General features: G+C 68.1%; 45 protein-coding genes and 6 tRNA genes. 26 read left to right on the top strand and 25 right to left on the bottom strand.

Going from position 1 to position 51,277, the window contains the following annotated elements:
- On the top strand, nt 1–257 hold a 257-nt coding region (locus AC50YC_RS18475), incomplete at its 5' end, for an integrase core domain-containing protein (RefSeq protein WP_494954745.1).
- A gap of 181 nt (nt 258–438) precedes the next feature.
- On the opposite strand, the gene AC50YC_RS18470 is transcribed toward AC50YC_RS18475, so the two are convergent.
- Both AC50YC_RS18470 and AC50YC_RS18465 read right to left on the bottom strand, forming a co-directional pair.
- A complete protein-coding gene (locus AC50YC_RS18470; protein ID WP_494954744.1) occupies nt 439–1,173 on the bottom strand; it encodes a hypothetical protein in 735 nt (244 codons plus the stop codon).
- Between the two features lie 455 nt (nt 1,174–1,628).
- Nucleotides 1,629–4,148, bottom strand: a complete 2,520-nt coding sequence (locus tag AC50YC_RS18465) for a DNA gyrase/topoisomerase IV subunit A (protein WP_494954743.1) — start codon at nt 4,146–4,148, stop codon at nt 1,629–1,631.
- Nucleotides 4,149–4,214: 66 nt separating this feature from the next.
- Here AC50YC_RS18465 and AC50YC_RS18460 point away from each other — a divergent pair, with 66 nt between their 5' ends.
- The 3 genes from AC50YC_RS18460 (at nt 4,215) to AC50YC_RS18450 (ending at nt 8,981) form a co-directional block, all read left to right on the top strand.
- Entirely contained in the window at nt 4,215–6,905 is a 2,691-nt protein-coding gene (locus AC50YC_RS18460) for a bifunctional acetate--CoA ligase family protein/GNAT family N-acetyltransferase (RefSeq protein WP_494954742.1), read from the top strand.
- 101 nt (nt 6,906–7,006) lie between these two features.
- Nucleotides 7,007–7,753, top strand: a complete 747-nt coding sequence (locus AC50YC_RS18455; protein ID WP_494954741.1) for a DUF5998 family protein — start codon at nt 7,007–7,009, stop codon at nt 7,751–7,753.
- A 16-nt stretch (nt 7,754–7,769) separates the two neighbouring features.
- Nucleotides 7,770–8,981: an alkaline phosphatase family protein gene (locus AC50YC_RS18450; RefSeq protein WP_494954740.1), complete on the top strand. Its 1,212-nt coding sequence runs from the start codon at nt 7,770–7,772 to the stop codon at nt 8,979–8,981.
- A 54-nt stretch (nt 8,982–9,035) separates the two neighbouring features.
- Here AC50YC_RS18450 and sepH read toward each other — a convergent pair whose 3' ends face one another.
- Nucleotides 9,036–10,397 (bottom strand): septation protein SepH, encoded by a 1,362-nt coding sequence (gene sepH / locus AC50YC_RS18445; RefSeq protein ID WP_494954739.1) that lies wholly within the window; start codon nt 10,395–10,397, stop codon nt 9,036–9,038.
- Nucleotides 10,398–10,753: 356 nt separating this feature from the next.
- Here sepH and AC50YC_RS18440 point away from each other — a divergent pair, with 356 nt between their 5' ends.
- Complete coding sequence (locus tag AC50YC_RS18440; RefSeq protein ID WP_494954738.1) at nt 10,754–11,053, top strand: DUF4193 domain-containing protein; 300 nt, start codon at nt 10,754–10,756, stop codon at nt 11,051–11,053.
- Here AC50YC_RS18440 and AC50YC_RS18435 read toward each other — a convergent pair.
- Nucleotides 11,050–11,535: a DUF3093 domain-containing protein gene (locus AC50YC_RS18435; protein ID WP_494954737.1), complete on the bottom strand. Its 486-nt coding sequence runs from the start codon at nt 11,533–11,535 to the stop codon at nt 11,050–11,052. The genes AC50YC_RS18440 and AC50YC_RS18435 overlap by 4 nt on opposite strands.
- A 119-nt stretch (nt 11,536–11,654) precedes the next feature.
- On the opposite strand from AC50YC_RS18435, the gene dut reads away from it, so the two are divergent.
- The 4 genes from dut to AC50YC_RS18415 all read left to right on the top strand — a co-directional run bounded on the left by dut (nt 11,655) and on the right by AC50YC_RS18415 (nt 14,289).
- Nucleotides 11,655–12,185 carry a dUTP diphosphatase gene (dut, locus tag AC50YC_RS18430; protein ID WP_494954736.1) on the top strand — a complete coding sequence of 177 codons (531 nt, stop codon included), beginning with the start codon at nt 11,655–11,657 and terminating at the stop codon, nt 12,183–12,185.
- A 166-nt stretch (nt 12,186–12,351) separates the two neighbouring features.
- Nucleotides 12,352–13,083, top strand: coding sequence for a DUF3710 domain-containing protein (locus tag AC50YC_RS18425; RefSeq protein ID WP_494954735.1), 732 nt, complete (start codon nt 12,352–12,354; stop codon nt 13,081–13,083).
- Nucleotides 13,076–13,510 (top strand): hypothetical protein, encoded by a 435-nt coding sequence (locus tag AC50YC_RS18420; protein WP_494954734.1) that lies wholly within the window; start codon nt 13,076–13,078, stop codon nt 13,508–13,510. The genes AC50YC_RS18425 and AC50YC_RS18420 overlap by 8 nt, the downstream gene beginning before the upstream one ends.
- A complete protein-coding gene (locus tag AC50YC_RS18415; protein ID WP_494954733.1) occupies nt 13,507–14,289 on the top strand; it encodes a DUF3159 domain-containing protein in 783 nt (260 codons plus the stop codon). The genes AC50YC_RS18420 and AC50YC_RS18415 overlap by 4 nt, the downstream gene beginning before the upstream one ends.
- A 71-nt stretch (nt 14,290–14,360) precedes the next feature.
- On the opposite strand, the gene AC50YC_RS18410 is transcribed toward AC50YC_RS18415, so the two are convergent.
- Together AC50YC_RS18410 and AC50YC_RS18405 are read right to left on the bottom strand one after the other, a co-directional pair.
- Nucleotides 14,361–15,101 carry a potassium channel family protein gene (locus AC50YC_RS18410; RefSeq protein WP_494954732.1) on the bottom strand — a complete coding sequence of 247 codons (741 nt, stop codon included), beginning with the start codon at nt 15,099–15,101 and terminating at the stop codon, nt 14,361–14,363.
- A complete protein-coding gene (locus tag AC50YC_RS18405) occupies nt 15,102–15,773 on the bottom strand; it encodes a potassium channel family protein (RefSeq protein WP_494954731.1) in 672 nt (223 codons plus the stop codon).
- 142 nt (nt 15,774–15,915) lie between these two features.
- Between AC50YC_RS18405 and AC50YC_RS18400 the strand changes: the two genes are divergently transcribed.
- From AC50YC_RS18400 to AC50YC_RS18340, 13 genes are all read left to right on the top strand, one after another.
- A complete protein-coding gene (locus AC50YC_RS18400; RefSeq protein WP_494954730.1) occupies nt 15,916–17,892 on the top strand; it encodes an APC family permease in 1,977 nt (658 codons plus the stop codon).
- On the top strand, nt 17,889–19,235 hold the full coding sequence (locus AC50YC_RS18395) for a class I SAM-dependent RNA methyltransferase (protein ID WP_494954729.1): 1,347 nt from the start codon (nt 17,889–17,891) through the stop codon (nt 19,233–19,235). Before AC50YC_RS18400 ends, AC50YC_RS18395 begins: the two co-directional genes overlap by 4 nt.
- A 170-nt stretch (nt 19,236–19,405) precedes the next feature.
- Nucleotides 19,406–22,219, top strand: a complete 2,814-nt coding sequence (locus AC50YC_RS18390) for an aconitate hydratase (RefSeq protein ID WP_494954728.1) — start codon at nt 19,406–19,408, stop codon at nt 22,217–22,219.
- Nucleotides 22,220–22,380: 161 nt separating this feature from the next.
- Entirely contained in the window at nt 22,381–24,354 is a 1,974-nt protein-coding gene (gene dxs / locus AC50YC_RS18385; RefSeq protein WP_494954727.1) for a 1-deoxy-D-xylulose-5-phosphate synthase, read from the top strand.
- Nucleotides 24,351–24,896, top strand: a complete 546-nt coding sequence (locus tag AC50YC_RS18380) for a DUF402 domain-containing protein (RefSeq protein ID WP_494954726.1) — start codon at nt 24,351–24,353, stop codon at nt 24,894–24,896. Before dxs ends, AC50YC_RS18380 begins: the two co-directional genes overlap by 4 nt.
- Complete coding sequence (locus AC50YC_RS18375; protein ID WP_494954725.1) at nt 24,893–25,450, top strand: hypothetical protein; 558 nt, start codon at nt 24,893–24,895, stop codon at nt 25,448–25,450. Before AC50YC_RS18380 ends, AC50YC_RS18375 begins: the two co-directional genes overlap by 4 nt.
- Nucleotides 25,451–25,518: 68 nt before the next feature.
- Nucleotides 25,519–25,737: a helix-hairpin-helix domain-containing protein gene (locus tag AC50YC_RS18370; RefSeq protein ID WP_494954724.1), complete on the top strand. Its 219-nt coding sequence runs from the start codon at nt 25,519–25,521 to the stop codon at nt 25,735–25,737.
- Nucleotides 25,738–25,785: 48 nt separating this feature from the next.
- Nucleotides 25,786–26,763 carry an aldo/keto reductase gene (locus AC50YC_RS18365; protein WP_494954723.1) on the top strand — a complete coding sequence of 326 codons (978 nt, stop codon included), beginning with the start codon at nt 25,786–25,788 and terminating at the stop codon, nt 26,761–26,763.
- 72 nt (nt 26,764–26,835) lie between these two features.
- Nucleotides 26,836–27,867 (top strand): nucleoside hydrolase, encoded by a 1,032-nt coding sequence (locus AC50YC_RS18360; RefSeq protein ID WP_494954749.1) that lies wholly within the window; start codon nt 26,836–26,838, stop codon nt 27,865–27,867.
- A 62-nt stretch (nt 27,868–27,929) separates the two neighbouring features.
- Complete coding sequence (locus tag AC50YC_RS18355) at nt 27,930–28,784, top strand: ECF transporter S component (protein ID WP_494954722.1); 855 nt, start codon at nt 27,930–27,932, stop codon at nt 28,782–28,784.
- 18 nt (nt 28,785–28,802) lie between these two features.
- Nucleotides 28,803–29,561: an energy-coupling factor transporter transmembrane component T gene (locus AC50YC_RS18350; RefSeq protein ID WP_494954721.1), complete on the top strand. Its 759-nt coding sequence runs from the start codon at nt 28,803–28,805 to the stop codon at nt 29,559–29,561.
- Complete coding sequence (locus AC50YC_RS18345; protein ID WP_494954720.1) at nt 29,558–31,090, top strand: ABC transporter ATP-binding protein; 1,533 nt, start codon at nt 29,558–29,560, stop codon at nt 31,088–31,090. The genes AC50YC_RS18350 and AC50YC_RS18345 overlap by 4 nt, the downstream gene beginning before the upstream one ends.
- Nucleotides 31,091–31,127: 37 nt before the next feature.
- The gene (locus AC50YC_RS18340; protein WP_494954719.1) at nt 31,128–31,832 is read left to right on the top strand and encodes a hypothetical protein; all 705 of its coding nucleotides are present in this window, start codon (nt 31,128–31,130) and stop codon (nt 31,830–31,832) included.
- 239 nt (nt 31,833–32,071) lie between these two features.
- Here the strand turns inward: AC50YC_RS18340 and AC50YC_RS18335 are convergent, their stop codons facing one another.
- From AC50YC_RS18335 to AC50YC_RS18295, 9 genes are all read right to left on the bottom strand, one after another.
- Nucleotides 32,072–34,267: a 3-hydroxyacyl-CoA dehydrogenase NAD-binding domain-containing protein gene (locus tag AC50YC_RS18335; protein WP_494954718.1), complete on the bottom strand. Its 2,196-nt coding sequence runs from the start codon at nt 34,265–34,267 to the stop codon at nt 32,072–32,074.
- Nucleotides 34,264–35,577 carry a thiolase family protein gene (locus AC50YC_RS18330; RefSeq protein WP_494954717.1) on the bottom strand — a complete coding sequence of 438 codons (1,314 nt, stop codon included), beginning with the start codon at nt 35,575–35,577 and terminating at the stop codon, nt 34,264–34,266. The genes AC50YC_RS18335 and AC50YC_RS18330 overlap by 4 nt, the downstream gene beginning before the upstream one ends.
- Before the next feature lie 173 nt (nt 35,578–35,750).
- On the bottom strand, nt 35,751–37,160 hold the full coding sequence (locus tag AC50YC_RS18325) for an HRDC domain-containing protein (RefSeq protein WP_494954716.1): 1,410 nt from the start codon (nt 37,158–37,160) through the stop codon (nt 35,751–35,753).
- An 86-nt stretch (nt 37,161–37,246) separates the two neighbouring features.
- Nucleotides 37,247–37,897 carry a DUF3000 domain-containing protein gene (locus AC50YC_RS18320; protein WP_494954748.1) on the bottom strand — a complete coding sequence of 217 codons (651 nt, stop codon included), beginning with the start codon at nt 37,895–37,897 and terminating at the stop codon, nt 37,247–37,249.
- 102 nt (nt 37,898–37,999) lie between these two features.
- On the bottom strand, nt 38,000–39,088 hold the full coding sequence (locus AC50YC_RS18315; RefSeq protein WP_494954747.1) for a threonine aldolase family protein: 1,089 nt from the start codon (nt 39,086–39,088) through the stop codon (nt 38,000–38,002).
- 63 nt (nt 39,089–39,151) lie between these two features.
- Nucleotides 39,152–39,910: an SDR family oxidoreductase gene (locus AC50YC_RS18310; RefSeq protein WP_494954715.1), complete on the bottom strand. Its 759-nt coding sequence runs from the start codon at nt 39,908–39,910 to the stop codon at nt 39,152–39,154.
- Entirely contained in the window at nt 39,907–41,328 is a 1,422-nt protein-coding gene (locus AC50YC_RS18305) for a DUF6421 family protein (RefSeq protein ID WP_494954714.1), read from the bottom strand. Before AC50YC_RS18305 ends, AC50YC_RS18310 begins: the two co-directional genes overlap by 4 nt.
- Before the next feature lie 244 nt (nt 41,329–41,572).
- On the bottom strand, nt 41,573–42,085 hold the full coding sequence (gene msrB / locus AC50YC_RS18300) for a peptide-methionine (R)-S-oxide reductase MsrB (RefSeq protein WP_494954713.1): 513 nt from the start codon (nt 42,083–42,085) through the stop codon (nt 41,573–41,575).
- 14 nt (nt 42,086–42,099) lie between these two features.
- Entirely contained in the window at nt 42,100–42,588 is a 489-nt protein-coding gene (locus AC50YC_RS18295) for a hypothetical protein (protein WP_494954712.1), read from the bottom strand.
- Nucleotides 42,589–42,709: 121 nt separating this feature from the next.
- Here AC50YC_RS18295 and AC50YC_RS18290 point away from each other — a divergent pair, with 121 nt between their 5' ends.
- Complete coding sequence (locus AC50YC_RS18290; RefSeq protein WP_494954711.1) at nt 42,710–44,095, top strand: alpha/beta hydrolase family protein; 1,386 nt, start codon at nt 42,710–42,712, stop codon at nt 44,093–44,095.
- A 64-nt stretch (nt 44,096–44,159) separates the two neighbouring features.
- Here the strand turns inward: AC50YC_RS18290 and ybaK are convergent, their stop codons facing one another.
- The 3 genes from ybaK to AC50YC_RS18275 are packed head-to-tail and all read right to left on the bottom strand — an operon-like array spanning nt 44,160 to nt 46,134.
- Nucleotides 44,160–44,657 (bottom strand): Cys-tRNA(Pro) deacylase, encoded by a 498-nt coding sequence (ybaK, locus tag AC50YC_RS18285; protein ID WP_494954710.1) that lies wholly within the window; start codon nt 44,655–44,657, stop codon nt 44,160–44,162.
- A 40-nt stretch (nt 44,658–44,697) separates the two neighbouring features.
- Nucleotides 44,698–45,156 carry a SufE family protein gene (locus AC50YC_RS18280; protein WP_494954709.1) on the bottom strand — a complete coding sequence of 153 codons (459 nt, stop codon included), beginning with the start codon at nt 45,154–45,156 and terminating at the stop codon, nt 44,698–44,700.
- A gap of 60 nt (nt 45,157–45,216) precedes the next feature.
- On the bottom strand, nt 45,217–46,134 hold the full coding sequence (locus tag AC50YC_RS18275) for a sulfurtransferase (protein ID WP_494954708.1): 918 nt from the start codon (nt 46,132–46,134) through the stop codon (nt 45,217–45,219).
- A gap of 231 nt (nt 46,135–46,365) precedes the next feature.
- On the opposite strand from AC50YC_RS18275, the gene zapE reads away from it, so the two are divergent.
- Nucleotides 46,366–47,403 (top strand): cell division protein ZapE, encoded by a 1,038-nt coding sequence (gene zapE / locus AC50YC_RS18270; RefSeq protein WP_494954707.1) that lies wholly within the window; start codon nt 46,366–46,368, stop codon nt 47,401–47,403.
- A gap of 82 nt (nt 47,404–47,485) precedes the next feature.
- On the opposite strand, the gene AC50YC_RS18265 is transcribed toward zapE, so the two are convergent.
- From AC50YC_RS18265 to AC50YC_RS18240, 6 genes are all read right to left on the bottom strand, one after another.
- A complete protein-coding gene (locus AC50YC_RS18265; RefSeq protein WP_494954706.1) occupies nt 47,486–47,755 on the bottom strand; it encodes an antitoxin in 270 nt (89 codons plus the stop codon).
- A 189-nt stretch (nt 47,756–47,944) separates the two neighbouring features.
- A tRNA-Val gene (locus AC50YC_RS18260) sits at nt 47,945–48,019 on the bottom strand.
- Nucleotides 48,020–48,057: 38 nt separating this feature from the next.
- Nucleotides 48,058–48,130 (bottom strand) — tRNA-Gly (locus AC50YC_RS18255).
- Nucleotides 48,131–48,186: 56 nt separating this feature from the next.
- Nucleotides 48,187–48,261, bottom strand: a tRNA-Val gene (locus AC50YC_RS18250).
- A 39-nt stretch (nt 48,262–48,300) separates the two neighbouring features.
- Nucleotides 48,301–48,371 (bottom strand) — tRNA-Cys (locus AC50YC_RS18245).
- Between the two features lie 45 nt (nt 48,372–48,416).
- A tRNA-Gly gene (locus tag AC50YC_RS18240) sits at nt 48,417–48,489 on the bottom strand.
- Between the two features lie 317 nt (nt 48,490–48,806).
- Here AC50YC_RS18240 and AC50YC_RS18235 point away from each other — a divergent pair.
- Nucleotides 48,807–48,878, top strand: a tRNA-Val gene (locus AC50YC_RS18235).
- Nucleotides 48,879–48,984: 106 nt separating this feature from the next.
- Nucleotides 48,985–49,833, top strand: coding sequence for a cytochrome (locus tag AC50YC_RS18230; protein WP_494954705.1), 849 nt, complete (start codon nt 48,985–48,987; stop codon nt 49,831–49,833).
- Nucleotides 49,834–50,019: 186 nt separating this feature from the next.
- Here AC50YC_RS18230 and AC50YC_RS18225 read toward each other — a convergent pair whose 3' ends face one another.
- Nucleotides 50,020–51,234 (bottom strand): HNH endonuclease, encoded by a 1,215-nt coding sequence (locus tag AC50YC_RS18225; protein ID WP_494954746.1) that lies wholly within the window; start codon nt 51,232–51,234, stop codon nt 50,020–50,022.
- Nucleotides 51,235–51,277 lie beyond the last annotated feature (43 nt).

The raw sequence follows: 51,277 nt of genomic DNA, 5'->3' as shown, positions 1-51,277 counted from the left end.
CTGTGCGCCAGTCCATGGGGGCCACCGGGGTGTGCTGGGACAATGCCGTCGCCGAGTCGGCGTTCTCATCCCTGAAGAACGAGTTCTACCACCACCACAGCTTTGCCACCCGGCAGGACGCCCGCCGGGCGACCATGCGCTACATCGAAGTGTTCTACAACCGCTGGCGGCCCCACACCAACAACGATGGGCTGCCGCCGGCAACAGCAATGGCCAACTTCAAGACCAAAAACCAGCCGCTACCTGCGGCCGCCTAACCCAAAAAGAAACTAACCGGCTGTCTCACATCCTTGACACACCTCAGCCAGCCATTACAGGAGTCGCAGGGGTAGACGCGACTCGGAATCCTGGCAGTCTTTGTGGCGGTCTTGTGGAGAATCGACTCCAGTGCCAGACGGGCGGATCGCTGGTCATTATAGTGCTTCTTCCGGCAGTTGCTCATGCCATTCCTGTCTCGGTATTCGGCCAGTCTGCCCAAGTGCTTGAGTCATCAGCGGCATGCTGGATAGCCAGAACTTGTGCTATCCGGGTCAGGTATTGGCGGATGTGTACGCGCCACACTTGTTCGTATTCCGTGAACCACTCTTCACTTGTAGGGGCTTCAAGCGCGACCCCAATTTTGAGTGAGCATCCGGTAGCCGTCGGCTTGAGTTGATAGGTTTGCCTGATATCCGCCACCGATGGGGTGACAACTCTCGTTGTTGACCAATGTGGACTTTCTTCTCCAACAATCTCCAGGATGGACACAGAGCCGTCACCGTGGATAAAGCATTGCTGTTCACCGATCCCGCTTGGTGTTCCCGGAACGGTGAATGCTCGCTGAGCATTGCCCATCAAGACGGCGCCTTCCGCCGGTGGAATGAGTGCCCATACATTATCGATATCATGCAAGTACGTTTCCGACTCGTGGGCGCCGAGAGTTCGAGGCGGCGCTTCTCGTGCGCGCACGGCGGCCCTTCCGTGCTGCTGCACCTCGCGCCGGTGTTTGTGCCCGATGAACAAGAACCCGAAACTCAGTGCCGCCGCCATTGCGAAGGCTGTGAACGCTAGGGCCTGACCGAGTTGGGGGTTACCGCCATGGTCGATCACTGCGGCGACCACGATGATCGATAAGTTACCTGCCACGAAAAGAATGATGAGGAGGGCGTTTAGGAACTTCAGGAATAAGGTCACCCGAGAATTATGTATCGACGAGACTCGTTAAGTGATGAAGAATGCCGCGCTATCGCCGTGGCGCAGCGCGATTCGGCCTGAAAAGACGCATCAAAATGTAGCGTTCCCGCAGGCGCTATCTTACGGATATTAACCCTTCTGCTTCACCCGCGGGAAAAGCAAAGATAGAGGTGTTCTGCAGTTCGTATCGCAATTGGCACCTCACCTCTAAGTCAAAATCCCAGGTACCCCCGTGGGACCGACACAGTTGTTCCGCTTAGTTTCTGAGCCCGCAGGTGAGTCCGTCCCGGCCATTCACCACGAATGGCCGCAATGGCGGGCCTTATAGCGGCCATTTGTGGTGAATGGGCGAGCTATAGCGGCCATTTGTGGTGAATGGGTGAGCGGCGGGCCTGGCGGGTGCCGGGCGTCGCCGTTAGACCCGGTGCCGGACCGCCGTAGCCGCCGCAGCGGGCCTAGGCTTCCGTCTCAGGTGACGGCTGCCAGGACATGCTCGGGCCAATCGCGTCGATGGCCTGGGAGAGCGGGATGCCGGACCCGTCGCGGCGGCCGTGTTCGCCGGGAAGCGACCGGGCCACCCCGGCCTGGGAGGACGCCTTCGCGGGGCCGTGGCCGGCCCACGCGAGCAGCAGTGTGTCTTCGCCCTTGAGGAAACGGTGCGCCCGGACCCCGGCGGTGGCGCGGCCCTTGGCCGGGTATTCGGCGAGGGCGGTGACTTTGGCGGCACCCGGAGCGGTGCCCGGAAGCGCCCCTTCCGTGCCGGCGATGGTCACCACGACGGCGGCGCTGTCGGCTCGGTTGGCCGCGCCGAAGAACATCACACGGTCCCGGGCAGCGAGCTTGATGCCAGCCATACCGCCGGCGGTCCGGCCCTGCGGACGGACCCCGGAGGCAGGGAAGCGCAGCAGCTGCGACTGCCGCGTCACGAAGACGAGGTCGACGTCGTCGGACCCCGCGGGGGCGACACCCACCACGGTGTCCTTGTCCTTGAGCGCAATGACTTCCCAGTCCTCACGGTTCAGCGGGTAGTCGGGCTGGACGCGCTTGACCACACCCTGGGCCGTGCCGATCGCCAGCACCTCGTCCAGCGGCGCGAAAGCCACCAGCGATTCGCCCTTGAGCAGCGTGATGAAGTCCTTGGCCGGCACGCCACCTGCCATGTTCGGGGTGCCCGAGGTCGGCGGCAGCACGGGCATGTCCATCACCTGGAGCCGGAGCATTCGGCCCTGCGAGGTGACGGCGGCAATCTCGCCCCGGGCTGACGTTTTCACCACGGAGGTGAACACATCGTGCCGGGTCCGCGGGCCGGACTCGGCGAGGCTGTCCTGGTTGGCGGTGCGCGCGATCTGGCCGGAGGCAGTCAGGATTGCCCAGCAGGGATCGTCCGCGATTTCCAGGGCCAGTGGGGCGGACTTGCCCTTGGCTCCGGGCGCAGCGGCGAGGGCGGCGACGGTGGGGGAGACGGCCTCGGATTCGAGCAGCACCGTCCGGCGCGGGGTGCCGTATTTCTCGGAGATCTCGGCCAGTTCGGCCGAGACGAGGGCGCGGAGCCGCTCGCTCGAGCCGAGGATGGCTTCGAGTTCGGCGATCTCCCGGCGCAGTTCGTCCTGCTCCTTCTCGAGTTCGATCCGAGAGTATTTGGTCAGCTGCCGGAGCCGCAGCTCCAGGATGTAGTTGGCCTGGATCTCGGAGAGGTCGTAGATGGACATCAGCCGGGTCCGGGCCGCGGCCACCTCGTCCGAGGACCGGATGATCTGGATGACCTCGTCAATGTCCACGATCGCGATCAACAGGCCCTCGACCAGGTGCAGGCGGTCCTTCTTCTTGGCGAGCCGGAAGGCGGTGCGCCGGCGCACCACGTTGATACGGTGCTCCACATAGACGGACAGGAGCTGCAGCAGCCCGAGGGTCTGCGGCTGCCCGTCAACCAGTGTGACGTTGTTGATACCGAAGGAATCCTCCATCGGCGAGTAGCGGTACAGCTGCTGCAGCACGGCGTTCGGGTTGAAGCCGTTCTTCAGCTCGATCACGAGGCGCAGGCCGTGCTTGCGGTCCGTGAGGTCCACAATGTCGCTGATGCCGGCGAGCTTCTTGCCGTTGACGGCGTCCTTGATCTTCTCGATCACCTTTTCCGGACCCACCATGTACGGCAGTTCCGTGACCACCAGTCCGGTGCGGCGGGCCGAGAGCTGTTCGACCTCCACCTTGGCACGGGTCTTGAACGAGCCGCGGCCGGTGGCGTAGGCGTCGCGGATGCCGTCCAGGCCCACGATCCGGCCGCCGGTGGGCAGGTCGGGGCCGGGGACGAACCTCATGATGTCCTCGAGCGTGGCATCCGGGTGCTCGATCAGGTGCCGGGCGGCGGCGATCACTTCCACCAGGTTGTGCGGGGCCATGTTCGTGGCCATGCCGACGGCGATGCCGGTCGCGCCGTTGACCAGCAGGTTCGGGAAGGCCGCCGGCAGCACGTCCGGCTGGGTCAGCTGGTTGTCGTAGTTGGGGACGAAGTCGACGACGTCCTCGTCGAGGTGGTCCGTCAGGGTCAGGGCGGCGGCCGCGAGGCGGGCCTCGGTGTACCGCGGGGCCGCAGGGCCGTCGTCCAGCGAGCCGAAGTTGCCGTGGCCGTCGATGAGCGGCAGCCGCAGCGAGAAGTCCTGCGCCATCCGCACCATGGCGTCGTAGATCGCGGTGTCACCGTGCGGGTGCAGCTTGCCCATGACCTCGCCCACCACGCGGGCGCTCTTGACGTGGCCACGGTCCGGGCGCAGGCCCATCTCGCTCATCATGTAAAGGATGCGACGCTGCACGGGCTTTAGTCCGTCGCGGGCGTCCGGGAGGGCCCGCGAGTAGATCACCGAATAGGCGTACTCGAGGAACGAACCTTCCATTTCGGAGGTGACGTCGATATCGACGATGTTTTCTACGAAATCCTGGCTGGCTTCCCCTGCCGGGGACGGGGTTTGGCGGCGGGCCATGAGGCTGGTGGGTCCTTCTGAGGTGGCAGAACGCAAGCTGCGAAAGTTTATGACTAGGCTAAGCCTATGGTGGATCAGCCCGTGGACGGCGTATATCCGGAATATTGGGAAGCTGATGTTGTGCTGCGCGACGGCGGGACGGCTCATCTGCGCCCGATCCATCCGTCTGACTCTGACGCAGTGCAGGCCTTCCATGTGGGGCAGTCGCAGAAGTCCATCTACATGCGTTTCTTCGCGTTCAAATCCAAACTCTCCCCCAAGGAACTTAAACGGTTCACCGAGGTGGACTACAAGGACCGGGTGGCCCTCGTGATCACCATCGGCGGGGAGATCATGGGCATCGGCCGCTACGACCGGCTCGATGATCCCGAGGAAGCGGAAGTCGCGTTCAATATCTCGGACGCGCACCAGGGCCGCGGCATCGGATCCATCCTGCTCGAACACCTGGCCGCCGCCGCCCGCGAAAACGGGATCCGGAAATTCAGCGCCGAGGTGCTCCCGGAAAACCGCAAAATGCTCATGGTGTTCTCCGACGCCGGCTACGACGTCAAGCGCCACTTCGACGACGGTGTGGTCAGCCTCGAATTCAATATCGACCCCACCGACAAGTCCCGCGCCGTGATGGAATCCCGGGAACACCGCGCCGAGGCCCGCAGCATCCAGGAACTGCTCGCCCCGTCCTCCGTGGCCGTCATCGGGGCCAGCCGCAAATGGGGCACCGTGGGCTACCAGCTGCTGGAGCACATCATTGAAGGCGGCTTCACCGGACCGGTCTACGCGATCAACCCGGAGGCCTTCGAGCTTGCCGGCATGCTCTCCTTCGCCCGTCTCTCCGAGGTGCCGGGCCCGGTCAAACTCGCCATCATCGCCGTCCCGTATGCCGAGGTCCCCAAGGTCGTGGAGGAATGCGGCGCCGCCGGTGTCAAGGGGATCGTGGTGGCCACCGCCGGGTACGCGGACGACGGCGAACGCGGCCTTGCCCGGCAGCGCGAACTCGTCCGGCAGGCCCGCGCCAACGGCATGCGCGTGATCGGCCCGGCCTCGCTGGGCATTATGAACACCAACCCTGCCGTGTCCCTCAACGCCTCGATGGCGCCCTCGCTGGGCCGGCGCGGCGGCCTGGGCCTGTTCAGCCAGTCGGCGGCGATCGGCGTCTCCCTCTACGCGGCCTCCAGCCGGCGCCGCGTCGGGATCTCCACCTTCCTCTCGGCCGGGAACCGCGCCGACGTCTCCGGCAACGACATGATGCAGTTCTGGGAGGACGACGCCGACACGACCGCCGTCGGGCTCTACCTCGAATCGATCGGCAACCCGCGTAAGTTTTCCCGCCTGGCCCGGCGCCTGGCCCGGACCAAACCGGTGATCGTGGCGAAGTCCGACGCGATGGGCCTCGGGCTGCCTCCCGGCCACGCCGTCCGCACCACCCAGGCCCCGCCGGAGGCGCTGGACGCGATGATGCGCCAGGCCGGGGTAATCCGCGTCGAGACCATCGAGCAGCTCATGGACGTCGCCCAGATCGTCTCCAGCCAGCCCCTGCCGAAGGGGCCGGGGATTGCCGTCTTCAGCAACTCCCGGGCGCTCGGCAAGGTCGTCGCGGACAGCGCGGCGGCTCATGGACTCGGAGTGGAGCGGATTGTCACCGATGTCGACCTGGACGCCGGGATGTCCCTGGCGTTGCCCGCGCTGCGCCACAGCCTGCAGGAAGTCCTCACCGCGGACACGGTCCACGCCGTGGTGGTTGCGCTGCTGCCGGCCCACGGCCTCACCGTGGAAAAGATCGCCGGAGTCCTCGCCGAATGTTCGGTCGCGGCCGGCAAACCCGTGGTGGCGGCGTTCAGCGGGTTGCTGGACCCGTCCATCTACGTGGAAGGAATGGTGGGCGACGAGGCCGGATCGACGGTTGTCCCCTGCTACTCCAACCCCGGCGCGGCAGTGGCCGCGCTGGGATCCGTGGTCCGCTACGCCCAGTGGCTGAACCGGGACCAGGGCCTGTTCGTGGAACCCGAGGGCTGCGACCCGGATGGCACCCACGACGAGCTGGAACGGCTGCTGGATACGGTGGGCGGCGAGCAACTGGTCCGGCTGGACGCAGAAACCGCCGCAAGCCTGCTGGCACGCTACGGCATCAGGGTGGTTCCGTCCGTCGGCTTTGAAACCGCCGAACAGGCCATCGCCGCCGCGGACCGTCTCGGCTGGCCGGTGGCGTTGAAGACCACCGACCCGGCCCTGCGGCACCGGCTGGACCTCGGCGGTGTGCGACTGGACATCCAGGACGCGGATTCGCTGCGGCGGAATCTGCAGGAGATGCGCAAGTCGCTGGAACGCTACGGCTCCCCGTCGCTGGAAGTGCAGACCATGGCGCCGGTGGGGCAGGCCTGCACCTTCCGCGCCATCGAGGACCCGCTGCTGGGCCCGGTGGTCTCCTTCGGCCTGGCCGGTGACGCCGTCAACCTGCTGGACGACTGGGCCCACCGGGTCCCGCCGCTGTCCGGGTCGGACCTGCACGACGTAATCCGGGCCCCCCGGGCCTCGCGGAAGCTCTTCGGCTATCAGGGACTGCCGCCCGTGGACGCCCGGGCCCTGGAGGACCTTGCCGCCCGGCTGACCAGGCTCAAGGACAACCATCCGGAAATCGCCCTCGTCGACTTCAACCCCGTGCTCGCCGGGCCGGAGGGGGCGTCGATCCTCGCGGCCGACGTCCGGATCGCCAACGCCGCCCAGCGTACCGACAGCGCCCGCCGGGCCATGCGCAGCTGACATCTCACGCCAGCGGCGGGGGAGCGGCGGGGAGACGGCGGGGTAGCCGCCCGGCCGGCAGCGGTTAGCATGTCCCCAGCCGATCTGTGAAAATGGAGACCATGAGCTTTCAGTCTCCGACACCCAAGCCCCAGGCGACCGTCTCCGGACGCCCGGGCGGCGCGAACCACCACGGCCTGCATGACCACAGCGCGCAGGGTCAAAGCCTGGAAGGGGCCCTCCAGCAGGCCGGTTTCTACCCCCGGCTCGTGGCGGACGTCGTCGCCGACGCCCTCGACGGGCGCGACTGCGTGGCCCACCTGGTGCACCTGGAGACACACTTCGACCGCGCCGAGGTCCGCCGCCACATCACCGTGCTGGTCCTGACCCAGGACATGCTGGTCATCACCCACGTGGACGACCAGCAGCTGGACGAGGCGGGGGAGCAGACCGTCGCGCAGGTCTCCACGGAGTCCGTGCCCGTGACGCAGATCCGCTCCGTTGTGCTCAGCTATGTGTACGCGCAGCCCCAGGACTACAAGTCCTCGGATCCGGTCCGCGAGCTGACCCTCTCCATCGCCTGGTCCGGCGGCCAGCGCCTCGACATGGGCCCGGCCAGTTGCGGCGACCCGCAGTGCGAGGCCGATCATGGCTACAGCGGCACCATCGCGCAGGAGGACATCGTGATCCGGATCAGCGCCGAAGCCGACGGCCTGCAGGCTGTCCAGGACGCCAAACTGTTCGCCCGTGCCCTCCGTGCCGTCAACACCGGATCCACCGCCCCGGTGCCGCATACCGGCCCCGGCCTGCCGCCGCGCCCGCGGATGGGCGTCTTCGGAAGCCGCGCCAGCCGCGGCCACCAGCGCTGAGATGACGTCGGTCCGCATGCCCGAACCGTTGTCCTCCGCCCCGGCGCTCCCGCAGAGCCTGCCCGCAGCCCCGGCCTTCGGAGACCGTTCCATCGCCGAGGTCCTCACGAGCGCCGCGGCCAGCGTGGGTGTTCCCGGCTTCGAGAACCGCCTCAAGCTGCCCGCGGCCAAGCGCATCTGCGTCGTGCTCGCCGACGGTCTGGGCCGCAACCTGCTCAAGCAGAAGTCGGCGCATACGCCGTTCCTGCGCGCCGTGATGCAGTCCGGCCAGGGGCAGGTGCCGGTCTCGCTGGACTCGGCCTTTCCGTCCACCACCGCAGCGTCCCTGGCCAGCTTCGGCACCGGACTCGCGGCCGGGCAGCACGGCATGGTGGGCTACGACGTGCTGGACCCGGACCAGGACCGGGTCGTCAACATGCTGGGCGGCTGGGACGCCGGCGTCGATCCGGAGCAGTGGCAGCCGTTCCCCACCGTTTTCCAGCGGGCCGCCGAGCACGTGGAGGTCACCACTGTCAGCCTCCCGCAGTTCAGCGACTCCGCCATGACCCGGGCCGCGCTCCGGGGCGGCCGCTACGCCACGGCCACCACCTCGCACGCCAGGACCGCGGCCGCCGCCGAGGCGATGGCCGGAGCCGGACGGTCGCTGATGTACTTCTACGTCAACGAACTGGACAAAGCCGGGCACCGCCACGGCTGCCAGTCACCGCAGTGGGAGCACCAGCTCGAGGAACTCGATGCCACGGTAAAACGGCTCAGCGCGACTCTGCCGGCAGGCACCACGATCCTGCTCACGGCCGACCACGGCATGCTGGACGTGCCGGTATCCCAGCGGATCGACTACGCGGCCGACCCTGCCCTCGTCGCCGGCGTCCGCCACACCGCGGGCGAGCCGCGGATGGTCCACCTCTATCTGGAGGAGTCGGAAGGCGAGTCCGGCCGGGTGCGGCTGCTGGAGGCCTGGCGGGCGCGTTTCGGCGACCGGATCTGGGCGTTCACCCGGGAGCAGGCCATCGCCGCGGGGCTGTTCGGTGAAGTCCGGGTAGAAGTCGGCCCGCGGATCGGCGACGTGATGATCGCCGCCAGGGACGCCCTTGCCTTCTATGACACCCGCCGTGTCCGGCCAACGGCCCTTGAAGTCGTAGGCCAGCACGGTTCGCTGACGAAAGCCGAACGCGAAGTCCCGCTGTTGTGTTTCCAGGCCGACGGAAAAAGGGCCCCCCGCGCCTGACTGCGCGTGAAGGGCCCTGAAGCGCGTTGCCGCACCTGGAATCCGCGGCGAGGGTTAGTCCCCGCGGGCTCCGAAGACGATGTCATCCCAGCTGGGAATGCTGGAGCGCTTCGGCTTCGCCGGCTGGCGTTCGGGCTGCTCCGCATCGCGGTCTTCATCCCGGGCGGCGGCGGGGGTCTCACGCTGCTGGCGCCGCGGGGTTCCGCCGCCCAGCAGTTCGTCCAGCCCCGGGCTGGGGGGAGGGCCCTGCCGTACCGCGGGCCGCAGCTGCGAGGCCGCGATGGTGATTTCCCGGGTATCGGTACTGACTCCGTCATGCAGTTTCAGCGTGTCGGCCGGGACCTCCTCCTGGCGGGGAGCCAGGGTGAGCCTTGACATGATGGAGGGCCTGCCGTCGCGGCGGCGTTCCCAGGGGTCGGTGGCCGATCGGGATTCCGGGTCCACAGCATCCGGGTGCTCCGGCTCCCTTGTCCCGGTCCCGGGACCGGCGGGTTCCAGCTCGGCCGGCACTTCTGCGGGGACCTCGGAAGGGCGCGGATGGGCCGCGGGAACACCGTTGGTCAGCAGCGTGGCGAGGGCGTCGTCGGCGTCTTCGTCCACTCCGAGGCGCTGCCCGCGGCGGGAGCGCAGCATGTCGAGCAGACCGTCGGATTCCTGTTCCTGCTGCAGCTGGAGCTGCTGGACCACCTGGAGCTGGGCGGTCGCCGTGCGGGCGGCAGCGTCGGCGTCGGTTTCAAAATCGAAGGGCCGGTCGGAGACGGCGGTGAGCCGGCGGGCCGGGAGGGGACCGTCGAGGGGCTCGAGTTCGCTCAGCTGCTGGGCCCAGCGGTTGGCGTTCTGCAGGGATTTCCGCGCCGGGCTGAAGGTCCACATGGCCGGCGGTTCCTCGCCGATGCCGGCCGGGCCGCCGGGTGCCGCCTCGAAGCGGGCCACTACATTCCAGCTGCCGTCCGGGCGCCGCCAGGAGTCCCACTCCAAGGTGGCGGCATCAATGCCGTGCGCGCTGAGCCGGTGGGCCACCATCTCGCCGAGCGAGGCGGGCTGGTCTCCGAATACCGAGCGGTACACGTCGTGGCCGGGGGCGGGGGCGGCGACTTCCACCTTGCGGGCCTGCTGGGCGACGTGCTCGCGCTCGGCGAGTACCGGACCCTCGTAGCGCTGGACTTTCGCGAGCGGAATTCCGGAGAGCTCCGCTACTTCGGCCGCCGTCGAGCCGCTGCGGATCCGCGCCTGGATATCGCGCGGAGACATGGCAATGGGCGCGGCGACCGCGCCGGAGGCGGCCTTGGCCGACGTCCGGCTGGCTGCCACCCGAAGTGCTTCATCGATTGGCAGCTGGAACATCTCGCCGCCGGTGCCGCTCAACAGGAGATGCTCCCCGTCGTCGTGGACGCCTACAAGCCGTAGATCCTGCATACAAATCCTCCACCCTGGCATTACTAACAATCGAAACTCTGCCACCGATGCGGGCGAAATCCGGTGAGGACGGAGGGCGCGCCGTCATTTTCCGCGAATTTCCGGCACTTTCCGGCGCCTCAACCGGTCCGGTGCCGACCCAGTCCCGGACTCGGGGGCCTGGGGTCCCTGCCGCGGACCAGAGGACTCTGGCTTTCACTGGGCGCTTAAGCAAAAATGACCCGACATCGGGCACAAAAACCGCGTGTCCGGCGTTGACACCGGAGAACCGCACCCGGAGCCCAGGGCTACAGCCTCTGGGGACCCGCCGGGACCGGCGACCCATCCGAACGACTGCGGAGTGTGAGCAACAAATCATGGCGACTGACTACGATGCGCCGCGCAAGACCGAGGAGGACCTCAGCGAGGACTCGCTAGAGGCGTTGAAAGCGCGGCGTACGGAAAAGCCTTCCGCAGTGGTCGATGAAGACGAATCGGACCTTGCGGAAGGCTACGAACTCCCCGGTGCGGACTTGTCCGGGGAGGAACTGCTGGTCCGGGTCCTGCCGGCCCAGGCCGACGAGTTCACCTGTGCCTCCTGCTTCCTCGTCCGCCACCGTTCGCAGATTGCCCGCGAAAAGGATGGCTATAAGTACTGCAAGGACTGCGAGGGCTAGGAGTTCAGTGCGGCGAGCAGCTCGTCCGGGTGCCGCGTGGACGTGAGCCAGTAGGGGGTGCGGTCGGAGGGATCGGTGATCTCGATGCGGACCACCGGGTCGATCCATCCGCGGATGCACAGGAACGCCAGGCCGTTGAGGCGGGTGCCGCGTTCCGCGGTCGCTTCCTGGCCCCGGAAGGCGGACGCGGTGCCGACGAAGCGGCGTTCGATCGTGGCGCGGCCGACGCGCAGCGCGGAGCCGGTGACCGTGATGGCGGGGGTCGAGAGGACCAGCAGTACGGCGAGGATCGTGAACAGGACGACGGCCGCGGTGAGGCCGGCCGCCAGGCTGATGGGGGCGAACACCAGAATCCCGGCGCCTGACAGTCCCGCCGACACCAGCCAGATCCAGAAGTTCGGCCAGAGCTTCTCGCTGTAGAGAACGGTGTCGTCGCTGGGGGTGCTGTTGGGGGCAGGCACGGCTGCACTGGATTCGGGCATAAGCCCAGCTTTCCACTTTTCCCGGGCTATTTCACCTTGGCGGCAGAAGCGGGTGCGGGGTCCGCGCCCGCCCGCCGCGGCTAGGCCGATCTTCCCGGCGGGCGTTAGAGTGAGGGACTGTGACTGAAGAAACGACTGCAGTGGACGCCGCCGACGCGGCACAGCCGGAAGCACAGCCAGCGGCAGAGCATGGGACCCCCACCCTGACGGTGCAGCTGAAGATGCTCGACGACGGCCTGGAACCGCCGTCGTATGCGCACCCGGGCGACGCCGGAGCGGATCTGCGCTCCCGCGAGGACGTGGTGCTGGAACCGGGGGAGCGCCGGTTGGTGCCCACCGGTGTGGCCATTGCCCTCCCGGACGGCTTTGTGGCCCTGATCCACCCGCGGTCCGGACTCGCGACCAAGCACGGGCTGACCGTGGTGAACGCCCCCGGAACCGTCGATGCCGGCTACCGCGGAGAAATTGCGGTGACGCTGCTGAATACGGACCGCCACCACGCGATTGAACTCAAGCGCGGCGATAGAATTGCACAAATGGTTATTCAGCGCGTGGAGTACGCCCGGTTCCTTCCGGTCCAGGAACTGAACGGCTCGGTTCGCGGCGGTGGAGGCTTTGGTTCCACCGGCGGCTTCGGCGCGCCGGTCTGACCGTACGCCGGCCAGACCGCAGTATTGCAGTGACTTATGAGCAGGACCCATAAGCAGGACGTATCAGCCGGCCGCTGTTTCTGCAGGAGTGCAGAATGAGGCAGCAGGCGCCCTGCGGACCCGGCGCAACGCGGCGGCAGGGAATCACAACAAAGGAGACAAACCCATGGTTTTTGGGCGTGGCAGGAAAGCCAAGCAGGAACAGCTGACAGACTCCGGGGAAACCCAGGAGGACATCACTGACGCCTCCGCCGATGACACTGCCGGGACGTCCGCCGCTGCCTCCGTCCGCGGTGCCTCGGGTCCTTTCGACGTCTCCGAAATCGAGGACCAGGAGGGCTATGTGGACCTCGGGGCTCTCCTGATTGCTCCCGCCGAAGGCCTGCAACTGCGTCTTGAGGTCGAGGAAGCCACCCAGCGGGTCGTCGCCGTCACCATGGACCTGAACGGCTCCAGCCTCCAGCTCCAGGCTTTCGCGGCTCCCCGCTCCGAAGGGCTGTGGGACGAGATCCGTGAGCAGATCGGCCAGTCGGTGGGAAGCCAGGGCGGCCAGATCGAGGAGGTCCAGGGCGGTTTCGGCACCGAGCTGCTCGCCAAGCTCCCGGCCAGCGGCACTGACGGAAGCCACGGCTACCGCGTTGCCCGCTTCATCGGCGTCGACGGTCCGCGCTGGTTCCTCCGCGGTGTCCTCGGCGGCGAGGCCGCTGTGGACCGCGACGCGGCCGCCGGCCTAGAGGGGCTGTTCCGGCAGATCGTGGTGGTGCGCGGGGAGAACCCCATGCCGCCGCGCGACCTGCTGCAGCTCCGCCTGCCGAAGGACAACGCCGTGCCCGCACCGCAGTCCGCCCCGGACCTCGGGCAGCCGGAACGTGGACCGGAGACTACCCAGATTGGCTAATGCCCCCCGCCAGGATCCGTCCTCCTCTGTCTCCGTGAGGGGGTTGCCGGATCGTGGCCGCGTGTTGTGCCACGGCTACATCGAGTCGGTCACCTACGCACCGGCCAGCCAGGTGGCCGCCTTCACCGCGGTCGTCGTCGACCACGATTTGCCCAAAACCCGCGGTGCCAAAGCGGTCCCTGCCGGATCCGTCACCCCGGCCGCCGTGCCCGCCGCTGCTAGCGCCGTGCCCGCCGCCGGCCGGCAGCGGCAGCGGTCCGCCGTACCGAAGGACCGGCTCAGGGTGGTCTGGCTCGGACGGCGCCGCATCCCGGGGATCGACGCTGGCACGGAACTCCGCCTGCAGGGCATGGTCACCGTGCGCGACGGCCTGCCGACCATGTTCAATCCCCGCTACGAGATCGTGTCCCGCCAGGAGGAACAATGACCGTGCCCGAGAAGCCCGAGCCCGCTGTTCCGCCCGCCGCTGTTCCGCCCGGCGCAGCCCAGCCCGGCGCAGCCCAGCAGGGACCGGGCCAGGAGCCCGCCGCAGCCCAGCCAACGGTGGCGCAGCTCGCCGAAGGCTACGCGGCCAAGGCCGGGCTGCACCGGTCCGGCAGCGGCAACATCGACGTGCTCAAGAGCGCCGGCGGGATCCAGGGCATCGCCGAAAGCATCCTCCCGGGCCTGGTTTTCCTGGTCACCTTCACGATCACGCGGGAACTGCCCCTGGCGCTGATCTGCGCACTGGCCGTGGCCGCGGCCTTCACCGTCGTCCGCCTGGTCCAGCGCAAACCGCTGACGCAGGCTCTGGCGGGGATTGCCGGCGTCGGGGTCTCTGCGTGGCTGGCCAACAGCACCGGCAAGGCCGAGGACTTCTACGTCCCCGGATTCTTCACTAACTTCGCCTACATCGTGGCGATGTCGATCTCGATTGCGGTGCGCTGGCCCTTTGCCGGGCTGATCTTCGGGTTCATCCGCAACGAAGGCCTGGACTGGCGGAAAGACCCGGCCCGGGTCAAGGCCTACCAGATAGGCACCTGGGTGATCATCGGGGTGCTCGCCCTGCGGCTGCTGGTCCAGGTTCCGCTGTACTTCATGGGCGAGCCCGGCTTCGCTGCCCTCGCCACGACGCGGCTGCTGATGGGTGCGCCGCTGTACATCCTGGGCATCTGGGTCGCCTGGCTGCTGACCAGGCCCGCCCCCAAACCCACCCCCGCGGCCTAGCCTGCGTTGCGCTATCAGTCCCAGTCGTTTCCGGCGTAGCAGAACCACCCGGACTGACAGCGCACCCGGGGTTAACCGTCGAAGCCGTCGTCCTCCGGCAGCGGGTTATCGTGGCCCGCCCGGTCCGGGGTGAGCTGCTCATCATCGCCCTGCGACTCCGGCGAGAGCAAGGCACGCAAGTCATCCTCGGCCGCGATCGTGGTCACGAAGAACAGCTCGTCCCCGCCGTCGATCACATCATCGCGGCTCGGTGTGATCGGCGCCTGGTCCCGCAGGATCGCGACCAGGGTCGAGTCCTCGGGCCAGTCGATGTCGCCCACGGTCAGGCCAATCACATGCGAGTCGTGCGGGACCGTAAACTCCACCAGCGATGACACTCCGGTCTGCAGGGTCAGCAGGCGGACGAGGTCGCCGATCTCCACTGCCTCCTCAACGAGCGCGGTCATCAGCTGAGGGGTGTTGACAGCGACATCGACGCCCCAGGAGTCGTCGAACATCCAGTCATTCTTGGGGTTGTTGACCCGGCCCACCGTCCGTCCGACACCGAATTCTGTCTTCGCCAGCAGCGAGACCACCAGGTTGACCTTGTCGTCGCCGGTCGCGGAGACCACGACGTCGGCATCCTCCAGTTTCGCGTCCTGGAGGGTGCTCAGCTCGCAGGCATCGCCCACCAGCCAGTGGGCGCCGCGCAGGCCACTGCGCCCGATCACCTCCGGCTTCAGGTCGATCAGCAGGATCTCGTGTTTGTGGGCCAGCAGTTCGCGCGCGATCGAGGAACCGACGCTTCCCGCCCCGACAATGACGACTTTCACTCAGGACTCCTTGGCGGGGGACTTGGCAAGAATATGGGCGACTTCGGTGCTGCGGTCCACACCCAGCATGGCGTGCACGGTGTCGCCGTCCTGGTACAGGGTGCCGGCCACGGGCAGCATGCCCTCGCCGAACCGGGTCAGGTAGGCGACGCGGACCCCGGCGGCATTCTCGATCGAGGTGACCGGGTGGCCGATCCAGTCCGGGTTCAAATCCACCTCGGCGAGCACCAGCCGGCCCGAGGGGTCCCGGAAGTCGCCGGCAAGGTGCTGTTCGGGCAGGATCCGGCGGAGCACCTGGTCCGCGCTCCAGCGCACGGCGGCGACCGTGGGGATGCCCAGGCGCTGGTAGATCTCGGCGCGGCCCGGGTCGTAGATCCTGGCCACCACGTGGGGGACATGGAAGGTTTCGCGGGCCACCCGGGTGGCCAGGATGTTGGAATTGTCGCCGCTGGAGACCGCAGCGAAAGCATAGGCATCCGCAACGCCCGCCTGCTTGAGGGTCTCCCGGTCAAAGCCGACGCCGGTGACCTTACGGCCGGTGAAGCCCGTGCGGAGCCGCCGGAAGGCACGGTCGTCCTGGTCGATGATGGCCACGGAATGGCCCGCGTCCTCGAGTGTGTGCGCGAGGGTTGCCCCCACGCGGCCACAACCCATAATCACGAAGTGCGCCAACCGTGCCTCCTGTTGTTCCTGTACTGCTGCTGCGTAAAACTCTACCGGCCACCACGGCCCGGGCAGGCAGCCGGGAGCCGCCCCGACGGCGGGGGTTCCCCGCCGTCATGACATCGCGTCCGAATCGGACTAGCTTTGTGTGGTGCCGACAATATTCAATGCCGTGAAGCGGGTGCTGGTAGGCAGGCCGTTCCGGAACGACAACCTGGCTCACACCCTGCTTCCCAAGCGGATCGCCCTGCCCGTTTTCGCCTCCGACGCGCTGTCCTCTGTGGCGTACGCGCCGGACGAAATCCTCCTGACGCTGGCGCTGGCCGGCGTCAGTGCCGTGGCGTTCTCGCCCTGGGTCGGCCTGGCCGTCATGGTGGTGCTGCTGACCGTCGTCGCTTCCTACCGCCAGAACGTCCACGCCTACCCCTCCGGCGGCGGCGATTACGAGATCGCCAACGAGAACCTGGGCAAATATGCCGGGCTCACCGTCGCCTCCGCGCTGCTGGTCGACTACGTGCTGACCGTCGCCGTGTCGATGTCCTCCGCCGCGACGTACCTGACCACAGCCGTGCCCTCACTGCACGGTCAGCAGGCCGCCATCGCGACGATCGGCGTCGTGATCCTGGCCCTGGTGAACCTGCGCGGCATCAAGGAAGCCGGCACCGTGTTCGCCCTGCCGACCTATATCTTCATGGCCTCCATCCTCGGCATGACCGCCATCGGCGTGTTCCAAGCCGCCACCGGGCAGCTGGGCGAGGCGCCCTCGGCGGCCTTCACGATTGTTCCCGCGCCGGGCTTCGACGAGGGCCTGATCGGCCTCGCCGGCGCGTTCCTGCTGCTCCGGGCCTTCTCCTCCGGCGCCGCGGCGCTGACCGGGATTGAGGCCATCAGCAACGGCGTGCCGAACTTCCAGAAGCCGAAGAGCAAAAACGCGGCCACCACCCTGCTGCTGCTCGGAGTGATCGCCGCTTCCATGCTTGCCGGGATCATCTACCTCGCCAACGCCACCAAGGTGCACATCGTGCTGGACCCGGCCACGGAGTTCCTGCTCAACGGGGAGCGGCTGCCGGAAGGCTATATCCAGAGTCCGGCGATCAGCCAGATCGCCCAGACCATCTTCGGCGCAGCGTCCATCCCCTTCTTCATCGTGGTCGCCGCCACCGGCGTGATCCTCGTCTTCGCGTCCAACACGGCGTTCAACGGCTTCCCGGTGCTCGGCTCAATCCTGGCCCAGGACGGTTACCTGCCCCGCCAGCTGCGCACCCGCGGGGACCGGCTGGCCTTCAGCAACGGCGTCCTGGCGCTGGCCGCCGGCGCCCTGGTGCTGATCATCGCCTTCAACGCGGACGTCACCAAGCTCATCCAGCTCTACATCGTGGGCGTCTTCATCTCCTTCACCATTAGTCAGCTCGGCATGGTCCGGCACTGGGGCCGGGCGCTTAAACTCAACAAGGACCCCGTGGTGAAGCGGCGGATGCTCAAGTCGCGCACCATCAACGGCATCGGCTTCGGAATGACCGCCACGGTCCTGCTGATCGTCCTGGTCACCAAGTTTCAGCAGGGCGCGTGGATAGCGCTGCTGGCCATGTTCGTGCTGTTCCTGATCATGTGGAGCATCCGGGCGCACTACGACAACGTGGCCAAGGAACTCGCCGTGGACGAGGACTCCTCACCGCGGGCCCTGCCCACCCGGGTGCACGCCGTGCTGCTCGTCTCGCATGTCCGCAAGCCGGTGCTGCGCGCCCTGGCCTACGCCCGCGCGTCGCGGCCCTCCCGGCTGGACGCCATTACGGTGGACATCAGCAGCGAGGAGACCGAACAAACAATCGCGGACTGGGAGAAGCTGGAAATCCCGGTACCGTTGACGGTGCTGGCCAGTCCGTTCCGCGAAACGGTGACCCCCATCATGGAGTACATCAAGAACATGCGGCGGGATTCCCCCCGCGACCTGATCGTCGTCTACATCCCCGAATACGTCGTGGGTAAATGGTGGGAGCAACTGGTGCACAACCAGACCGCACTGCGCATCAAAACCCGGCTGCACTTCGAGCCGGGCGTCATGGTGGCCAGTGTGCCGTGGCAGCTGAAATCATCCGAAGAAGCCAAGAGACTGCAGGACATCCAATGAGCTCCGACACCCAGACGCAACCCCACACCGAACTGACCGTCGACGTCGGGCCGGTCGCCCACGGCGGGCACTGCGTGGCCCGGCACGAGGGCCGCGTGGTGTTCGTCCGCCACGGCATCCCCGGCGAGAAGGTCCGGGTCCGGCTCACGGAGGCCGGCCCCGACGCCAAGTTCTGGCGCGGGGACGTCGTGGAAGTCCTGGAGCCTTCCCCCGACCGGGTGGAGCACTTCTGGGACCTGGCCGATTCCGGGCGCTCCTGGTCGCACCGCCACCCGCCGGTGGGAGGCGCCGAACTCGGCCACATCTCCCTCGGACGCCAGCGCAGCCTCAAAGCCGAGGTGCTCGCCGAACAGCTGCGGCGGCTGGCCGGCGTCGACGGCCCGGTAACGGTGGAAGCCGTAGGGGAGTCCGGAACGCCGGCGACGGCGGGCCTCGCCTGGCGTACACGCGCCGGCTTCGCCGTGACCCCCGCCGGCAAGCTCGGCATGCACGCGCACCGCTCGGACACGGTCCTCCCGGTCCGGGAGATGCCCCTGGCCTCGGACGCCATCAACGCCCTCCGGCTCTGGGACATCGACCTGCAGGGCATCGAGCGCGTGGAAGTCGCCGCCCCGGCCAACGGCTCCCGCCCGCTCGTGCTCCTGGTGCCCGCCCCGGGAACCAGGGCCAAGCGGCTCAGTGCAGTCCTCGCCCAGCTCCCCGAGGACGTCTCGGTGGCCAGCTTCGATCCGATCAAGGGTGAAGTGCTGCGGCTGCGCGGACGCACCTACGTCCAGGAGACCGCGTCCGGCCACGACTACCGCGTCACCGGCGACGGTTTCTGGCAGATCCACCGGGACGGCCCGGACACCCTCGTGGGCGCCGTAACCGGATTCCTGCACGAGGGCGGATTCCTGGAACCGGGCGCCGCGGTGGCGGACCTCTACGCCGGGGCGGGGCTCTTCACCGCCCCGCTCGCAGATGCCGTGGGAGTCACCGGGTCCGTGCTGTCCGTGGAAGGATCGCCCGGCACCAGCCGGGACGCCCGCAAAAACCTCCATGACGCAACCCAGGTGGAGATCGTCCAGGGCCGGGTGGAACGGGTCCTGCGCGAGAAAGCGCGCAGGCTCGACGCCATCCTGCTGGACCCGCCCCGGGCCGGTGCCGGCAAGGCCGTCGTGAACCAGCTGGTCGGGGCCCACCCCCGGGCCGTTGCCTATGTGTCCTGCGATCCGGCGTCCTTTGCCCGCGATGTGGGCTACTTCCGGCAGTCCGGCTGGGAACTGGCGGGACTGCGGGCCTTTGACCTGTATCCGCACACCCACCACATGGAGACTGTGGCGCTGCTGACTCCCCGGGGCTGAGGCCACTAGGATGGGCGGAGTAGTCCGACGTCGCGCTCCGTAATCACGGCTGACCTCCTGCACCCTGTACTGGTCCTTGTACGAACAAGTCCGGTTCTAGTTAGGACAACCTAACTAGCAAGGGGTCTGCGGCGCGACAAAGATGAAACTGTTGCGAGAGGAGTCCTGCGATGAGCATTGTGGACAGCTTCGGTTCAAAAGGCAAACTTAATGTAGCCGGTACCGAATACGAAATTTTCCGGTTGAACTCCGTTGAAGGTGCAGAAAACCTTCCGTTCAGCCTCAAGGTATTGCTTGAAAACCTGTTGAGGACCGAGGACGGCGCCAACATTACGGCCGATCACGTCCGAGCACTGGCCGGCTGGGACCCCAGCGCCGAGCCCGACACTGAAATCCAGTTCACGCCGGCGCGCGTGATCATGCAGGACTTCACTGGCGTGCCCTGCGTTGTGGACCTTGCCACCATGCGTGAAGCAGTCAAGGAGCTCGGCGGTGACCCCAAGCGGGTGAACCCGCTGGCACCTGCCGAAATGGTGATCGACCACTCCGTGCAGATCGACGCCTTCGGCAACTCCGGCGCACTGGAGCGCAATATGGAGATCGAGTACCAGCGCAACGGCGAGCGGTACCAGTTCCTGCGGTGGGGCCAGACGGCGTTCGACGACTTCAAGGTCGTCCCGCCGGGAACCGGCATCGTGCACCAGGTCAACATCGAGTACCTGGCCCGCACGGTCATGACCCGCGAAATTGACGGCGTCGTCCGGGCCTACCCGGACACCTGCGTCGGCACCGACTCCCACACCACCATGGTCAACGGCCTGGGTGTGCTGGGCTGGGGCGTCGGCGGCATCGAAGCCGAGGCAGCCATGCTCGGCCAACCCGTCTCCATGCTGATCCCGCGCGTCGTCGGCTTCAAGCTGACCGGGTCCATTCCGGCCGGCGCCACCGCAACCGACGTCGTCCTGACCATCACCGAGCAGCTGCGCAAGCACGGTGTGGTTGGCAAGTTCGTGGAGTTCTACGGCGAAGGCGTCGCGGCTGTGCCGCTGGCCAACCGCGCCACCATCGGCAACATGAGCCCGGAGTTCGGCTCCACGGCCGCCATGTTCCCGATCGACGACGTCACCCTCGACTACCTGCGCCTCACCGGCCGCTCGGACGAGAACGTTGCCCTCGTGGAGTCCTACGCGAAGGAACAGGGCCTCTGGCACGATCCTTCCAAGGAGATCAAGTTCTCCGAGTACCTCGAGCTGGACCTGTCGACGGTTGTTCCGTCGATCTCCGGCCCGAAGCGCCCGCAGGACCGCATCATCCTCACGGAGTCCAAGGACCAGTTCCGCCAGGACCTGCGCAACTACGTGAAGGAAGAGCTGGCCGGCGGAAGCCTGGACGAGGCAATCGACGAAAGCTTCCCTGCTTCCGACGCGCCGTCGTTCACCGCGTCGGGAACGCACCTGACCGACGAGGCTCCGCACGCGCACGGCCCGGCATCCAACGGCCGCCCGTCCAACAAGGTCAGCGTCAAGACCGCAGACGGCCGCGAGTTCGAACTGGACCACGGCGCAGTGTCGATCGCCTCGATCACGTCCTGCACCAACACGTCCAACCCGTCCGTGATGCTGGCCGCCGCACTGCTGGCCCGCAACGCCGTCGACAAGGGCCTGACCTCGAAGCCGTGGGTCAAGACCTCCGTGGCTCCGGGTTCCAAGGTTGTCACCGACTACTACAACAAGTCGGGCCTGACCCCGTACCTGGAGAAGCTCGGCTTCTACATCGTCGGTTACGGCTGCGCGACCTGCATCGGCAACTCCGGCCCGCTCGACGCCGAAATCTCCGAGGCCATCCAGGCCAACGACCTTTCCGTCACCGCGGTGCTCTCCGGTAACCGCAACTTCGAAGGCCGGATCAACCCGGACGTGAAGATGAACTACCTGGCCTCCCCGCCGCTGGTCATCGCTTACGCCCTGGCCGGAACCATGGACTTCGATTTCGAGAACGACGCCCTGGGGCAGGACGAGGCCGGCAACGACGTCTTCCTGAAGGACATCTGGCCGAACCCGGTCGAGGTCCAGCAGGTCATCGACTCCTCGATCGACAAGGAAATGTTCGCCCGCGGCTACGAGGGCGTCTTCGAAGGCGATGACCGCTGGAAGGCACTTTCCACTCCGGCCGGCGACACCTTCGCCTGGGATCCGAAGTCCACGTACGTCCGGAAGCCCCCGTACTTCGAGGGCATGAAGGCCACACCGGAGCCCGTCAGGGACATCACCGGCGCCCGCGTGCTGCTGAAGCTTGGCGATTCCGTCACCACGGACCACATCTCCCCGGCAGGCTCGTTCAAGTCGGACACCCCGGCCGGACAGTACCTGCTGGCCAACGGTGTGGAGCGCAAGGACTTCAACTCCTACGGCTCGCGCCGTGGCAACCACGAGGTCATGATCCGCGGAACGTTCGCGAACATCCGGATCAAGAACCAGATCCTGGACGGCGTCGAGGGTGGCTTCACCCGCGACTTCACCCAGGCCGACGGCCCGCAGTCCTATGTCTACGACGCCGCGCAGAACTACCAGGCCGCCGGCATCCCGCTGGTCGTCCTGGCCGGCAAGGAGTACGGCTCCGGCTCATCCCGTGACTGGGCAGCCAAGGGCACCGCACTCCTGGGCGTCAAGGCTGTCGTGGCTGAAAGCTACGAGCGCATCCACCGCTCCAACCTGATCGGCATGGGCGTCCTGCCCCTGCAGTACCCGGCCGGCCAGAACGCGGCCAGCCTCGGGCTGACCGGCACGGAAACCTTCGCGGTTGAGGGCGTCACCGCCCTGAACGAAGGCACCACGCCGAAGACGCTCAAGGTCACCGCCACCGCCGAAGACGGCACCGTCACGTCCTTCGATGCCGTCCTGCGCATCGATACCCCGGGCGAGGCTGACTACTACCGCAACGGCGGCATCCTGCAGTACGTGCTGCGCCAGATCTCCGCCAACTAGCGGAGATCCCCTCCCGCAGGGGAGGAACAGTTGCCAGGTGCGAAAGCCCCGGCCGGTCCCTGACCTGCCGGGGCTTTTTCGTGCCCAGCGCGTTCCGGCACGAGGGCTACCCCGGAGGCGTTAGAGTTAAAAGGCATGTCTACCACCCGAAGGAGGGGCCGTTGGGAATCTTGGAGACCATCCGGAATCCGCAGGACCTGAGCAAGTTGTCAGAGGCGCAGCTGGATCAGCTGGCAGCCGAGGTCAGGGAATTCCTGATCGGCAACGTCTCCCAGACGGGCGGGCACCTGGGCCCGAACCTCGGCGTCGTCGAACTCACCATCGCGGTCCACCGGATCTTCGATTCCCCCCGCGACAGCATCGTCTTCGACACCGGCCACCAGTCCTACGTGCACAAACTCCTCACCGGACGCCAGGACTTCAGCACCCTGCGCCAGCAGGGCGGACTGTCCGGCTATCCGGACCGCGCCGAATCAGTGCACGACATAGTCGAAAGCTCGCACGCCTCGTCCTCGCTGTCCTGGGCCGACGGGATCTCCCGCGCCCGGCAGCTGACCGGCGACGGCGACCGCTACGTCATCGCCGTCGTGGGTGACGGCGCCCTGACTGGCGGCATGGCCTGGGAAGCGCTCAACAACATCGCCGCGGACAAGAAGCGCCGCGTCGTGATCGTCGTGAACGACAACGGCCGCTCCTACGCCCCGACCGTGGGCGGCTTCGCGGACTACCTCGCCTCGCTGCGCCCCACCATCGATTCCTTCCGCGCCGCCCCGGCCTACGAGGGCACCCTGGACTGGTGGCGGAGAAAGCTGCAGAACGGCGGCCCCGCGGGCCAGTTCACTTACCGCAGCCTGCACGCCATGAAGAAGGGCGTCAAGGACTGGTGGGCACCGCAGGGCATGTTCGAGGACCTCGGGATGAAGTACATCGGTCCCGTGGACGGGCACAACCTCCAGGCCATGGAACACGCACTGGCCACCGCCCGGAACTACGCCGGTCCCGTGATCGTGCACGCCATGACCGAGAAGGGCCACGGCTACGCACCCGCCCGCGCCCATGAAGCGGACCAGTTCCACGCCGTCGGGATCATCGACCCGGAGACCGGAGAACCCACCGAGGCCGGCGGAGCCAAGTCCTGGACGTCCGTCTTCGCCGACGAGATCGCCGAAATCGCAGATGAGCGCAAGGACATCGTCGGCATCACCGGCGCCATGCTCATTCCCGTCGGGCTGCACAAGTTCGCCGCACGGCACCCCGAGCGGGTGTTCGACGTCGGCATCGCCGAACAGCACGCCCTCACCTCCGCCGCCGGCATGGCCTTCGGCGGGCTGCACCCCGTCGTCGCGATCTACGCAACATTCCTGAACCGCGCCTTCGACCAGCTCCTGATGGACGTGGCCCTGCACAAGGCCGGCGTGACCATCGTCCTGGACCGGGCCGGCGTCACCGGGCCCGACGGCGCCAGCCACCACGGCATGTGGGACATGGCCATGGTCCAGATCGTTCCCGGGCTGCACCTCGCCGCGCCCCGCGACGCCAGCCGGCTGCGCGAGGAACTCCGCGAAGCCGTCGCCATAGAGGACGCCCCCACCGTGATCCGCTACTCCAAGGGCACCGTAGGCGCCGAAGTGGAAGCCATCGAGCGGCTCAGCGACGGCGTGGACGTGCTGGCCCGCCGCCCGGCCGGTTCCAGCGACAACGACGTGCTGATCGTCAGCGTCGGCGCGATGTCCGAACTCGCCCTGGACGTCTCCAACAGGCTCGGCGCGCAGGGCATCAGCTCCACGGTCGTGGATCCCCGCTGGTTGCTCCCGGTCCGGAAGTCGATTATCGCCCTCGCCTCCCACCACCGCCTCGTCATCTGCATCGAGGACGGGGTCCGTGCCGGCGGCGTCGGGTCACGGATCCGCCAGGAAATGCGGGCCGCCGGGGTGGATACGGCGCTGAACGAGGTCGGGCTCCCGGTGGAGTTCCTCGTCCACGGATCCCGCAGCCAGGTGCTCGAACGGGTCGGTTTGACCGCGCAGCAGATTACGCACGACGTGGTGGCGCAGGTCCTGGGAACCAAGGTGCCCTTCGCCAGGCCTCTCCCGGGCCAGGAACACCCCAGCACGGGCAGCCTGCCGATCCTGTGAGGATTCCCGATGGACTGGCGCCGGGCGACCTGGTGGTGTCCCGGAACCGGAAATGGAACGGCAAGGCCCACTGGGTGGTGCCCGGCACCTACCTCGGCGAGGACGACCACGGCTGGTGGATTTTCCAGGGAACCAACGAGTTCTGCTCCCGCCCGGGCGCGGCGTTTTACGCCGAATCCGACGCCGTGCTGCTGGTCCCGCGTTCCGGGGAGTTCGTGGCAACGTTCTACGACGAGGCCCATCCCGCCGGCGTCCAGGTCTACGTGGACCTGGCAACCGGCCATGGCTGGAACACGATCCGGCCGGGAGTCACCGAATTCCACCTGATCGACATGGACCTGGACGTGATCCGGTCCGTGGACCGGGGAGTGTACGTGGACGATGAGGACGAGTTTGCCGAGCACCGGATCGAGATGGACTACCCCGCAGAAGTGGTGGACCGGATCAGGGCAGCGTCGGATCAGCTTTACCAGGCCGTCAAGGCACAACAGCCACCGTTCGACGGTACCGACCGTGAATGGTTCAGGAGAGGACGGGCATGAGCGGGATTATCCGGGTTTACAAACGTAACGACGAAGGGGTCCTCGAATTCAGGGAGGCCTGGTTTGACGAGGATTACAGCCAGTTCGTGATGAACCACGGCATCGTCGGGCACCAGAGCAAAACCGACGAGACCGACGTCGCCGACGCCGCAGCCGCGGAAGGCCTGATGGATGCGTTCGCCGTGCAGTGCGCCGAAGACGGCTTCGCCGAAATCCCCGAGGACGAGCAGTTCTGGGTGGTGGCCCAGTACGCCCTGAAGACCAAGGAAGGCACGGACCGCGACCGCTACCTCGAGGAAAAGGCCAAGGACGCCCTGATCAGCCACCTGGCCTGGCGCGGGCTCGGCATTGTGGACCGCTCGGAATTCTCCGATGCCAAGCTCAATATCTTCATCCTCACCCCAGACATCAACAAGGCCGTTAACGCGATCAAGGTCTGCATCCGCGGTGAGGACCTCGACTTCACCAAACTCAGCATCGGCGCCGCAGCCTTCGGCGAGACGTCCTTCAAGCTCAAGCACTCCCCGAAGCAGGCCAACAGCTTCACCCTGTAGTTCGAAGGCCAGTTCCACCTGCGCGATTCACATCAGTATTGGGGGACATCGACTGGAAGGGATTCCACATGGCGCCACAATCCGTTGAGCCGGGCCGGACCCCGCTGCCGCGGGGGATCGCGGCTCCCGCCCGCCGGGCCCTCGCCCACGCCGGGGTGGAGACCCTCGAACAGGTGGTGGCACTGGGCCGCCGTGCCCTGGCCGGGATGCACGGGATGGGCCCGCGGACCCTGGCGCAGCTCGAGGATGCGCTGGACGAACACGGGCTGGAACTTCCCGCAGGCTAGCCCTGGCCCTGCCCGGGGGCCGCTGCCGGCCGTTATAGGCTGAACCCCATGACTGAATACCGCCGCGTAGGAAATTCCGGACTGACCGTCTCCGTCGTGGGGCTTGGCTGCAACAATCTGGGCCGGTCCAATACGGCGACCGAGTCGCAGGAGGGGACAGACGCCGTCGTGCACGCGGCCCTGGACGCCGGAATTACCTTCTTCGACGTCGCCGACAGCTACGGCAAGGAGCCGGGCCTCAGCGAGACGATGCTGGGCAAAGCCTTGCGGGGCCGCCGCGACGACGCCGTCGTCGCGACGAAGTTCGGCCTGGACATGCGCGGGACCAACGGCAACGACTTTGGCGCCCGCGGCTCCCGCCGCTACATCATCAAGGCCGCGGAGGCCTCGCTGCGCCGGCTCGGGACCGACTGGATCGACCTCTACCAGTTCCACACCCCCGACCCGCTGACCCCGATCGAGGAGACCCTCGCCGCCCTCGACGAGCTCGTCACCAGCGGCAAGGTCCGCTATATCGGCCATTCCAACCGTGCCGGCTGGCAGATCGCCGAGGCGGAGTATGTGGCCCGCGCCCGCGGGGGAGCACGCTTCATCTCCAGCCAGAACCACTACAACCTGCTGGACCGCCGCGCCGAGCTCGAGGTCACGCCCGCCGCCGAGGCCTACGGGCTGGGCGTGCTGCCGTACTTCCCGCTGGCCAACGGCCTGCTCACCGGCAAGTACGCCAAGGGCACCGCGCCCGAGGGCTCGCGCCTCAGCCACACCCGCACCAACCTGGTCCACGACGCCGACTGGGACCAGCTGGCTGCCTTCAGCGCCTTCGCCGCCGAGCGCGGCCTGGACGAGATCCAGGTGGCGTTCTCCTGGCTCGCGGCCCAGCCCTCGGTCAGCAGCGTCATCGCCGGTGCCACCCGGCCCGAACAGGTCCGGCAGAACGCCGCCGCCGTGGCCTGGATTCCCAGCGCCGCGGAACGCGCCGAACTGGATGTCATCTTCTCGCGCACGCCCAAGGTCGCACTGTTCTAGATGGACCCGCTGTCACCGGGGGCCACCGCCGGGTCCCGGGCCGGGGTGCCCGCGCCGGCGCAGACCATCCTGATGGATGTCGACACCGGCATTGACGACGCCCTGGCCCTCGTCTACCTGCTGTCCCGGCCGGAAGTCCACCTGCAGGCCATCACCTGCACGGCCGGCAACGTTGGTGCCCGCCAGGTCGCGGTGAACAACCTGGCGCTGCTGCAGCTGTGCGGGCGTCCGGGCGTTGAGGTGGCCATCGGCGCAGAGGTGCCGCTGGAAATCCCGCTGGTCACCACCGAGGAGACCCACGGTCCGCAGGGCATCGGCCACGCCGAGCTTCCGGCGCCCGCGCAGCAGATCTCGCCGCGCCACGCCGTCGACGTCTGGGTGGAGGAAGTCCGGGCGCACCCGGGGGAGATCACCGGGCTGATCACCGGCCCGCTGACCAACTTCGCCCTCGCCCTGCGCCGCGAACCTGAGCTGCCGGTGCTGCTCAAGGGCCTCGTGATCATGGGCGGGAGCTTCTATTACCAGGGCAACACGACCCCGACGGCGGAATGGAACGTCTCGGTGGACCCGCACGCGGCCCGGGAAGTCTTCGCCGCGTACCGCGGCCTGCCGGAGGACAAACTGCCGGTGGTGTGCGCGCTGGAGGCGACGGAGCGGATCGAGATGCTCCCGGAGCACCTCCGGCGCCTCGGCGAGGCCGCCGGGGCCGGGCCGGAACTGGTCCTCCCGGAGCAGCCCGAGGGGCTCCGCAGCACCTCAGCGAGCCCGCTCGTGGCCTGCCTGTCGGATGCGATCCGGTTCTACATGGAGTTCCACCGGCTCTACGAGCAGGGCTACGTGGCGCACATGCATGACGCGTTCGCGGCCTGCGCCGCCGTCGGACGCACCCCGTTCACCACCCGCCTGGCCACCGTCGACGTCGAAACCCGCTCGCCCCTGCTGATCGGCACCACGGTGGCGGACTTCCGCGGGCTGTGGGGCCTGCCGCCCAACGCGCGGATCGTCTCCGCCAACAACCCGGAGCAATGCTTCGAGGAGCTGATTTCCTCCGTTGGCGCGCTGGCGCGGCGGGGCCTGTCCGCCGGGCCGCCCGCCGCTGGTTAGGATGGTAGCTGCGCCGAGGTGACATAGGCGGATGTTGCAGCCCCCACCGAAGGACCATCCCCATGTCACAGCAGTCCCTGACCCTCCCTGCCCCCGGCACCGGCCCCGGCGCCGGCTGCGCCGCCGGCACAGCCAAAGGACGGCGCAACCGCCGCCTGCTCGAGCTCGCCGGTGCCGCCGCGATCGCGGCCACCTATGTTTTCCTTGTCCTCACCCAGCCGGCGGACATCGCCAACGGACCGGCCAGCTTCTCCGCGCTCGTGGCCCTCGGCGGATTCCTGCTCGGAGCGGTCCTGCTGATCGCCGCGGCCCTTCCGGTCCTCCCCACCTCCACCCTGGTGCTGATGCCGGTGGCCCTGGTCCTGAACGTGGTCCTGGGCCAGCTCATGGGCACCACCGGGCTGCCGTTCTACTTCGACGCGATCGGCACCGTGCTGATCGCTGTCCTGGCCGGCCCGGCGGCGGGAGCCGCCACGGGCGCCCTGAGCAGCATCGTCTGGTCCTTCTTCAACCCCACCGTGCTGCCCTTCGCGGCCGGGGCGGCGCTGATCGGTTTCCTCGCCGGACTGGCCGCCCGCAGCGGGCTGTTCCGCCGGTTCTACCTGGCACCCGTGGCCGGCTTCGTCACCGGCATCCTCGCCGGCGTCGTCTCCGCCCCGATCGCAGCCTTCGTTTTTGGCGGCACCGCCGGCCTCGGCACCGGTGCAGTCGTCAGCGCCTTCCGCGCCATGGGCGACACCCTGCTTGCAGCCATCACCAAGCAGGCGCTGATCTCGGACCCGATGGACAAGGCCATCGTCTTCGCGATCGCCGCCCTGCTGGTCTACGCGCTGCCGCGCCGCACCACCTTCCAGTTCCCGTTCGTGCGGCGCTTCCGGGTGCTCGCCGGCAAGGGGCCGGGAACGCCCGAAGCCTGAAGCGGACACCCCATGCGCATGACCTCCACTCTCCATCCGCTGACGTCGCTGACGGCGGCCGGCTGCACCGCGGTGGTCACGACGGCGGCAGGGAACTGGCCGCTGTCACTCGCGGTAGCCCTCGCGGCCGTCCTGCTGGCGCTGCGGGCCGGCGCCGGACGGCGGGTCCTGGGGGCGGCCGCCGCGGTGCTGCTGCCCCTGGGCCTGTCCCTGCTGATGCTGCACGGGCTGTTCTTCCCGGAGGGCCGCACCGTCCTGGCGGCCTGGGGGCCCGCCCGTGTCACGGCGGAAGGCCTGGCCTTCGCCTGGGAGGCGGGCACCCGCACGGGCGCCTGCGTGCTGGTGCTGCTGCTCTTCTCCTTCACCGTCAGCGCCCCCGATCTTGTCGCGGCGCTGGCCGCGCGGGGGCTGCCACCGCAGTTCGGCTTCGTCCTGGCCTCCGCCCTCACCCTGCTGCCGGCCATGGCCGGCCGGCTGGAACGCATCAGGGCAGCGCAGGAGGCGCGCGGCCTGGTGCTCCGCGGCGGGGTGCTGTCGCGGATCGCAGCGGTCCGGCTCCAGATGGTCCCCCTGGTGCTGGGCCTCATCGAGGATTCCGGCAGCCGTGCCCAGGCCCTCGAAGCCCGCGGCTTCGGCGGCCCGGGTCCCCGGACCAGCTACCGCGAGGTCGCCGACCCGCCCGCCCAGCGCCGGCTCCGGGCCGTGCTGCTGCTGCTCACCGCGGCAGCCGTGGCGCTCCGGCTCGGGGCCTCCTGGCCGGCGGCGGGGCCCGTATGACAGCCACGTCCCCCGCCGCCACCGCCACCGGGACTGCGGTCGTAACTGACGCCGTGCTGGCCGCCCGGATCGGCAGCTTCAGCTTCCACGGCGAGGCCACCCCCGTGCTGCGCAACGTCCATGTCAGCGTCCGTCCGGGCGTCCTGACAGCGGTCCTCGGCGGTTCCGGGAGCGGCAAGACCACCCTGGGCAAGCTGCTGGCCGGCTGGCACCGGTCCGGACAGTCCGGAACGCTCACCGGTTCGCTCACCCTGGCCGGGGAACCGCTGGAGTTCCTGGGCCGGGAGGACGACCCCCGGATCAATCCGTCCGCCTGGTCCACCCGGGTTGGCTACGTCCCCCAGGACGCTGCCGCCATACTTTCAACGGTCCGCACCACCGTGGCCGAGGAACTCGCCTTCGGCCTGGAAAACGGCGGCACCCCGCGGCCCGACATGCTCCGCGCCGTGGCGGACACCGCGGAGCTCACGGGGCTGGCCTCGCTCCTGGACCGGGATCCCCTTACCCTCTCCGGCGGGGAAATCCGCCGGCTGGCCATGGCCTGCGCCGTCATCCAGGACCCCGGCGTGCTGGTCCTGGACGAACCGCTCGCCTCCCTGGACGCTGCGGGGATCGTCCAGGTCCGGGAGCTCATCAACCGGCTCACCGGAGCCGGGACCGCCGTCGTGCTGCTGAGCCAGTCCGCCGACGGCCTTGCCCGCTCCGCCGGGCACTGGATCATCCTCGACGGCGGCACCGCGACCGCCAGCGGACCGCCCCGGGAACTGATCCGGTCAGCGGAACTGGCCCGGACCGGGACCGTGCTGCACGCGGTCACCCACACCGTGCCCGCCGTCCGGGCCACCGCACCGGCGCCGGCCGCCGCGCCGGTGCTGGAACTGGAGGGCCTCTGTTTCGGCTACCCCGGGACCGGCGACGAAGCGGGGGAGCCGCTGCTGCGGGACCTGCGACTCACGGTGCGGCCGGGGGAGATCGTGGCGATTACCGGCCCGAACGGCGCCGGCAAATCCACGCTGCTGCGCCACCTCAATGGACTGCTGCGGCCGCACACCGGTGAAGTCCGCGTCCAAGGACAGAGCATCGACGGGAAACCGACCGGCCGGATCGCAGCCTCGGTCGGGCTGCTCTTCCAGCATCCCCGGGACCAGCTGTTCGAACGGACGGTGCTGCGGGAGGTCAGCTTCGGCCTCCGGCGGCTGCATGGCAGGGACACCGGCGCCCGGGCGCACGGGGCACTGGAGGCCGTCGGGCTTTCCAGGGACGCCCAAACGCACCCGGCAGAGTTGCCGGCTTCGAAACAGCGGATGCTGGCCCTGGCCACGGTCCTGGCCCGAAGGCCGGCGGTCCTGGCTCTCGACGAGCCCACGGTCGGACTGGACCGGCACGGCCTCGAACGGCTGGACCACGCCGTGGCAGCCGCGGCGGCCCGGGGCGCCGCCGTCATTATGGTCACCCACGATGCCTCCTATGCCCGGGCCACTGCACACCGCGTCCTGGAGCTCGACGGCGGGACCCTGCGGGAGGCCTGACCGGCGAAGTCTGACCGGCGGGGCTCAGGGAGGGCTTGTGACCCTACCGGGCCTCCGCCAGGTGCCCGAGCATGAGGCCATGGGCACCCCGGCAGAGACCACCACAAACGCCAAGAGTCCGGCCGTCCTGGCGGTGTCGTCCCAGCTCTGGCTGGTTCTCGGAGCACTCGGCACCCTCTGGACGCTCACGCGGTTGCTGCTGGTGATGGTCATGGGTGGGATGCTCGAGCCGGAGACGCTGGTCCCTACCCTGGCGCTCTACCTGGCAAACGGGGCTGTGTTCGTGGCGTGCATTGTGTTCTCCCACCTCTTGGGCCGGGGGCGGCAACCGGCGCGCCTGATCCTGACGGCGTATGTGGTGATCCTTCCGGCACTCCTCTACCTCCCTGACCTCCTGGCCGGCCCGCCCCCCGGCGGGATGCCTGAACGGGAGGTGCTGCTCTCTCCCGCAGGCGCCGCCGTTGTGCTTGCGGTCGCCGCAACAGTGCTCATGTGGCTGCCGCCGGTCAACGCGTATATCGCCCGCGGCGGCGCGAGCACGCTGGAAACACCGGACCGCGTGCCGTCAGTCATCACGGCAGCGGGGCGGTCCGGCGCGGAAAGCCGTCCGTCCGGCCCGTCCTCACGGTCATCTCCCTGGCGGGACTCGTCATGGTCGTGCTGGCCACGGTCGCCGCCTATTCGAATCTACCTGCCGGCGGGCCAGGGGCCGCGGCCGGGCTGCCGGCGGCGATCCTCCTGACGATCTTCTCCCAGGGGTGCCGGTCGTCGGCGCGCTGGCCGCTGCGGCGCTCATCTGGATGCCCTCCGCCCGGCGGCACTTCCACCGCGGCGCGGTGGCAGTGCCGGCCGGCACCAGCGGATCCTGACACGGCAGCGCCGCCGCCCGCGCTGGTCAGCGGTGCGGACGACGGCGCCGGTTGCCGGTGCGGGCGCCGATCAGGCGAGGGTCAGCCGCTGATCAGGCACTGCTCACGCCGCTCAGGCGGCCGGTTCGGACGCCACGCCGGGCGCCAGGAACTTCCGGCCGTTGACCCGCTCGGAGGCTCCAACCCGGTCCAGATAGGGGGTGATGCCGCCCAGGAACATCGGCCAGCCCGCCCCAAGGATCATGCAGAGATCGATGTCCTCCGGGCCGGCGACCACGCCTTCTTCCAGCATCAGCCCGATTTCCTCGGCCAGGGCATCCTGCGTGCGGCGCAGCACCTCCTCACCGGTGGAAGGTGCGTCACCGAAGGACATCAGCGCCAGCGTCTCGGCGGAAATGAACGGCTTCCCGTCCAGTCCCTTTTCCGGTGCCCCGTTCTGCACGGCCCAGATGGATTTCACCCCGTTGTCGATGAGCTTCTGCAGGTTCTGCGACACCGGGAAACGGTCCCCGAACGCGGCATGCAGGGACTCCTGGACGTGCTGCGCGACCGGCAGTCCCACCATGGCGCCAAGGACGAACGGCGTCATCGGCAGTCCCATCGGGCGCAGCGCGTTGTCCGCCACCTCAGCGGGGGTGCCTTCATCGAACGCCGCCGTGACTTCGCCCATGAGGCGCAACAGGATGCGGTTGACCACAAACGCGGGGGCGTCCTTCACGAGCACGGCGGACTTCTTCAGTCCCTTGGCGAGCTCGAACGCGGTGGCCAGCACGGCGTCGTCGGTCTTGGGGGCGCGGACGATTTCCAGCAGCGGCATGACGGCCACGGGGTTGAAGAAGTGGAAGCCCACCAGGCGCTCCGGATGCTCCAGGTCTTCGGCCATGGCGGTGACGGACAGCGAGGAGGTGTTGGTGGCGAGGATGCATTCGGCGGAAACGATCGCCTCGACTTCCTTGAAGACCTGCTTCTTGACGTTGAGCTCCTCGAACACCGCCTCGATGACGAAGTCGGCGTCGGCGAAGGCTTCCTTGGACACCGATCCGGTGACGAGCGCCCGGGTCCGGTTGGCGGCGTCCGGGCTGATCCGGCCCTTCTGCAGCAGTTTGTCCACCTCGGCGTGCACGTAGCCCACGCCCTTGTCCACCCGGGCCTGGTCGATGTCCGTCATCACCACGGGCACCTTGAGCTGGCGGGCGAAGAGCAGCGCGAGCTGGCTGGCCATCAGCCCGGCGCCCACGACGCCGATCTTGGTCACCGGTCGGGCCAGCTTGCGGTCCGGGGCACCGGCGGGGCGCTTGGACCGGCGCTGAACGAGGTCAAGGAAGGCGTAGACGGTGGAGCGGAACTCGTCGGTCTGCATCAGGTCCGCGAGCATCTCGCATTCCAGTTCCGCCGACTGGGCCTGGGTCAGCGTGCGGTTGGCCTCCATCACCTCGAGGACCTTGGCCGGCGCCGGCGAGGCGTTGGAGGTTTTGGCCTCCACGAATGACCGGCCCGCGGCGATGGCGCCGGCCCAGCGGGCCGCGACCTCCGGGGTGGAGGGGTCGACGGCGTTGGCGCGTTCCGGGCTCACGGCACCCGCGATGACCTGCGCTGCCCAGGCGACGGACTGCTCGACGAAGTCGGCCGGTTCGAACATGGCATCCGCCATGCCCAGCTTGAACGCCTGCGGCCCGGTCAGCGTCCGGTTGTTGCTCAGCGGGTTCTCGATCATCACCTTGACGGCGTTTTCCGGTCCGATCAGCCGCGGCAGGATGTACACCCCGCCCCAGCCGGGGATGAGCCCGATGAACGCCTCCGGCAGGGCCAGCGCCCCGGCGCCGGTGGACACGGTGCGGTAGGTGGACTGCAGGGCGATCTCCAGGCCGCCACCAAGGGCGAGGCCGTTGATGAAGGCGAAGCTGGGGACACCCAGGTTTGCCAGCGTGGCGTAGACGTCGTGGCCGAGCTGGGCCATCCAGAGGCCGTGTTCGCGGCCGCTGATGGACTTGACCGTGGACAGGTCCGCGCCGGCGACCAGGAAGTAGGGCTTGCCGGTGACGCCGACGCCCACAATCTCGCCGCGGGCGGCACGCTCCTTGAGTCCTTCCAGGACGGTGCCGAGCTCGATCAGGGTTTCCGGGCCCAGGGTGGTGGGCTTGGAGTGGTCCAGGCCGTTGTCCAGCGTGACCAAGGCGAAGGTGCCGGGGCTCTTGCCGTCAGTCGTCTTCCCACCTGCGGCGGGGAGCTCGATGTCCTGGACGTAGGAGTGGGTGACCGTCTCGTTCGGGAAGAGGTCGGCAAGCTTGCGGAAATCGGCGGCGCTCATGCTGCGGCTCCAGTCTCGGTGGTGGTGGCGGGGGCAGTGTCCTGGATAAGGGCAAGGCCGTAGTCGTCGTGGTGCGGGTTCTCCCAAATCACGGTGGCGCCCATGCCCAGGCCGATGCACATCGTGGTCATGCCGAAGCGGACCGTGGGGTCCTCCTCAAACTGGCGCGCCAGCTGGTTCATCAGCCGCACGCCGGAGGATGCGAGGGGGTGCCCGACGGCGATCGCCCCGCCGTAGCGGTTGACCCGGGGGTCGTCGTCGGCGATGCCGAAGTGGTCCAGGAAACTGAGCACCTGGACGGCGAAGGCCTCGTTGATTTCGAACAGGCCGATGTCCGCGATGCCCAACCCGGCGTTCTTGAGTGCCTTTTCCGTGGCCGGGACCGGGCCGATGCCCATGACTTCGGGTTCGACGCCGGCGAAGGCGTAGCTGACCAGGCGCATCTTGACCGGCAGGCCCAGTTCCTCGGCGGCGTCGGCGGAGGCCAGCAGGGCGGCGGTGGCGCCGTCGTTGAGTCCGGCGGCGTTGCCGGCGGTGACCCGGCCGTGGGCGCGGAAAGGGGTCTTCAGCGCGGCGAGGTCATCCACCGAGGTGCCCGGCCGCGGCGGCTCGTCCACCGTGTTTACGGTCCAGCCCTGTCCCGGTTTCATCGTGGCGACGGGCACGAGGTCCGGCTGGATCTGGTCCTTGGCGTAGGCGGCCGCCAGTTTGTCCTGGGAGGCGACGGCGTAGGCGTCGGTGCGGTCCTTGGTGATGGCGGGGAAGCGGTCGTGCAGGTTCTCGGCCGTGTTGCCCATGTTCAGGGCCGCCGGGTCCACGATCCGTTCGGCCATAAAACGCGGATTGGGGTCCGCGCCGGTTCCCATCGGGTGGTTGCCCATGTGTTCCACGCCGCCGGCGATGACGACGTCGTAGGCGCCGAAGCCGATGCCGCTCGCCGTGGTGGTCACAGCCGTCATGGCGCCGGCGCACATCCGGTCGATGGCGAAGCCCGGTACGGTCCGCGGGAGTCCGGCGAGCAGGGCGGCGGTGCGGCCGATGGTCAGGCCCTGGTCGCCGGTTTGTGTCGTCGCCGCGATGGCCACTTCGTCGATCCGACCGGCCGGCAGGGACGGGTTGCGGCGCATCAGTTCGCGGATGCATTTGACCACCAGGTCGTCGGCACGCGTTCCGGCGTAGATGCCCTTCTCGCCGGCGCGGCCGAACGGGGTGCGGACGCCGTCGACAAAGACGACGTCGCGGATGGTGCGGGGATTCGCACTGCTGTTTCTTCCGCTGCTGTGGTTTCCACTGCTGGAGGGCTGGCTCACGTGTTACTCCTCATCGAGACATGGGTGCCGGATCCGTGCCCCGGGCGTAGAAGCCAGGGGCAGCAGGGGACCGGGCGACATCAAACAACATGTTACTCGCCAGTAACATAGCTGGCAAGGAGTCCGGCGGCGCGCCGCCGGGGGAGGAGTTCCGTGCGCCGGAGCAGCCGGGCCTAGTGCGCCGTGTCCGGTGCTGCGGCGGCTGCCGCGCCGGAAGATGTGGCTGAGGCGACTGTGGACGCTACGGATTTGGCTTCCTTGACGGGCAGCGGCTGCGGGTTCTGGAAGGCCTCGGCGATGAGGGGAGCGACGAGCTCGGTCTGCCACTGGCGGGCCCCCAGGTTCGCCAGTTCCTCGGCGATGCCTTCCTCGCTGCACTCGACCGGCGGACGCCAGGAGACGCGGCGGAGGTAGTCCGGCGTCAACAGGTTCTCCACCGGCATGTTCAGCTCTTCGGCCTTGGCCTGCAGCAGCGGCCGGGCGGTGGCGAGCCGGGCGGCGGCCTCCGGGTCCCGGTCAGCCCAGACCCGCGGGGGCGGGGGAGCGTTCGTGGGCAGGTGCAGGGGAGGGAGATCCTCCAGGGCGCGGGCAGTGCTGATGCAGCGCAGCCACCGCGGCGCCTCGCGTTGGGCCGCGCGGCCGTGGAAGCCCTTGGTGCCCAGCAGCTGGGGTACGGTGCCGGGCATGGCCTTGGCGGCGGCGACGAGGGCGGAATCGGGGATGAGCCGGCCGGGAGCGACGTCGCGCTTCTGCGCCAGCGAGTCGCGCTCGAGCCACAGTTCGCGGACCGCGGCGAGCTGGCGCCGGTCGCGGATCTGGTGCAGACCGGAAGTTTTGCGCCACGGGTCGACGCGGGGCGGCGCCTGCCCGGCCTCGAGGATGGCGGCGAATTCCTGCTCGGCGAAGTCCAGCTTGCCGTCGGCGACGAGGAGTTCAATGAGTTCCTCGCGCAGTTCGGTGAGGACCTCGACGTCGAGCGCGGCGTAGCGCAGCCAGGGTTCCGGCAGCGGCCGGGTGGACCAGTCGGCCGCGGAGTGCTCCTTCGCGAGGCCAAAGCCGAGGAGCTGTTCGATCACGGCGGCGAGTCCCACGCGGGGAAGCCCGGCGAGCCGGGCGGCGAGTTCGGTGTCAAAGAGTTTGTCCGGCCACATGCCGAGTTCGGACAGGCAGGGCAGGTCCTGGCTGGCCGCGTGCAGGATCCATTCGACGCCGCGCAGGGCGTCGTTGACGATGCCCAGGTCCCCGAAAGGTTCGGGATCGATCAGCCAGGTGCCGGAACCTTCCCGGCGGATCTGGACCAGGAAGGCGCGCTGGCCGTACCGGAAACCGGAAGCGCGCTCGGCGTCCACCCCCGCGGGACCGTGGCCTGCGGCGAGGGCCGCGGCGCAGCGTTCCAGGCCGGACTGAGTTTCAATGACGAGCGGCACGCCGTCGCGGGGGGCATCGAGGTCGATGATCTCGGGGACCAGGCTGTCGAAGCCGTCCACCGCGATGTGGGCTGTGGTGTCAGCCGCCTCTGTTTTGCTTTGAACTGTGTTGGCGGCCGCGCCCGCGGTGGTGATTTCCGGAATATGAGGGGTCATGATGACTTCAGTTTAGCGACAACACGGTGTTGTGGGCCGCGCCTGCGCCAAAACGAGGCGGGTTTCCCGGGTGTGCGGGTCCCACTTCAGGCCTGTCCGCGGCGCCGGCGCGGCAGCGGCGTGACGCCTTCGGGCAGCGGGGGAAGACCGGCGAAGGTGCAGACCATGTCCGACCAGGCCTCGAGGTGGGAGGTGATGTCGGGCGTGGCCGGAGTCCAGGATGCCCGGAGCTCGATGTCGATCGAATTGGGCCGGTCCACGAGGGTACCGAAGCTTTCGGAAAGCACCCGCGTCGCGGTGCCGCCGGCCGAGCGGTACGGTGCCGCGTGGTTTTCGAGGGCTTCGACCAGCCAGGTCCAGGCGACGGAGCCGAGCATTTCGTCGTTGCCCATTTCCGGCTCCAGCTGGGCGCGGATGTAGGTGACAACCCGGAACTCGCCCTCCCAGACCGCGGAGCCGTCGGGATCGTGCAGCAGGATGAAGCGGCCGGTGGCCAGCTCGACGTCGTCGCTTCCGGAAGCACGTGCCAGGGCCGCGGCCGCAGGGCCGTGGACGGCGCCGGAGGGTGTCGCTTCACCGGGGGCAACAACTTCCGCCCCGAGGGCGACGGCGAACGGGGCCAGCCGCGCGGGCGCCGGGATTTCCTCCAGGCGCAGCTCACTGCGGGTCCGTGCCTGCCGAAGGGTTCCCAAGGCAAAGAGAAAATCTGCCGGAACCTGGTCGAGTGCGTTCACAATGGAAGATTATGCAAGGGCGCCGCCCAAGCCCGGCAGGCTCGCCGCCGCTGCCCTGTCCGGCTTGCGCCGGGCCGGGCGGCGGCGGCTGTCCTGCCGCCAGGGTCAGCCGGCAGCGAGCTCGCGCTTGATGGCGGCGATGAAGGAATCAACGTCGTCCTCGGTGGTGTCGAAGGAGCACATCCAGCGGACCTCGCGGGCCGCTTCGTTCCAGTCGTAGAAACGGAAGGACTCGCGCAGCCGGTCCGCAACACCGGCCGGCAGGATCGCGAACACGCCGTTGGACTCGGTCTTCTGGCTCAGTTCGACGCCGGGGATGGACTCGACGCCGGCCCGCAGCCGGGACGCCATCGCGTTGGCGTGCGAGGCGGAGCGCAGCCACAGGTCGCCCTCGAGCAGGGCAATGAACTGGGCGGACATGAACCGCATCTTGGAGGCCAGCTGCATGTTCATCTTGCGCAGGTAGATCAGCCCCTGGGCTGCGGCCGGGTTCAGTGCCACCACGACCTCGCCGAAGAGCAGGCCGTTCTTGGTGCCGCCGAAGGAGAGGATGTCCACGCCGGCGTCGCGGGTGAAGGCCCGCAGCGGGACGTTCAGGTGGGCGGCGGCGTTGGCCAGCCGGGCGCCGTCCATGTGCAGCTTCATGCCTTTGGAATGGACATGCTCCGCGATGGCCCGGACTTCGTCGGGGGTGTAGCAGGTGCCCAGCTCGGTGGTCTGGGTGATGGACACCGCCAGCGGCTGGGCGCGGTGTTCGTCGCCCCAGCCCCAGGCTTCCTTGTCGATCAGCTCGGGGGTGAGCTTGCCGTCCACGGTAGGGACCTGGAGCAGTTTGATGCCGCCGATCCGCTCCGGGGCGCCGTTCTCGTCCATGTTGATGTGGGCGGTCGACGCGCAGACGACGGCGCCCCAGCGCGGCAGCAAGGACTGCAGCGACAAGACGTTGGCGCCGGTGCCGTTAAAGACCGGGAAGCATTCGATCCCTTCGCCGAAGTGCTCCTCCATCAGCTGCTGCAGCCGGGCGGTGTACTCGTCCTCGCCGTAGGAGACCTGGTGGCCCTCGTTGGCGGCGGCCAGGGCCGCCAGCACCTCGGGGTGGACGCCTGAGTAGTTGTCCGAGGCAAAACCCCGGACGGAGGGGTCGTGGAGCCGCACAGCAGTGCTGGCAGGGGCAGTTTCAATTGTGCTTGTCATCTCTTTGCTCACGCTTTCAGTCTAAGGAGGTCCGGTCCCCGGGGCTAAGCACAGGGTTCAGGCTCAGGGCCTGGACTCCGGGCTGAGCGGCAGCCGCCGGGCGTTCAGCTCCGCCGCGGGGGAGGTGAAGAGCCCGACGGCGGCAGCCGCCAGTTCCTCCACATCGGTGAATCCGGGAAAGTTGCGTTCCGGGGACTTCGCCCGCATGGCCGCGTCCACGAGGGCTTTCACCACGAAGATCACCGCGGCGCTGCGCTGTTCCACGGGGTCCTGCTTAAGGCCCGCCTGACCGCGGTGGAAGCCGTCGGCGACGGCCAGGGTCCAGGCTTCGGCGGCGGCCTTGGCGGCCGCGTAGCTGGCGCCGCCCGCCGTCGGCTTGCCCGCGGCGGTGGAGGAGACCATGGCGAAGCGCCCGGCGGCCGAGGCGGCGAGGTCGTCGTAGAAGACCCGCGTGACGTTCCGCAGCGTCGTGATGGCGCCGCGTTCCAGGAATTCCCAGTCATCGTCGCTCTGGTCCGTGATGCCCTTGGCGCCCCGCCAGCCGCCGACCAGGTGGATGACGCCGTCGACCGACCCGCCCGTTTCGCCCAGCCGGGCATGCACCGTGGTGTACAGCGACCGGACCTCCGCGAGGTCCGCGAGGTCGCACACCAGCGGCGTGACGCCGCTGCCGGCCTCTGCGGCGGCACCCTCAATCCGGGGCTGGTCTGAGCCCACGGTGAAGACAGTGTGCCCGGCGTTTCGCAGGGCGCGGGCGGCGGCGATCCCCGAAGGGCCGCTGCCGCCCGTGACCACAACGTTCAGGGGGCGTCCGGCAATCATCCGGCGTTCATGACGGTCGTTGCCGCGCCGGCTGCTGCGCGGGCGGGGGAGCCCGTGTCGGATGTGCCGGTGATGCCGGCCGTGGACTCGATGACGGGGCGCATCTTCTTCTCGAGTGCCTCGTAGAACATCGAGAGCGGGAACTCGTCGTCGAGCACCTGGTCGGTGAGGCCGCGCGGCGGGCCTGCCAGCGGCAGCGCGTCCGGACCCTTGGCCCAGACGGAGGCCGGGTTGGGCGTAACGGTGCCGGAGATCAGCTGATAGGCGGCCAGCCAGTGCGCCATCTTGGGCCGATCGATCGAGCGCCAGTAGAGTTCCTCGATCCTGGCACCGAGTTCAACCACGACGTCGGCGGCCCCGTCCCAGTCGATGCTGAGCTTGCTGTCGGTCCAGTGCAGGACATGGTGCTGGTGCATCCAGGCGAAAAGCAGCTGGCCGCCGAGGCCGTCGTAGTTGCGGACCCGGCTGCCGGTGATGGCGAAGCGGAAGATCCGGTCGAAGATGACGGCGTACTGGACCAGCTTGGCGTGCCGGCGGGCCTCGGGAGCGGCGTCCTCGTCCTTTTCAATCTTCACGGACTCGCGGAAGGCGGTCAGGTCGCAGCGCAGTTCCTCGAGGGAGTAGAGGAAGTACGGCATGCGCTGCTTGATCATGAACGGATCGAAGGGCAGGTCGCCGCGCATGTGGGTGCGGTCGTGGATGAGGTCCCACATAACGAAGGTTTCCTGGGTCAGCTCCTGGTCCTCGAGCAGGCTGGCGGCGTCTGCCGGCAGCTGCAGCGAGGTGATGTCCGCGGCGGCGCGGAGCACACGGCGGAAACGGGCCGCCTCGCGGTCGGCGAAGATGGCGCCCCAGGTGAAGGTGGGGGTTTCGCGGACGGCGACGGTTTCCGGGAACAGCACCGCGGAGTTGGTGTTGTAGCCGGGGGTGAAGTCGAGGAACCGGATCGGGACGAAGAGCTTGTTGGAGTATTCGCCCTCCTCCAGGCCGGCGATGAACTCGGGCCAGATGACCTCGATCAGCACGGCCTCGACCAGGCGGTTGCTGCTGCCGTTCTGGGTGTACATCGGGAAGACCACGAGGTGCCGCAGGCCGTTCACCCGGTGCTGCTGCGGCTGGAACGCCTGCAGGGAGTCCAGGAAGTCGGGAACGCCGAAGCCGCCGTCAGCCCAGCGGCCGAAATCCGCCATCAGCAGGGTGAGGTAGTCGGCGTCGTGCGGAAAGGCCGGAGCCAGGGCCTCGATGGCCGCCGAGATCGTGCGGACATACCCGGCGGCCGCCTCGTGGTTGGCGGTCTCCGGAACGGAGCCGTCCTGAACCTGGAGTGCCTGCAAGGCGGTGGCGGCAACCTTGAGCTGCAGCCATTCCGGGGAGCTGGCCGAGATCGGGGCAGTGGTGGTGATAGCGGTGGTGGTCATCAGCGGGCGCCTTTCTGTGTGCTGGGAGCGTCGCTCGTCAGTGATTAAAACGAGCGTAGCAAGCAAACAGGAACCCTAATGCAAAATCTGCCTGAGCATAAGAAAGTCTGTGGCAAGTGGGTTGCGCGGCCCGGGCCAGCTCCAGCGCCGGCAGGGCTGGCCCCCGCAATGCAGAGGACCCCCGCCGGCGCCGCTGTTGCGGCTCCAGACGGGGGTCCTCGCTGTGATTCAGCCCGGCGCCAGGCTACTGGCCGGCGTCGTCCGTCGAGACCAGCTTCAGTGAGACGGAATTGATGCAGTAGCGCTGGTCAGTCGGGGTTCCGTAGCCCTCGCCCTCGAAGACGTGGCCCAGATGCGAATCACAGTTGCCACAACGGACTTCCACGCGTTCCATCCCCAGGGTGCGGTCGTGGATGTACCTGACCGTGCCTTCCGCGAGCGGGGCCCAGAAGGAGGGCCACCCGCAGTGCGAGTCGAACTTTTCCTGGCTGGTGAACAGTTCCGTGCCGCAGGCACGGCACTGGTACACCCCCGCGGTGTGGGTATCCCAGTACTCGCCGGTGTAGGGCCGCTCGGTGCCGGCCTGGCGGAGCACGCGGTACTCCTCCGGGGTCAGTTCCTGGCGCCACTGCTCGTCGGTCTTTTCAGCCGGCGAGGTGCCAAGCGGTGCGGCCTGGCGTTCTGTGGCGCCGTCGGCATCGGACCCGGTGGGGGCGGCGACGGGCGTGACTTTGGGCCTGTTACTAAAGATGCTCATAGCCTCAACAACGCTCAGGAGTCCCCGATAAATCCCGATCCGGCGTACAGATGCAGGACCGGCAGGCCCAGCTTGTCCTGGGCCTTGGTGGCCCAGTCAGTGTGGAAGGTATCCGCGACGGCGTGCGGGCGGGTGATCACCACGGCCTGCCCGGCGCCGAGTTCCTTCACCTTGGCGACCATGCCGTCGACGGCCTTGCCGTCGACGATTTCGCCGGTGACCCCGCCGCCGAGTCCGGCCAGGGCCGCGAGGGAAGCGGCAAGGGTTTCAGCGGCTTCGGCGCGTTCCCCGGCCGGGTCGGAGTGTGCCGTCAGTTCACGGAAAGCCTTGGAGATTTCCAGCAGGGACAGGTTCTCCAGGAAATCCACCAGGAGGTGCCGCTCCGTGCTGGCCGGAACCAGGACCACCAGCGGTGCATCACCCCCGGCGAGCAGGGTTTCGATGTTGACGCGGTCGTCCGCGCCCAGGGGCTCTTCTGTCAGGATGACGATTGGATCACTCATGCCCCCCAGCCTAGTCGCGCGCCGGTGGGCCCGCACGGATTGGAGCCCGTGTGCCCGCCGCCGGTGGCCCCTGACGCCCGCGGATGCCACTCTGGGCGGTGAGTTCGGTAAGAATGGTGCCATGGCTTCTTCCTCACGCCTCCTGCCGGACCCGCAGCTGATCCCCACCGTCCGTGGAAAAGCTGCCCGCGCCGTCGCGGACTCCGCCAGCGAAGTTTCGGTCCCGGGCAGTGCCAAGTGGGCCCTGGGCGGCATCATCGGCGGCAGCGCCGCGGCCGGGCTGCTCGCTGCCGGTTCTTCCGCCCTAGCCCTCTACTTCGCCCGCCGCGTGATCACGCCCGCCCGGGTTCGCGAAGAGGACCAGGAGGTTCTCGCAGTGATCCGGGGCGGGCACCGGCTGCAGGTCATCCTTGCCGCCACGCCCGAAGCGACGGTCGAGGGCGTCTACGGATTGTTCTTTGACGGCGGCCGGGGACACGCCCGGATCGGCCGGATCGTCTCCTATTCGCCGGCAGAGCGCACCGTGCAGCGCGAAGTCGAGGCCGTCTACAGCGGCGACCTCAGCGCGACGCGCCGCGGATACTGGAGCGGAGCCGCCCACCCGAATCCTGCCAGCATCGGCCTGCCGTCGGAAGACGTGGACATCGACGTCGACGGCGGGACCGCCCCGGCGTGGCTGGTCCGGGCACCGCAGGAATCCGGCATCTGGGCGATCATGGTGCACGGCCGCGGCGCGAGCCGGCAGGAATGCCTGCGGGCGGTCCGGACGGCGCGGGAACTGGGCATGTCCAGCCTGCTGATCACCTACCGCAACGACGGCCTGGCGCCCTCGGCGCAGGACGGACGCTACGGACTGGGCTCCACCGAGTGGCGCGACGTTGAGGCAGCCATCGGATTTGCCCTGGAACAGGGCGCCCGTGAAGTGGTGCTCTTTGGCTGGTCCATGGGCGGCGCCATCTGCCTCCAGACCGCCGACTTGTCGCGTTATCACCACCTGATCCGGGCCATGGTGCTTGACGCCCCGGTCATCAACTGGGTGAACGTGCTGGCACACCACGCCGAGCTCAACCGGATCCCGTCCGCGGTGGGCCGGTACGGGCAGCTGATGATGAGCCACAGGCTGGGCCGGCGGCTGACCGGCCTCGCCGCCCCGGTGGACCTGAAGGCCATGGATTGGGTGTCCCGTGCGGTTGAACTGCGGACGCCCACGCTGATCATCCACAGCGTGGATGACGAATACGTGCCGTATGGCCCGTCCGCTGCCCTGGCCGAGAAGAACCCCGAGATGGTCACCTTTGAGATGTTCGACGGCGCAAGGCATACCAAGGAATGGAACGTGGATCCGGAGCGCTGGGAGCGGCTGGTGGCGGCCTGGCTGGGGCAGCAGCTTGCGCCCCGCCCGAATCCGGGCCAGCAGGATCCGGAGGCACCTGCTCCGGAGGCACCTGCTTTGGAGGCACCTGACCTCGGGGAACCGACGCCCGAGGCGCCCGTTTCTCCGAGCTGACACGCCACGGCGGCTTTCGTCGATAGCGTTGCTGTGCGGCATTTCCCGGTGCGTCGGGACCCGGTTAGTTCCTGCCGGTGCCGATCCGCGCCGTGTGCGCCGCTGTGAGGCGGATCAGTTCGGCCGGGCTCAGTTCGATGTCCAGTCCGCGCCGCCCGCCCGACACCAGGATGGTGTCCAGGCCCAGGGCACTGTCATCCACAACTGTGGGGGAGGGCTGCCGCTGTCCCAGCGGTGAGATGCCGCCCAGCACGTAGCCGGTGCGGCGCTCTGCGGCTGCCGGGTCCGCCATGGTGGCCTTTTTGCCGCCCAGTGCGGCCGCCATCGCCTTGAGGTCCAGGTTCCCGCTCACGGGCACGACGCCGACGGCAAGCCGGCCGTCGACGTCGACCATCAGGGTTTTGAACACCCGGGCCGGATCGACGCCGAGCACCTCCGCGGCCTCCAGTCCGTAGCTGGCGGCCGCCGGGTCATGGCTGTAGGGGTGGGCAACGAAAGGAACCCCGGCGGCCGCCAGTGCTGCGGTGGCCGGGGTTCCCTGCGAAGCCTGCCTGCGTGCCATTCTGCCTGAGTGCTTGGGTGCTTGGGTGTCCGGGTGGCGGTCAGGACTGCTGCGGGAGGGCAGCAACCTTGCGCTTGATCCGCCCCAGCATGGCGGTCATCCCGCGCATCCGCAGCGGAGTGATGGCCCGGGTGAGGCCCAGCAGTTCCGGCATGTCGTCCGGAACGGCCAGGATCTCTGCCGGGCTCAGCCCGTCGAGGCCCTCGTGCAGCACGCTCGCGAAGCCGCGCGTGGTGGGAGCTTCGGCCGGTGCCTTGAAGTAGAGCCGGACGGTGTCGGCAGCGCCGCCGTCGGACTGTTCCGTTTCGATGGTCAGGAACAGCGGCGACTGGCACTCGACCACCTGCTCCATCAGCTCCGGGTGGTCCTTGAGCCGGTCCGGGAGCTCCGGGAGTTCACGGGAGAACTCGAGCAGCAGCTGGAGCCGTTCGGGTTCGGTGACGGCTTGGAAGTCGTCAACAATTTCCGCCAGTGCGGTGGGGAGGGCAGCAGTATTCATCTCTTCCAGCTTACGCACGCGCGGCGATTGTGTCCCGCCCGGGGCCCGGTGGCGGCCGGCCTACCTGGCGGCCGGGACCGTGCCGCGTTCGGTGCCCTTGACGATCGGGACGCGGACGGCGTTGCCCCATTCGGTCCAGGACCCGTCGTAGTTGCGGACCGAGTCGAAGCCCAGCAGGTACTTGAGGGCGAACCAGGTGTGGCTGGAACGCTCGCCGATGCGGCAGTACGCCACGACGTCGTCGCCTGCCTTCAGCCCGGCCTCGCCCAGGTACAGCGCCTCAAGTTCGGGGCGGGACCGGTAAGTGCCGTCCTCGGCGGCCGCCCGGGCCCACGGGATGGAGGCCGCGGTGGGGATGTGTCCGCCGCGCAGGGCGCCTTCCTCGGGGTAGGCGGGCATGTGCGTGCGCTGGCCGGTGTACTCCTCGGTGGAGCGGACATCGATGAGCGGCTTGCCGAAGTGGGCCAGCACGTCTTCCTTGAAGGCGCGGATCGGGGCGTCGTCGCGCTCGACGACGGGGTACTCGCCGGGGCTGATCACGGGCTTGTCCGTGGTGAGGGCGCGGCCTTCCGCGATCCACTTGTCCCGGCCGCCGTCGAGCAGCCGGACGTCCTCATGGCCGAAGAGCTCGAAAACCCACAGGGCGTAGGCCGCCCACCAGTTGGATTTGTCGCCATATATGACGACGGTGCTGTCGCGGGAGATCCCCTTGGCCGCGGCGAGGGCGGCGAATGCTGCGCCGTCGACGTAGTCGCGGGTGACCTCATCATTCAGGTCCGTGTGCCAGTCGACCTTCACGGCGCCCGGGATGTGGCCCATCTCGTAGAGCAGCACGTCCTCGTCGGACTCCACCACTACGAGCTTGCCGTCGGAGAGCGCGCCGGTGACGATCGCGGCGGCCAGCCAGTCGGTGGACACAAGCCGTTCGGGGTGGGCGTAGGCGGCGAACTTCTCGTTCTGCTCAACGGGGTAGGGCATTGTGATGGCCTTTCACTGAAACGGTCAGGAGTCCGGGCCATGGAAGGATCGAGCGCGGCGCCGGGCCTTCTCCAACACTAGCCACGCCCCGCCGGGATTGCCCCACCCGGTTCACACTCGGAAATATGGTCTTGGTCACGTGATGTCCACCCGCCCCACGTGTGCCGACGGGCGGGCCCGCGCATTGCCGGTATTCTTTCTGGGGACAAGAGACCAGCAGAACGGACCACCTTGGTACAGATCGAACAGCTCGCCGCCCGCACCCCGGCAGTTTCAGTGGATGAACTCCTCAACGGGTTTTATCCGTCGCCGCGCTTCGGTGAGGTTTCGTTTTCCAGCTACCGGCCGGATCCGGCGCAGCCCAGCCAGGCCACCGCGGTCAGGGCGCTGGAGGGATTTGCGGCCAACGTTGGTGCGCGCGACAGCGACGGGCTCTTCAAGCGCCTCTTCGGCAAGAAGGACATGTCCCGCGCCGGGATTTACCTCGACGGCGGCTTCGGCGTCGGCAAGACCCACCTGCTCGCCTCGCTGTGGCACGCCGCCCCCGGACCCAAGGCATTTGGCACCTTCGTCGAATACACCAACCTTGTCGGGGCGCTGTCCTTCCGCAAGACGGTCGAGGCCCTGAGCCACTACAAGCTGGTCTGCATCGACGAATTCGAGCTCGATGATCCGGGCGACACGGTGCTGATGTCCCGCCTCATGCGCGAACTGGCCGACGCCGGCGTCAAGCTCGCGGCCACCTCCAACACCCTGCCGGGTTCCCTGGGCGACGGCCGGTTTGCCGCCGTCGACTTCGCCCGGGAAATCCAGGTGCTGGCGGACCAGTTCGACGTGGTCCGGATCGACGGCGAGGACTTCCGCCACCGCGGCCTGCCCGCCGCGCCGCAGCCGCTGCCGAACGAGCAGCTGACGCACCACATGCAGAATGAGTTCCATGGCAAGACCGTGGCCCGCGACGAGTTCAGTACCCTGATCAACCACCTGGCCGGGGTCCACCCGAGCCGTTACCGCCAGATGCTTGACGGGATCGAGGGTGTGGTCTGGAAGAACGTCCACACCATCACCGAACAGGCCGTGGCGCTGCGTTTCGTGGTGCTCGCGGACCGGCTTTACGACAAAGACGTGCCCATCCTGGCCAGCGGTGTGCCGTTCGACCAGCTCTTCACCGAGGAAATGATGACCGGCGGGTACATGAAGAAGTACTTCCGCGCCGTCTCCAGGCTCACCGCCCTGGCCCGCGAAGGCCAGAACCACGAACCCTCCTGACGGCCGCCGTTAAGCGCTGTTAAACGCCGGAGGTGCCGGCGCCACCTCTCGGCGGGACCGGCACCTCGCTGACGTATCTGGGTCAGAGGCCAGGCTGGCGGGGTTCCCCGGGAACGGGGGGCTCTCCGGCAACGGGATTCTGCTGGGCGACCGGCGGCGTACTCGGCCGGTCGTTCGCCTTGTCCACGAAGTCGGAAGCGCCTCGCTGCGCGGCATCGATCTTGTGGGCGTGCTTTCCGCCGGTCTTGGTGTCGACGAAATCGCCGGCCTTTTCGATGCCGTTCTTGATGGCTTGTTCGTTGCCACCAATCACTTTCTGAGCCTTGCCCTTTAGATCGTCAAGTAAACCCACGGGCACCTCCCTTCGGTCGCGGAGCCAGATCGCTCCTTGCGCTTACCACCCTAGCGGGAGGTACCGGGGGTGCCAAGGGTGTCCGCCCACAGGGTAAAAGGGGCCTGGTCGGGTGCACAGGGTATATCGGCCCGCAGGGGCCGAGGGGGCAGAGCACAAAAAAGAGCAGCCCCGGGGGAGCTGCTCTTGTGGTGGGCGATACTGGGATCGAACCAGTGACCTCTTCCGTGTCAGGGAAGCGCGCTACCGCTGCGCCAATCGCCCGCAACCGGAAGAATCCGGAGTGGAGTTGTCATGAAGAGAGCGGACGACGAGATTCGAACTCGCGACATCCACCTTGGCAAGGTGGTGCTCTACCAGCTGAGCTACGTCCGCATTTTAGTCCATGCCGGCGGGGCCGGTGGTACTGCATCAAGCAAGTTGCCTTACTTTGGTGGGCGATACTGGGATCGAACCAGTGACCTCTTCCGTGTCAGGGAAGCGCGCTACCGCTGCGCCAATCGCCCCTTGCATCCGACCGAAACCGGAAACCAGGGTTTTCACCGAGGTGGGTACGGGATTCGAACCCGTGTATACGGCTTTGCAGGCCGCTGCCTCGCCTCTCGGCCAACCCACCGTGTAGATAGGATTCCGAAGAACCTTACCGTGACAGTGTCCTGCGAGCGGACGACGAGATTCGAACTCGCGACATCCACCTTGGCAAGGTGGTGCTCTACCAGCTGAGCTACGTCCGCATTATTGTCTGCAATTCCCCGCCGCAATCGGCATTTCCTCGCGTTCCAACGAGTAAGAACTCTATAGGAGGTTCAGGGAACTTACAAATCGAGACGACGACGGCGGGCGCCCTGACCGCTGCATCCTTGAGTTCTAGCGGTTCTTGATAATTACAGCTCTGTAATTAGTCCTGGTTTTCGGGGCAGCTTCCGGACCGCCCCGGGCGCCTGCTGCGGCTCTCCGGCACCCCAGTGGAGGACGCATTCGGGGACATACGCAGAATGCAGGGCTCCGATTTCTAAATTCCGCCGGGGTGGGCTAGCATTCAATGGCATTGGGGCGATTGGCGCAGTGGTAGCGCGCTTCGTTCACACCGAAGAGGTCACTGGTTCGAACCCAGTATCGCCCACCCAAGAAATGGTCCGTTCCGCTCACCGAGCGGGGCGGACCATTGTTGTTAGCGCAGCCGGCCCGCTGTTTGCCCCATTGTCAGAGCCCCGTGAAAGAGTCTTGCCATGACCGCCCCACTTCTTGCCCACGCCACGGACTACGGCCGGATGTATGCCCGGTCCACCTCGGAGCAGTTCTCCGTGCCGTCCATCACCACGGTGATCGGCCAGCAGCCCCACGGCCTGGACGGCTGGTTTGGGTACATGGGCGCCAACAGCCTCGCCCAGGATCCGACCCTGCCCGGCATTCTGGGCAGCCCGGCCAAGGTGCGCCAGGCGGTGAGCCGCGCGGCCAAGGCCGCGGAGACCTACCGCGACGACGCCGCGAAGCGCGGGGATCGGGTGCACAACTACTGCGAACAGGTGGCCCTGCGTGCCCTGGGCCGTCCGCACCAGATGAAGGAAACCCGCGAAGCCCTCGCCGCTAACGGTGAGGAAGGGTTCGCGGCCCGCTTCGACGAGTGGTGGGAACTGTTCCAGGTGGAGCCGATCGCCCCGGAAATTACCGTCTGGAACAAGACCGTCGGCTACGCCGGCACCCTGGATCTTGTTGCCAAGATCAACGGCCGGACCTGCCTCATTGACTACAAGACCAAGGGCACCAGCCGTGACGGCACCGTCAAACCGCTGGATGACAAGGTGGTCATGCAGCTCGTGGCCGGCATGAAGGCCGAGGAAAGCCTCGTGGACCCGGTGGCGGGGGAGTGGGAAGCCTGGCAGCACGGTGAATCGCCGATCCTGCTTGCGGTTGCGATCGGTGAGACGGAAGTCCGCCCCTTGCGCGCCAACCCGGAGGTCTTGAAACACCACTGGTGGAAGTTCTGCGCGCTGCGGCGAGTCTGGGAAATGTCCGCCGACACCTCTGCCGCCGGAACGGCGCTGTTCCCGCTGGCACCGCCGCCTATCAACCGGTAGTCCCAACTCGGCCGACGCCGACGCCGACGCCGACGTCACCGACCCTGCCAGCCGCACCCGCCGGCCGGTGGCGTCGTCGGCGTGTATCCGTGCCGGTGACGGCATCGGTCAATAGCTGCGCTGTCCTGCAGGCTCCCCGACTGCGGCGTCACTCGCCACCGCAGTGTTGCGGCCGAGCTGGACCCGTCAGGCTGCGGTGCGGAGGTCTGCGGGGCGGAAGTAGTAGTTGCGTCGGGGTTTTTGGCGTGGGTCGAGGTGTGGGGGCGGGATGAACCAGGGGATGCCGGTGCGGACCTGGATGGTCCAGTGTTCTTTGTGAATCACGTGGTGGTGATGGGAACAGAGAAGTACGCCCTTCTCTGTTCCGGTCGTGCCGCCGCGGGACCAGTAGTCGATGTGGTGCGCTTCGCACCAGGGCGCGGGGATGGTGCAGCCGGGGAACGCGCAGCCCTGGTCGCGGGCGGTGAGTGCTTTGCGGATGTGCGGCGGGAAGACCCGTGAGGTGCGGCCGATGTCCAGGATCCGGCCTTCGCTGCCGAGCAGGACGGGGATGATGTCCGCGTCGCAGGCGATCTTCCGGACCGTGGAGGCGGTGACGGGTCCGGTGAAGGTCAGGTTTCCGGTGTGCTCCGTCGTGGCTCCCGGGCGGAAGGGACCGCCGGCGGTGCTTTGGACGTCCCCGTCCCCGTCGCCGGCCCCGTCGATGTGTCCGAGCCGGGCGAGCAGGTCGCGGTAGTCGATGGTGACCATGACCTGGGGCCGGAGTCCTCCGGCCGCGGGCAGAGTGCCGGCGGCGAGGGCGACCTTGGCGGCGCCGACGAGGCCGTCGAGGTGTTTCTGCGGGCGCGTGCGCAGGTCAAGGGGTACGTCCGCTGCAGTACCGGACTGTCCGGCGCCGTCCGCTGCGGCAGCATCCGATTCGAGAGGAGCCGCCATGGCATCCGGGCCCTCCGCGGGGTCCCCAGGGAGTCCGCTGGTGCGGGGGTTGGTGGCGGTATTCATGACGGTGAGGAGGTGTTCGAACTGTTCGGCGGTCGCGAAGATCTCCAGGTGCTGGAGGCCGTGGCGGGGTTTGCGGATGAAGGCGCCCTGGAGCTGGCGCAGGAGTTCCTCGGAGGGCTCGGCGCCGTCCTGATCCAGTNAATCAGGGTCGTTCTCCGCCGCGGTGCGCGTCAGCGCGTGCTCCATCCCGGCGGTCGCCTCGGCATCGCAGACGTGCCGGACACGGTCCAGCGCCAAAGTAATGATCGTCGCGGCCCGGGACGCGACCTCGCCGGCAGCGACCGCTGAGCCGAGTTCCCCGTGGACCGGCGGCAGGGGCTCACCGGTGAATCCCTGGCGCGGCAGAAGACATTCGGCCAGGGACAACCGGCGCCGGGCCTCGGCGGCGCTGATCCGCAACCGCGCCCGCAGGAACTCCGTGGTGTTCCGGTACCCGTCATCC

The sequence above is a fragment of the Pseudarthrobacter sp. MDT1-56 genome (assembly GCF_059383555.1).
This window is presented reverse-complemented; position numbering and strand designations above follow the sequence as displayed.

Bases quoted from the DNA above. Each gene is read 5' to 3' on its own strand.
- AC50YC_RS18465 (WP_494954743.1), bottom strand. From the start codon at position 4,148: ATGGCCCGCCGCCAAACCCCGTCCCCGGCAGGGGAAGCCAGCCAGGAT.
- AC50YC_RS18460 (WP_494954742.1), top strand. From the start codon at position 4,215: ATGGTGGATCAGCCCGTGGACGGCGTATATCCGGAATATTGGGAAGCT.
- AC50YC_RS18455 (WP_494954741.1), top strand. From the start codon at position 7,007: ATGAGCTTTCAGTCTCCGACACCCAAGCCCCAGGCGACCGTCTCCGGA.
- AC50YC_RS18450 (WP_494954740.1), top strand. From the start codon at position 7,770: ATGCCCGAACCGTTGTCCTCCGCCCCGGCGCTCCCGCAGAGCCTGCCC.
- sepH (WP_494954739.1), bottom strand. From the start codon at position 10,397: ATGCAGGATCTACGGCTTGTAGGCGTCCACGACGACGGGGAGCATCTC.
- AC50YC_RS18440 (WP_494954738.1), top strand. From the start codon at position 10,754: ATGGCGACTGACTACGATGCGCCGCGCAAGACCGAGGAGGACCTCAGC.
- AC50YC_RS18435 (WP_494954737.1), bottom strand. From the start codon at position 11,535: ATGCCCGAATCCAGTGCAGCCGTGCCTGCCCCCAACAGCACCCCCAGC.
- AC50YC_RS18425 (WP_494954735.1), top strand. From the start codon at position 12,352: ATGGTTTTTGGGCGTGGCAGGAAAGCCAAGCAGGAACAGCTGACAGAC.
- AC50YC_RS18415 (WP_494954733.1), top strand. From the start codon at position 13,507: ATGACCGTGCCCGAGAAGCCCGAGCCCGCTGTTCCGCCCGCCGCTGTT.
- AC50YC_RS18395 (WP_494954729.1), top strand. From the start codon at position 17,889: ATGAGCTCCGACACCCAGACGCAACCCCACACCGAACTGACCGTCGAC.
- AC50YC_RS18390 (WP_494954728.1), top strand. From the start codon at position 19,406: ATGAGCATTGTGGACAGCTTCGGTTCAAAAGGCAAACTTAATGTAGCC.
- AC50YC_RS18375 (WP_494954725.1), top strand. From the start codon at position 24,893: ATGAGCGGGATTATCCGGGTTTACAAACGTAACGACGAAGGGGTCCTC.
- AC50YC_RS18370 (WP_494954724.1), top strand. From the start codon at position 25,519: ATGGCGCCACAATCCGTTGAGCCGGGCCGGACCCCGCTGCCGCGGGGG.
- AC50YC_RS18365 (WP_494954723.1), top strand. From the start codon at position 25,786: ATGACTGAATACCGCCGCGTAGGAAATTCCGGACTGACCGTCTCCGTC.
- AC50YC_RS18360 (WP_494954749.1), top strand. From the start codon at position 26,836: ATGGATGTCGACACCGGCATTGACGACGCCCTGGCCCTCGTCTACCTG.
- AC50YC_RS18355 (WP_494954722.1), top strand. From the start codon at position 27,930: ATGTCACAGCAGTCCCTGACCCTCCCTGCCCCCGGCACCGGCCCCGGC.
- AC50YC_RS18350 (WP_494954721.1), top strand. From the start codon at position 28,803: ATGACCTCCACTCTCCATCCGCTGACGTCGCTGACGGCGGCCGGCTGC.
- AC50YC_RS18345 (WP_494954720.1), top strand. From the start codon at position 29,558: ATGACAGCCACGTCCCCCGCCGCCACCGCCACCGGGACTGCGGTCGTA.
- AC50YC_RS18335 (WP_494954718.1), bottom strand. From the start codon at position 34,267: ATGAGCGCCGCCGATTTCCGCAAGCTTGCCGACCTCTTCCCGAACGAG.
- AC50YC_RS18325 (WP_494954716.1), bottom strand. From the start codon at position 37,160: ATGACCCCTCATATTCCGGAAATCACCACCGCGGGCGCGGCCGCCAAC.
- AC50YC_RS18315 (WP_494954747.1), bottom strand. From the start codon at position 39,088: ATGACAAGCACAATTGAAACTGCCCCTGCCAGCACTGCTGTGCGGCTC.
- AC50YC_RS18310 (WP_494954715.1), bottom strand. From the start codon at position 39,910: ATGATTGCCGGACGCCCCCTGAACGTTGTGGTCACGGGCGGCAGCGGC.
- AC50YC_RS18305 (WP_494954714.1), bottom strand. From the start codon at position 41,328: ATGACCACCACCGCTATCACCACCACTGCCCCGATCTCGGCCAGCTCC.
- msrB (WP_494954713.1), bottom strand. From the start codon at position 42,085: ATGAGCATCTTTAGTAACAGGCCCAAAGTCACGCCCGTCGCCGCCCCC.
- AC50YC_RS18295 (WP_494954712.1), bottom strand. From the start codon at position 42,588: ATGAGTGATCCAATCGTCATCCTGACAGAAGAGCCCCTGGGCGCGGAC.
- AC50YC_RS18290 (WP_494954711.1), top strand. From the start codon at position 42,710: ATGGCTTCTTCCTCACGCCTCCTGCCGGACCCGCAGCTGATCCCCACC.
- ybaK (WP_494954710.1), bottom strand. From the start codon at position 44,657: ATGGCACGCAGGCAGGCTTCGCAGGGAACCCCGGCCACCGCAGCACTG.
- AC50YC_RS18280 (WP_494954709.1), bottom strand. From the start codon at position 45,156: ATGAATACTGCTGCCCTCCCCACCGCACTGGCGGAAATTGTTGACGAC.
- AC50YC_RS18275 (WP_494954708.1), bottom strand. From the start codon at position 46,134: ATGCCCTACCCCGTTGAGCAGAACGAGAAGTTCGCCGCCTACGCCCAC.
- AC50YC_RS18230 (WP_494954705.1), top strand. From the start codon at position 48,985: ATGACCGCCCCACTTCTTGCCCACGCCACGGACTACGGCCGGATGTAT.